Raw genomic sequence first — 47,405 nt, 5'->3', positions numbered from 1 at the left:
GTCTCGGACCGCGACAGTCGCTTCAACTGCCGCTCAACCGCCGCTTCCACCGCCTTGCCCAGTTCGGCATTGTCGGTGATCAGGATGGATTGCGCCCCACGGTCATGTTCCGCCTGCGCGAGAAGATCAGCGGCCAGCCAGTCCGGGTCGTTGTCCCTGTCGGCGATGACAAGCACTTCCGACGGGCCGGCAATCATGTCGATGCCAACTGTGCCGAAGACCTGGCGTTTCGCGGCCGCCACATAGGCATTGCCGGGGCCGACGATCTTGGCGACAGGGATGATCGTTTCCGTGCCGTAAGCGAGTGCCGCCACCGCTTGCGCGCCGCCGATGCGGTAGATCTCCTCGACGCCTGCGATGCGCGCGGCGGCAAGAACGGCGGGATTTATCACGCCGCCATTCGCCGGCACGACCATGACGATGCGCTCGACGCCTGCAACCTTGGCCGGCACGGCGTTCATCAGAACGGAGCTTGGGTAGCTGGCGGTGCCGCCCGGCACATAGAGACCAACGGCCTCGATCGCCGTCCAGCGCGAGCCTAAGCCCACGCCGATCTCGTCCTCGTAGATATCGTCCTTCGGCATTTGCCGCGCATGGTGTTTTTCGATGCGCCGCGCTGCGAATTCGAGGGCGTCGATCACGGTCTTGTCCACGGCTGCGACAGCGGCGTCGATCTCTTCCGCCGTCACCCGCATCGAGACCTTCGAGAAATCGAGACCGTCGAATTTCAGGGAGTAATGGGCAAGGGCCGCATCGCCGCGATGGCGGACATCGTTGATGATGTCGCGAACGGTCGCGTTGACGTCTTCGGAAACTTCTCTCTTGGTCGTCAGGAAGGCAGCGAATTTCTGTTCGAAATCAGCCGATGCCCGCTCCAGCCAGATTACCACGCCATTACCCTCTCATTTTCCCCGCAGGCGATCCCGCGAGGTGCACGAACTCACCGCAGGAATAAATGCGGCTCTGGTATGTGGCATAAATCGAAACAGTGACGAAAGGCAACCGTTGCGATGGCGTGGAGAGCTTATTCGCCGTCCGGATGCTGCGGTTTGGCGGCGGTTTCCCAGGCGCCGCTCACATCGGTCAGCTGCGCTTCGATGCATTCGACGTCGAGCGCGATGGCGCCTCCGCCCGAAAGAGTCAGTTCGACAGCTCCGTCAGGTCCTTCGCCGTTCTGCACGAAGCGGATGGCGAGGAGTGAAAGTACCTGCTCCCTGTCATCGCGGTTGATACCGTGTGAACGGACGGCGGAGACCCGCTTCAGGAAAACGACGCTGCGGCAACGCTCCGGCGGCAGGCTCTTCTTCTCGGCGCTCTCCCAGACGAAACGGTTGGCGGAAAGCGAGAATTGCCCGTGTTTCGGCTCGAAGGCAACGTCCTTCAGCTTGAAGACGCTGTCCTGCATATGCGTCGAAATGACGGAGAGATCTTCAGTGTCCAGCGCGAGCAATTTCAGGCCGCTCATCATTTTCTTCCTTTTCCTTGGGCCGCAGGCCGGCATGTCCAATTTCCTTGTATTGGAAATAGGCAGTCACGGCCTGCTCTGCAACGGGAGAAAACGAATGAGCGGTGATGAAGGGATCAATCGCTGACGCGTTCGACCAGCGCACCGCAGCGGGTGAGCTTTTCTTCAAGGCGTTCGAAACCACGATCGAGATGGTAGACGCGCGAAACCATGGTCTCGCCTTCCGCCACCAGGCCCGCAATGACCAACGACACCGAGGCGCGCAGATCGGTCGCCATGACCGGCGCACCCTTCAGGCGGGTGACGCCTTCGATACGGGCCATCTGGCCGGAGAGCGAAATCTTCGCGCCGAGACGGGCCAGTTCCTGCACATGCATGAAGCGGTTTTCGAAAATGGTTTCGGTGATGTGGGAGACGCCCTGCGACCGGGTCATCAGCGCCATGAACTGCGCCTGAAGGTCAGTGGGGAAGCCGGGGAAGGGCTCGGTGACGATATCGACCGGCTGGATGCCGTTGCCGTTGCGTACGACCCGAAGGCCGGTCTCCGTGTCATTGATGGTCACGCCGGCAAGCCGCAGCGTGTCCAGCGCATTGTCCAGCAGCGAGGCGCGCGTGCCTTCCAGCACCACGTCACCGCCGGCCATCGCTACTGCCATGGCATAGGTGCCCGTTTCGATACGATCCGGCAAAACTCGGTGGCGCGCGCCGGAGAGCGAGGTGACGCCCTCGATGGTGATGGTGGAGGTGCCGGCACCCTCGATCTTCGCACCCATGGCAATCAGGCAGTGCGCCAGATCGACGACTTCCGGTTCGCGGGCGGCGTTGTGAATGACGGTGGTGCCTCTGGCAAGGCTCGCGGCCATCAGCATCACATGCGTCGCGCCGACGGATACTTTCGGGAAAGTGTAAACCGCGCCGATCAGGCCGCCCTTGGGGGCCGAGGCGTTGATGTAGCCGCCATCGATCTCCATCGTTGCGCCGAGCGCCTGCAGGCCCTCGATGAACAGGTCTACCGGACGTGTGCCGATGGCGCAGCCGCCGGGCAGGGAAACGCGGGCACGGCCTTCACGGGCCAGCAGCGGGCCGATGACCCAGAAGCTCGCACGCATCTTGGAAACCAGTTCGTAAGGTGCTGTAGTGTCGACAATGGTGCGGCAGGTGAAGTGCACAGTGCGGGAATAGGCTTCGCCCTGGCTCTCGCGGCGGCCGTTGACGGAAATATCGACGCCGTGGTTGCCGAGAATGCGGATGAGCTGCTCCACATCCGCCAGATGCGGTACGTTTTCGAGCGTCAGCGTATCGCTGGTCAGAAGCGAAGCGATCATCAACGGCAGAGCGGCGTTTTTTGCGCCTGAGATAGGGATGATGCCGTTGAGCTTGTTGCCACCCGTAATTCTGATGCGATCCATGCGTCCCTACGGGCCTGTGCCCGCCTTTCTTTATCTGCCTTGCGGAAATGCGCGTCCTTAGACGAGTTTCCGTGGCGTTTCAATTTTATGCTGGTGAATTCTCTATGAGGATGATTCGTCCGTTTTTGCGGCAGGCAGGCCAATCGTGTCATCCGCATCGCCGGCGCGGCGCGCACGAACCTGCTGTTTGCGCTTCATGAGGTTTTCACGAAGCTTCTTCGCCGCCCGCGCTTTCCGCTCCGCCTCGCGCTGCCGCGCCTTTTCGCCGGGGCCAGTCTGGGCATTGCCGTTTGCCACTGCGGCGGACGGTTCTGCGGAAGCGCCCGCGGAAACCGCTGCCTTTGCCTGTTTGTCATGATGTTCGTTCATAAATTCAGCAATATCCGAAAAATATGTTTTTCAACAGGGGGCACGCTTTTTTGCCCCGCTTGATGAAGAATATCGTTTTGCGGCTTGCGCTCGTCAAAAACCTATGGCAATAGGCCGCCACGCTTGATGCTGAAGCCAACGCTTCGGCACCAGATGCTGCTATAGCTCAGGGGTAGAGCACTCCCTTGGTAAGGGAGAGGCCGAGAGTTCAAATCTCTCTAGCAGCACCATTCCTCCCCATAAAATCAAATATTTACGCGACGCCCCGGCGGAGATTGTTCACGCAATCTGTAATGTCGATGCGCGTTTTCGGCCACGCCGCACGGGCGTCGGCAAAGGTGAAAACCGCGCCTCTTGCGAAGCGCGGTTTCCATTTCCGAATATTCTGTTGCTGCCAGAGCGGGACGAAACCGCCCGTAGCCAACGGGCGCCGCTTACTGGCGGAATAGCGACAGGATATTCTCGGAGCTGGTATTGGCGATGGAGAGCGACTGGATCGCCAGCTGCTGCTGTGTCTGCAGAGCCTTGAGCTTGGTGGATTCTTCGTTCATGTCCGCATCGACGAGGCGGCCGATGCCCTTGTCGATGGAGTCGGTCAGCTTCGAGATGAAGTCTTCCTGCAGTCCTATACGCATTTTGATAGAGCCGAGGGCGGATGATGCGCTGCTCAGCGCTTGAAACGCAGTTTCAACATCTGTCAGCAGATTGCCGATCGTGTAGGTTGGCGGCGTCGCAGCATCGAAAAGCTTGAGATCGATGTCCCATACGGAAATGCCCGAGGCCGTTCCGGACTGTCCAATGATGCCCTTTGTCGTATCCAGTGTCGCGGGTGTGCCGGTTAACCCGAAAATCACATTGGCGGATTCAGTTGCTGTCGTCGTGTCGACAAGGGTGTAGTCCGTTTTTGTAACGCTGACGGAACCGCTACCGTCACGGGTAAAGCCGGAAACGACGGTCTTGGGGCCAGTACCCAGCAGCCAGTTCTCTCCGCTGAAAGAAGCGCCCTGTGCGATCGATTCTAGCTGTTTTTTAAGTTGGTCAATTTCTTCCTGGATCTTGGTCTTATCGACACCTTCTTCGGTTGCGGCAACGATTTTCGACTTGATTTCCTTGACGACTTCGACGGCGCTTTCCATTGCGGAATAGGCGACATCGATCTTCGCCGCACCAAGACCCAGTGCGTCCTGAACTGCGGAAAGGGCCATGTTGTCGGAACGCATCGTTGTTGCGATCGACCAATAAGCGGCGTTGTCGGAGGCCGACTTGACGCGCAATCCCGAAGAGACTCTGGATTGTGTATCTTCGAGCTGGCCGCTGATGGCGCGCAATGTTTGAAGTGCCGACATGGCGGCGGTGTTTGTCAGAATGCTTGTCATAGTTGCCCCTCTGAGCTGGCTAAATGGGAAGGGACATTCCGGGATCGCCGGAAACGACTGCGCGGCGTGATGCCTGTTAACCTCTTTTTCGTCTTGGTTAACGAGTCGTTTCGATGAGGTGATTTAGCCGTGATTTGGTTAATGAACTCTTAATCAAAATCTCTGAACGTCGCGGGCAAGGTCCAAAACAAAAAAACCGCGCCTTTCGGCGCGGTTGATCTTTTCGGCTGAAGCTTCTGATTAACGGAAGAGCGTCAGGATGCTTTCGGAATTGCTGTTGGCAATCGAGAGAGCCTGAACACCGAGCTGTTGCTGCGTCTGCAGGGCCTTGAGGCGGGTAGACTCTTCGTTCATGTCAGCGTCAACGAGGCGGCCGATACCCTTTTCAATGGAGTCGGACAGCTTGGAAGCGAAGTCTTCCTGCAGGCCGATACGCATGGAGAGCGAACCGAGCTTGGCTGCTGCGCTGGTCATGGCCTTCAGCGCGTTTTCAACAAGCGTCAGGGCTTCGGCCATGTTAGTGGCGCGGTCTGCCGCTGCATAGGCGTTGATGTCCAGCGTGAAGACGGACTGGACAGGAACTGTCGTGAACGTTCCGGTCGTGCCGAGAATACCGTCGGCGCTGGGGACGCCTGCGCCGGATACGGCGCCAAACAGCACGTTGCCGGTGGCGGTGTCATCAAGGGCGTATTTCGTAGTCGTAACGGTAACGGCACCACCGCTGGAGCGAACGAAGCCAGCGACAACCGACTTATCAGGGTCCGTGCCGGGCGTTGTCGCGCCGAGCGTCGAAGCGCCAACGAGCCAGTTTTCGCCGTAGAAGGATGCGCCCTGCGCGATCGATACCAGCTGATTCTGAAGCTGATCGATTTCTTCCTGAACCTTGGTGCGGTCGACGCCTTCTTCGGTTGCCGTAACCAGCTTCGCCTTGATTTCCTTGACGACTTCGATCGCCGATTCCATACCGGCAGAAGCGGTGTCTACCTTGGCGGCACCGAGGCCGAGGGCGTCGGAAACGGAGGAAAGGGCCATGTTGTCGGAGCGCATCGTGGTTGCGATCGACCAGTAAGCAGCATTGTCAGCGGCTTCGCCAACGCGAAGGCCGGAGGAAACGCGTGCCTGGGTGGATTCCATGCTCTGGCCGATGGAGCGCAGGGTCTGGAGCGCAGACATTGCTGCGACATTGGTAATTATGCTCGTCATAGTAGTGTGCCCCTTGAATGGCTGATTAAAGAAGGGACATTCCGGTTTCACCGGGAACGGCGCACAGCATCATGCCTGCTAACTGGCTGATTTTTAACGTTAGCTCGCCGTTTCGATGAGCATTAGGTAACGCGGGTTTGGTTAATGAATCGATAAATGGAGAAAGAAATTCAGTCTCGGCAAAATTAAAAATGCAACTCTCGCGCGCACGCGCGCGTAACCCCGAAAGTTTAAAAAAAAGATAAGGCCGCACCCGTTTCCGGATGCGGCCTCATGGATGCATTCAGTCCGATTCAGCCTTTCGGACGGTTATGCTTTCTATCCCAATCTGCGCTCGGTCAGCCCCCGATTGCTTATGGGAAGAAATGTGTCCCCCAGCCCCGAAGGGCTATGAGAAGTTCAGCTCTTAGCGGAAGAGCGACAGGATGCTCTGCGAGTCGTTGTTGGCGATCGACAGGGCCTGGATTGCCAGCTGCTGCTGCGTCTGCAGAGCCTTCAGCTTGGTGGACTCTTCGTTCATGTCAGCGTCTACGAGACGGCCAATGCCCTTTTCGAGAGCATCACCCAGCTTGTCGGCGAAGCTCTGCTGCAGGTCGATGCGGGAAGAAATCGAACCAAGGTTGGATGCAGATGTCTGCATTGCCTTGAGAGCCGTTTCCACGGTGGTCAGGTCGGCGGCAAGGTCGGTAGACGTTGTAACATTGATCGCGATGGTGTTTGCCAGCAGGCCGCCCGTGCCGGCGCCCGTTGCCGGGTCGACGCTGGCGAAAAGCGGAGCAGTGGTGTAGCTGGCGGTCGTAACCTTGACGCCGGCCGTATCACGGACGAAGCCCGAAACGACGGTCTTGGCGCCTGCGGTGCCGACCAGCCAGTTTTCGCCGTTGAAGGACGCGCCGTTGGCAACGCTTGCCAGCTGAAGGTTCAACTGGTTCAGTTCTTCCTGAACCTTGGACTTGTCAACACCCTGTTCGGTGGCGGTAACGAGCTTGCTCTTGATTTCCGTGACGACCTTGATTGCGGCATCCATGCCGGCATAAGCCGTATCGACCTTTGCGGCGCCGAGGCCGAGAGCGTCCTGGGCAGCGCTGATAGCGCCCTTATCCGAACGCATGGTCGTTGCGATAGACCAGTAAGCGGCGTTGTCCTTGGCGGCGCCGACGCGCATGCCCGTGGAAATGCGATCCTGCGTCGTGGACATATCGCTGGAGATGGAGCGCAGCGTCTGGAGAGCGGACATCGCCGAAGCGTTAGTGAGAATGCTTGCCATAATAAATGTGTCCCTTTGTTTTTACGAGATACTGAGGTTGGGGACATTCCGGACTTGGTATTACCGGTCACAACGTTTCGGCATCATGCCACCCGGTTCAGAAATACTTGTTTCTGGAAACCAAACCCGCTGTGTGTAGGGAGAATTTCGCAGCGAAAAATTGCGTAATTATTAATTTGAGCATTAAGAAATACTAGAAAATACTTATGGTTACTACAAAGTATATTTAAATGGTAAGTTTTTAATTGAAAATTATAGTTATCCGGCCCCTAACAAAAACGGTAAGCAAAGGGTTAAAACGCGAAAACCCCGCTGCCGTGGGGCTGCGGGGTTAACAAACAGGATTAACGAAGATTATTTCGGCACAAATGCCGTTAGTTGAACGATCTGACCAGGCTGCCGACGAGCAGGTTCCAACCGTCGATCAGCACGAAAAACAGGATCTTGAACGGCAGGGAAATCGAGGTGGGCGGCAGCATCATCATGCCCATGGCCATGGTGATGGTGGCGACGATGAGGTCGATGACCAGAAATGGCAGGATGATCAGGAAACCGATCTCGAAACCGCGCCGGATTTCCGACAGCATGAAGGCAGGAACGAGCACGCGGTAGTCGACGACATTGTCGGTCATCACGACCTGTCCGCGTTCGCGGGCGATATCGACGAACAGCTTCAGATCCTTGTCACGCGTATTGGCGTTCATGAAGGTGCGGAAGGGTTCGGCGATGCGCCCGATGGCCTGCTGTTCGTTGATCTGGTTTTGCAACAACGGCTGCACGCCATCAGTCCAGGCTTTGTCGAAGGTCGGCGACATGACGTAGAAGGTCATGAACATCGCCATCGACAGAAGGATCATGTTGGACGGGGTTGAGGCAAGCCCCATACCGGAGCGCAGGATCGAAAATGCGATCACGAAGCGCGGAAAGCTTGTGACCATGATCAGGATACCTGGCGCGACCGACAGGACCGTCAAAAGGCCGAAGGTGCGGATGATCCATGCCGCGACGGATCCGTCTATCTGCGTGTTGAACAGATCGGACGGAAATTGCTGGGCGTTGGCGAGGCCCGGCAAAGCCAGCAGGACGGCGATGGTTATAAGAAATCGAATCATTCGATGACAAAGGTCCGGAACATGACCTTGGATACGCGCCCTTGAGAGCGCAGGTCAACTCGTTCCTGAATGTCATCCTTAAGATATTGAAAGCCGCGCGGCCCTTCCAACTGCTGGAGGGAAACGGTGCGGACATAGGCCATGATATCCTGATGAATATCCTCGGCGAGACCAACCTCGACAGGGCCCTTGAACATCAGCGCCACTTCGAGCCGCACCCAGTTTGTCGAGGGATAGGCGAGGTTGGTGGTGATGGGATCGAGCTGGACGATACCATTCGCCTCGGCGGAGATTTTTTCGATGCCCTCGCCCTTCTTCTCGCCGTGTCCGCCGGCGGCAGCTGCGGCATGCGCCTCGGCGCCGGCAATCTTCGGGGCGACCATGCCGCCCACGAGCCAGCCGCCGCCCGCACCGAGCAGGGTGAGGATCGCAACCCCTGCAATGGTCATGACCAGCGAGGAGGACTTCTTCTTGCTTTCGGCCTGTTCGTTTTCCATGGGTCAGTCCCGCTTTCGCATATCGGCGTCAGAGCGGCGAGAACAGGTCGACGACCTGTTGACCGACCGGGGGTTGCTGCACTTCCGTCAGACGTCCGCGACCGCCATAGGAGATGCGTGCCTCGGCGATGCGCTCGTAGGAGATGATGTTCTGTGCATCGACATCCTGCGGCCTGACGATACCGCCGACGTTCAGGATGCGGATTTCGTGGTTCACGCGCACTTCCTGCGAGCCGCTGATGATGAGGTTACCGTTTTCGAGAATGCCGGTCACGACGGCGGCCACCAGCAGCGTCAGCTTTTCAGAACGCTTGGTCTTGCCCTTCGCCTGGGTGTCGGTATCGGAACCGTAATTGATGCTGGAATCAGCCTTCGGGTTCCAGCCCAGGATCTCCGCATTCGCCTTCCAGTTCAGGCCGCTGGAGTTCGTGCGGTTACGCTCGGTTTCATTGTCGAAATCGGCCTTGTCGTTGATCTGGATGTTGACGGTCAGGATGTCGCCGATGTTGAGGGCGCGCAGGTCCTTGAACAGGGCTCCCTGGCTGTCGCTCCACAGCGAATAACCGCTGGCCATGTGTTTCGGCTGCTTCGGATACATGCCCATCTGCGGTGTCTGGCTGAATTGCAGGCCGCTGCCGATAGGGCTCATCGAAGGCGCGTTGCCGATTTCCTTCAGGGTCTGGTTGTTCTGGCAGCCGGCAAGCAGGGCAAGCGGCAGGAGGAGGGCCGGAAGACGCGGGGTCATGAGGGATCCTTCGAAGTGTTTTTGTCGATCGCCTGCGACATGATGCCGGCGACGATTGCGGCTTTCTGAGCATCCATTTCGCTGAGGATGAGGCCCGATTGGCGCGGCGGAAGCTGCATGATGATGGCCGCCGCGATTTCCACATGCATCTTCTCGAGCTGCGGTGCGGCGGCATCCGCCTTCATCGTTTTGTAGATGTCGACCAGATTGCTTTTCGCCTGCTCGAGGAAATGATTGCGGCGCGCCAGCCAGTCCTCATATTCCGCCTTGCGGTCTTCCAGCGCAGAAATGCGCTCGTTGACGTCAGCCTGAAGCTTTTCAAGCTCCTGCTTCTGCATGAGGTAGCGCTGGTCGCGGGCGGCATCGGCGATGTTGGTGCAGAATTTCTGGATTTCATCCTGCGTGCTGAGTTCAGACACCACGTTCTGCTGGCTTTCGGCGCCGGCGGCGGGCAACAGGAAAAGCAGTGAGGCGACGGCCGCGAACCGGGTAAGGCCGTTCCTGAAAGCGTTTTTCTTCTGGAGTTCCATCATTGCAGCACAAGCTCCGCCTGAAGGGCGCCGGCGGATTTGATGCCTTGCAGAATGGCGATGATGCCGTCCGCCTTGAGCCCGATGCTGTTGAGACCGGCAACCAGGGTGCGAAGGTCGGGACCATCGACGATGGCGACCTTGCTGCCTTCCTGCATTGCCATGATATCCGTCTGAGGCTGCACCGCCGTCTGGCCGCGCGAGAAGGGCGCCGGCTGGATGACCTGCGGCGATTCCGTCACCTGCACGGTCAGCGTGCCGTAGCTCACGGCGACGCGGGAGATGCGCACATCCGCACCGATGACGATCGTGCCCGTACGTTCGTTGATCACGACTTTCGCCGGCGTATCCGTCTCGACCGTCAGATTTTCGATTTCCGCCATCAACCGGGTCAGATCTGCGGTGCGGGGTTTCTGCACCGCGATTTCCTGCGAATCGCGCGGCTCGGCAATGGGGTCGCCATACCGGGCGCGGGCAAAGGCGTTGACGACATCGGCCACCCTGACCGCAGTCGAAAAATCGGGATTGCGCAGCTGAAGGACCAGATTGACCGAATCCTTGAATTTGGACGGCAGCTCGCGCTCGATGATCGCGCCGTTCGGCACGCGCCCCGATGTGGTTACACCCTGCGTCAGCGTTGCGGCATCGCCCTGGGCTGAAAATCCGTTGACGATCACCGATCCTTGCGCGACGGCGTAAATCTGCCCGTCAGCGCCGGAAAGCGAGGTCATGATGAGCGTGCCGCCGCGAAGCGAGCTGGCGTCGCCAAGGGAACTGACCGTCACGTCCACACGGCTGCCGGGGCTGGCGAAGGGCGGCAGGTTGGCCGTCACCATCACTGCGGCGATGTTCTTGGCATTGGACTGGCCGCCCTGCGTGGTGATGCCGAGGTTCTGCAGCATGGCGCGCATGGACTGTTCGGTGAAAGGCGAGGAGCGCAGACTGTCGCCCGTGCCCTGCAAACCGACGACGAGACCGTATCCGATCAGCTGGTTGTCGCGTCCCGCCTGCAGGGATGCGATATCCTTGATGCGGGACGTGTCCGCCTGGGCAGGCAGCGTCGAGAGGAAGGACAGGGCCGAAACGACCAGAGCCGCGGCTAGGATACGAAGCAATCTCATTTCGCCATAACCTGAATGGTTCCGTCCTTCATGACGGTACCGCTGACCATCACGCCGGAATCGATGTTGCGTACCCTCACGACTTCGCCGAGCGAGCCGTCAGTCATCGGCGTTCCCGAAGCCATCAGCGTCATGTTGCCGATGTTGAAAACAAGTTTGACGCTGGTGCCGCGCACCACCAGTGACGGTTCGCGCAGCGCCGCAACGGGGATCGTGCGGCCGGGAAGCAATGTCTGCTTGGAGATCATGCCTTCGACTTCGCTGATATCGGTCGCGTAACCCGAGGAAATATTGGGATTGGTCACTTCCACCGGCTTTACCTGTTCGGGCGAGATCGTCTCGCCCGGATAGATCGTGCGGGTGGGAACCAGCGCCATCGGCGCCTGTGCGATTGCGGGCGCGAAGGCCCCCAGTGAAAAAGCAGACGCCAGGCACATACGGACGAGCGCCGTTCTGCAGCTGTTATTTTTCCGGCCAAACCTCATGTCCGCCTGCCTTTCCGTTCTGTTCTTACTTCAGGTTCTTGCTGACAATCGAAGCCATTTCGTCAGCGGTGGTGATGACCTTGGAATTCATCTCATAGGCGCGCTGCGCCGTAATCAGGTCGGTGATTTCCTTGACGGCATCGACGTTCGAGCCTTCGAGGTAGGATTGCTTGACGTAGCCGAAGCTCGGATCATCAGGCACGCCGATAACGGCGGCGCCGGAGGCCGGTGTCTGGGCAAAGAGGTTGTCCCCAAGCGGCTTCAGACCCGCCTCGTTGGCGAAGTTGGCGATGGTCAGCTGTCCGAGTTCCGTGAAATCAGCCGCATTGCCGATACGGGCGGTCACCTGGCCCGTGCGGGTAATGGTGATGTCCTGCGCGTCAGTCGGGATATTGATGTTTGGAATGACATTGTAGCCATCGACCGTCACGAGGTTGCCATCGGCATTCTTGTTGAATGCGCCGGCGCGGCTGTAGAGCGTCGAACCATCGGCGGCCTCGATCTGGAACCAGCCCTGTCCGATGATTGCCACATCGAGCTTGTTGCCGGTCTCGATCAGGTTGCCCTGGGTGTGGATGTTGCGCACCGCCGACGTCTGCACGCCGAGGCCGATATTGGCGCCTTCCGGCACGATCGCCTGGTTGGCCCGGTTCGGCACGCCCTGCATGCGCTCGGTCTGGTACAGAAGATCGGTAAACTCTGCACGCGCGCGCTTGTAGCCGGTGGTATTGATGTTGGCGATGTTGTTGGCAATGACTTCCAGATTGGTCTGCTGGGCGTCCATGCCGGTGGCAGCGATGGCAAGAGCTCTCATGTCATTTTTCCTGCTGGGCTAGAGCATTTCCAGTAAAAGCGCGGGGCGGTTTTACGTCCGGAAAATGCGTAAAAACAAAGGCCTAGAGCGCGGCCAACGATTGGCTTCAAGCCGGACGCGCTCTAGATCTGCATCTTGGTAATGTCGAGATAGGCGGACACGATCTTGTCACGGAGCGCGATGGCTGTTTGCAGCGACTGTTCGGCCGAAAGCACGGCATCGACCACTTCACGGGTGTTCGCCTTGCCCTGAATACCTTCGAAGGAGGCCACTTCCGCCTTCTTCAGGTTGTTCATCGCGTCCGTCGACATATTGCCGAGAACGCTTGCGAAGCTTGCGCCTGTCTGCTGGGCGGGCGTCGTCTGCTGGCTGCCGAAAACGCTTTCCGTCAGCGAGGAGACGCTGCCTGCGCCGCGCGTGAGCGAGAGGGAACCGAGTTGCTTGATGCCGTCGATCATTGTGATGCTTTCAGAAGGTCGATGGTGGAGGCGACGAGGTCGCGTGTCTGGCGGATGACCTGAAGGTTGGCGTCGTAGCTGCGGTTGGCTTCGCGCATATCCGCCATTTCGATCAGGACGTTGACGTTCGGCATCTTGACCATGCCGTGGGTATCGGCGGCAGGGTTGCCGGGATCGTATTCATTGACGAAATCGCCGCGGTCGACGCCAAGCTTCTTCACCGTCACGCGCTCCACGCCGCTTACGCGGTCGAGCTCGGAGCCGAATGTCACGGTCTTGCGGCGATAGGGGTCGGCGCCGGGCGTGTCGCCGGTCGATCTTGCGTTGGCAATGTTTTCCGAAACGATGCGCAGTCGGGTGGACTGCACTTCCAGGCCGCTGCCGGCGATCTTGCTCGCCGCACTCAAGGGATCCATGGTTTACCTCTTTACCGTCATCAGCATCATGCGATGGAAGGATTTGACGAGACTGGCGTTCAGGTCATATTGCCGCTTGATCTCGCCGGTCTTGGTCATTTCCTCAGCAAGCGCGACCGAATTGCCGGATTCCTGCATGCCGATCTCGTTATTGATCGGGTTGTCGCGCACCGCGATATTTTCGCTGAGCTCGCTCGCGCCGAAATGGGCGGGATGGGTCTTCGCCATGCCAACCTGCTGGCTGGTGGCCTGCATGACCGCTTCGAAAGGGTTGACATCCTTGGCGTGGAACTTGGGTGTGTTGGCGTTGGCGATGTTGGTCGCCACGACTTCCTGCCGCACGCTCAGCCATTCCGCTTGGCGGGAGGCCAGATCGAACAGTTGAATCGGTTGCATAGACTTCTCCATCTCGTATGGCCCGAACCTAAGGGGCTAATCTTGCGTCAGACTTGCGGGGAGGGGAGAAGGACGGGAAGAGACATAAAAACGACCGTTCCAGTCATTCGAAAACGAAAAAGCGCGCCTGAAAACGAGGCGCGCCTTTGTGGTGAAGAGGAGAGACCGTCCTATTTTTCAGGACGATAAGTCTTCCCGGAGGAAGTCTCTATCGTCCATTCGCCATCGCGCTGCTCGATCTTGGTAAGAAGTGCATTGTCGGGCAAGGGAGAGCCGACCCGCACCATATACATGCCCGACCCGTCCTCGATCAGCGCACGGCCGTTGGAGACATGCAGCAGGCGGAAGGAGTTCTGGCCGGGGAAGGGCTGGTCCTCAAGCGCGGCGGCGAGATCGTTCTGTTTTTCCTTGCCCTTTTCGCTGATTGTCGCGGTCGTCAGCATGTCCGGCAGTTCGGCCGGCGGCGGCATGTCTTCCTTGTTGCGATTGGTCATGGCCATGGGCGAAACGCTGAAGACTTCCCGTGGGCCGGTATGGGGCAGGTCGCGCGTGCGGTCGCCATCCGCCACCCTCGTTCCGAACTTGTCCTCGTTGAAGAAGACGTACCAGGGGAAAAAGGCAGCGGCGGCGGCAAGCCCTATTCCCGTCCAGGCCAGAATACGGTCGGGCGTGAAGAAGGGAGGCTGCGGCTGCGCGTTCTCGACGTCGCTATTATCGATCTTGTCGATCTGTTTCTTTTTCACGGGTCAGCCTCTCATTCTCGGATTTACCTGCGGCTGATTATTTTGCACTCCGCCGCGCAGCGCGGTCGCCAGATCGGCATAGGCGTCCTGCGCCGCCGGTTCGCTCGGAAGCTGTTTCAGCGTCTCGTAGATGATCGGAACCTGCTTCACCGCCATGTCGAGATCGGGATCGGTGCCGGGCCGATAGCCGCCAATGAGCCGCAAATCCCGCGTTTCCTCAAAACGGTGCACCAGCGCCTTCAGGCGCGATACCAGCTTTTCCTGATCCGGCGTCCATGCCTTCTTGGCGAGACGCGAGATCGAGGCCAGAGGATTGATCGGCGGATAGCGGCCTTCTTCGGCAAGGCTGCGATCCAGCACAATATGGCCATCGAGAATACCGCGGGTCGAATCGGCGATCGGATCGTTGTGATTGTCGCCGTCCACCAGAATGGAGACGATGGCGGTGATGGTGCCGGTGCCTTCGGCGCCGGGTCCCGCCCGCTCCAGAAGGCGCGGCAATTCGGTAAAGACCGAAGCCGGATAGCCACGTGCCACCGGCGGCTCGCCCGAAGCGACCGCCACTTCGCGGATCGCGTGGGCAAAACGGGTGACGCTGTCGATGATGAGAAGGACGTTTTCGCCCCTGTCACGGAAATATTCGGCAATGGTGACGGCGGAAAGCGGGGCCATCTTGCGCAGCATCGGGCTTTCGTCGCTGGTCGCGACGACGGCGACGGACTTGCCCATGTTCTCGCCCATCGTATCCTCGATGAACTCGCGCACTTCGCGACCGCGCTCGCCGACAAGCCCGATGACGACCTTGTCGAAGGCGTCGGCCTTGGCAAGCATCGACAGCAGCGTCGATTTGCCCACACCCGAGCCGGCAAAAATACCGAGACGCTGGCCAAGGCACAGCGGCGAAAAAATATCGATTGCCCGCACCCCGGTCTTGAACGGCGTCTCCACCCGCTTGCGCGTCATGGATGGCGGTGCGTTGCTGGAAATCGGACGGCGCTCGGTGCCGGAGACAAGCGGTCCCTTGCCGTCGATAGGTTCGCCAAGCGCGTTGATGGTACGCCCGCACCAGCTTTCATCCGGCGCGACGCGGAAGGCGCCCTTGCGGATGACGGTGTCGTGAATGCCGATCGGTTCACCCGGTTCGATGGGGCAGACGTAGCAGATATCCGGTTCCACGCGCACCACTTCGCCGAGATGGATGCCGGTCGCACTGCGATGGGCGACGAATTCGCCGAGCCTCACATGCCGCGACAGGCCGGAAACCGTATAGTGCCCGGCGGCGATGGTGCGGACATGGCCACCCGGCGACACCGAAAATTCCGGATCGGCATAGTGTCCGGCAAGGCTGGCCAGTTGGGCGAGCTTCGGTGAAATCGCCTCGGCCGTGAGCGTGGATTCCGGCATTGTCATCGCTCAGTTCCTCAACGTGCGCCGCCAAGCGTCTTGATGGCGTCGCCGAAGGTGGATTCGGTGTCGCGCATCAGCGACGAGATGCTCTCGAAGGCCCGGTTGACCTGAATGAGCTGCGTCATCTGGGAAATGCCGTTGACGTTCGATTGCTCGAGATAACCCTGGACAACGCCGACCTCGTGATTGTTGACGACCGGAATCGGCGCGACGACGGGTTTCACGCCGCTATTGGGATGGCGCAGGAATCCTTGCGAGAAATCCGCCTGAAAGATGCCGAGCGTCGCGACGATGTTGTCGTTCTGCCGGATGGCTCCATCGAGACCGACGGTGATCGGTCCCCCATTCGCATTGAGCTGGATAGGACCGCCGCCCGCGTCGAGAACCGGGTAACCGCTCGAAGAGATGAGCGCCCCGTCCGGACGCATGGTGAAACGGCCATCGCGGCTGAGGATCTGACCATCGGGCGTATCCAGCGAGAACCAGGCATCGCCCTTGATGGCGAAATCGAGAGAATTGCCGGTCTGTTCGAAGGCACCCTGGCGGGTGGAGAGATAGTCGTTGCCCTGCGACACGAACGCCACCTTGGCATTCATGGAATTGTGGTTCTTGGCGACCATTTCGTCGAATTTCACTTCGGAACCGCGGAAGCCGACTGTGTTGGCATTCGCCATATTGTCGGAAATGGTGGTGAGACGACGCTCCAGCGCAATCTGCGAGGACAGCGCGACGTATAGTCCGGACTGCATATCATTTGCCTCCGAGTTTCAGGGAATTGATGGAAATCAGCAGGTCCGGGGAAATGCCGTAGCCGCTGGAGGAGCCGAAAACGGCCAGGGGATCGTAGGTCGTCGAGGGGTTTTGCATTTCCCACATGATGGTAAAACGCTCGAGCAGCTTGCCGACCTTTTCAGGATCTTGCAGATCCTTGATATTGATGGATTTTTCGATGAGCGCGGCCTGTTTGTCGACACTTGCTGCCGCAAATTCGTCGGGCAGGTTGTAGGCGGTGCGGAACACCTGCGCGAGCGCGTCGTCGGCCAGAAAATCGAGACCCGATTTGATCGTCGGCGCCTTGCGCTCGAAATAGAGAGCGAGCCGGACACCGTTATTGTCGCCGCCCGCCTCCTGTTCCAGCGTCTGGCGGGTGTACTTGCCGATGATGCCGGACTGGGCCGCCTCGGTGGCGGTCGCCGCTGCACCCAGGCTTGCAAAGTCGAGCGATTTCGCAAGATCCGCGTAACGACTGTCGGAGAGCTTGTTGGCGAAGGCATTCTTGTCGGTCGTGCCTTCCGTCAGTACCTTGCGGATGAAGGCTTTCGCATAGGCCATATCCTCGAGGCCATGGGCTTTCAGCGCATAGTTATAAAGACGGGTATCGGCCATGAAGTCGTCGACGGATTTCACGTTGCCGATCTTCGACCGGTAATATTCGGTTTCGCGCACCACATCGGGCTGCTTCGACACCCGTTCGAGGGATTTGCCGATGTCCTGACTGATCAGTCTGTAGCTGGTGTAGGTGGAAGTCACTGAACCGCCGCTCTCGTTTGATCCCGATCTCAAGGCGCACGTCCGCCTTTGTCGGGATATTGCCTCAGGTTGCTTGTGCGAAACTGGCTGCGGCGGATGCGTCAAAAGGGGCTTTGCGGACAGGTTCACGCAAGCCACATTTTCTAGACATGGCGGCATGGAACACAGTTCGGGCGTGGTCGATCAATGAATATTATAATTGGACTTATAATCACCTTCGGCTGCATCATCGGCGGCTACATGGCGATGGGCGGCCATCTGGACGTGCTGATTCAGCCGTTCGAACTGTTGATTATCGGCGGCGCCGGTCTCGGCGGCTTCATCATGGCGAACCCCATGAAGGTCGTGAAGGATTCCGGCAAGGCGCTCGGCGAGGCTTTCAAGCACTCGGTGCCGAAGGAGCGCAATTATCTCGACGTGCTCGGCGTGCTTTATTCGCTGATGCGCGACCTGCGCACGAAATCGCGCAACGAGATCGAGGCGCATATCGACAATCCGGAAGAATCCTCGATCTTCCAGAGCGCGCCCTCGGTCCTGAAGAACAAGGAACTGACGTCGTTCATCTGCGACTACGTCCGCCTCATCATCATCGGCAATGCCCGCAGCCATGAAATCGAAGCGCTGATGGATGAGGAAATCGAGACCATCCTCAGCGACAAGCTGAAGCCTTATCACGCGATTACCACGATGGGCGATTCCTTCCCGGCCATCGGTATCGTCGCGGCGGTTCTCGGCGTCATCAAGGCCATGGGCAAGATCAACGAATCGCCGGAAGTGCTTGGTGGCCTCATCGGCGCGGCGCTGGTCGGCACCATGCTCGGCATCATCCTGTCCTATTCGATCTGCAACCCGCTCGCTTCGCAGGTCAAGATCGTCCGTACCAAGCAGCATCGCCTCTATATCATCGTCAAGCAGACGCTGATCGCCTACATGAACGGTTCGGTGCCGCAGGTAGCGCTTGAATACGGGCGCAAGACCATCTCCAACTACGAACGGCCGTCCATCGACGCCGTCGAACAGGAGATGATGAACCCCGGCGGCGAAAACAAGGCGGCATGACCATGGCTAAAGCTGCACAGCAAAAAGCACCCGCCATCGACACCTCGCTGCTTGCGAGACTCACGGGCGGGCTCTCCGACCGCAAGACCATCGCGAAGGTCGGCGCCGATATCGGTCATCTCTACAGCGAATTCCTGCCGGACATCTTCCACAGCGAGACCGGCATCGCGATCGACGTTGAATATACCGGTTCCGAATCGGGGTTGATGACCGACCTCATTGCCAATATCGGGCAGAATTTTTCGGTTGCCGATTGTTCCCTGCGCAACTGGTGCCCCAATTTCATGATGGCCGTCGGCAACGGCTTCGTCATCGCGCTCATGGAGCGCATGCTGGGCGCGGCGCCCGATACCATCGGCGAGCCGGACGAGCGCAGCCTGTCCCATATCGAACTCGATCTTGCGGCCATGGTTCTGGGCCGCATCGCAGGTGTCCTGCGCTCAGGCGTCAACGCGCCGGGCGGTTTCGAGGCGACGATCGAGCCGCCCTTCAAGGCCAATGGAAAAAGCGCTTTCGAGGAGGCGATCGCCGGCCTTTACGGCGTGACCGTCCGCATGAAAATCGAGATCGGCAAGGTTTCTTCGGAATTCGCCCTCATCGTGCCGCAGCGGCCGCTCCTCAAGACCTCCATCGCCGCCCCCAAGGCTTCAGCCCAGGCGCTGAAGAAGCAGGAGGAATGGGTGGATTTGATCTCGGAGCAGGTGAAGAGATCGCAGGTAACGCTCGAGGCGCGCATCAAGCTCGAAACGATGACCCTGCGGACGATCTCCAGACTGGTCGCCGGCGACGTCATTCCGTTTCAGGATCTGAAGCAGGACGATATCGCCGTCGAGGTCAGCGCCAACGGCTCCAAGCTTTATAATTGCGAATTCGGCAAGTCCGGCGACCGCTACATGGTTCGGGTGAAGAACAATGTCAGCACGGACGACGAGATTCTGCGACATCTGATGGGTTAAATCCTGTCCACCCTTTTGGGGTCTGGGCAGGCTGACGCAAGTTTCAAAGGGAATAATCAGCGCATGGCTACGAAGAAAACTCCTGTGACCGACGATACGGCGCTGCCGTCGCTTGAAGACGGCGGCGACCTCGACCAGGCTATCGGCGATCTGCGTGGCGTCCTCAAGACGGATGCGGAAGGTTCGCTGTCCGATTTTGGCGACTTCGGGGATTTCGGAAGCACCGACGACGCTTCCGCCGACAGCGACCTTTCCGCCTTTGGTGGCGGAGCGGGCGATTTCGCAATGAATGACTTCGCGGCCCCTTCGCAGGTCGCGGGCGTCAGGGCGCCGCTTGGCAGCGGCTTGTCCGATAATATGGACATGATCATGGATATCCCGATCGATGTTCAGATCGTTCTCGGCACCAGCCGGATGCTCGTCTCGGGTCTGATGAGCCTTGAGGAAGGCGCGACGATCGCGCTTGACCGCAAGATCGGCGAGCCGGTCGAGATCATGGTGAATGGCCGCCGTATTGCGCGCGGTGAAATAACTGTTCTGGAAGACGACGATACGCGCTTCGGCGTAAAATTGATTGAAGTACTGAGTACGCGAAAAGCCTGATCCCTGTGGGGACGGAGAGGAAAGACCATGATGGACTTCGAGGATTTCGGTAACCCCCTGGCAGGGAAGCCGTTGTCTCAGACCGACAAGGCGGCCGCAGTGCTGCTTGCCATGGGCAAGGGCGTCGCCGGCAAGCTGCTGAAGTTTTTCACGCAGCACGAATTGCAGATGATCATTTCCTCGGCTCAGACGTTGCGTGTCATTCCTCCGGACGAACTTGCCCAGATCGTGGCCGAGTTCGAAGACCTGTTCACCGAAGGCACGGGTCTGATGGACAATGCCAAGGCGATCGAAAGCATTCTCGAAGAAGGGCTGACGCCTGAGGAAGTCGACAGCCTTCTTGGCCGTCGTGCGGCCTTCCAGGCTTATGAGGCGTCGATCTGGGACCGCCTGCAGGAAGCGGAGCCGGAATTCGTCGGCAAGTTCCTGCTGCGTGAGCATCCCCAGACTATCGCTTACATCCTCTCCATGCTGCCCTCGTCCTTTGGCGCCAAGGTTCTTCTGATCCTCCCCGAGGAACAGCGCGCCGATATCATGAACCGCACGGTGAACATGAAGGAAGTGAGCCCCACGGCCGCCCAGATCATCGAGAAGCGTGTGGTCAATCTCATCACCGAGATCGAGGCCGAGCGCAATGCGGGCGGTTCCGCCAAGGTTGCCGATCTGATGAACGAGCTGGACAAGCCGCAGGTCGACACATTGCTCAGCTCGCTCGAGACGCTCAGCAAGGAAGCCGCCAACAAGGTCAAGCCGAAGCTCTTCCTCTTCGACGACCTCATGTTCATGCCGCAGCGCAGCCGCGTCCTGCTGCTCAACGATGTGTCGGCGGATGTTCTGACCATGGCCCTGCGTGGCGCCACGATGGAAATCAAGGAATGCGTGCTGTCCAGCATTAGCCCGCGCCAGCGCCGCATGATCGAGTCGGATCTCGTGGTGCCGCAGGCTTCCATCAACACCCGCGAAGTGGCGATCGCGCGCCGCGCCGTGGCGCAGGAGGCGATCCGGTTGGCCAATTCCGGCCAGATCCAGCTGAAGGAAGCCGCAACAGACGAACAATCGGCGGCGGCCTGAGCGGAAGCCGGTTGATAACCCGCCCTTACGGCATAGCCGGCCATTGCGATGGCCGGCCCCGGACGCTAGTTTCGGAATGATGGCCTGCCGCGATCGGCGGGCCTTTTTTTGATCCCGGGAACGTGCTTTGGCAGACGACGAGGACAAGGACAGTAAAACAGAAGACCCCACGGAGAAAAAACTCCGTGATGCGGCCGAGAAGGGCAATCTTCCCTTTTCTCGCGAAGTGCCGATCTTCGCCTCGTCACTTGCCTTTTATTGTTACCTGGTTTTCTTTTTGCCCGAAAGCGCCGGTCGCCTCGGCGTAACGCTGAAGGACCTGTTCGGCCAGCCTGAACAATGGGACCTCAGCACCCGGCCGGACGCGCTGTCGCTGCTCTATTTTCTCGGCGCGTCCATGGCCTATCTGCTCATGCCGGCCATGATCATGTTCATCGTCTTCGGCCTTGCTTCGTCGTTTTTCCAGAACCTGCCGTCGCCGGTGCTCGAGAGGGTGCGTCCGCAATGGTCGCGCATTTCGCCCGCAAAGGGGTTCTCGCGCATCTACAGCAAGCAGGGTTTCGTGGAGTTCGGCAAATCGCTGTTCAAGATATTGATCGTTTCGATCGTCATGTACCTGTCTCTGCGCAGCGATTTTTACAGCCTCATTGACCTGATGTTCTCCGATCCGCAGGTCATTTTTGTGAGGGTCGTCGAGATCGTCAAAAAAATGATGGTCGTGATTTTGCTTTCGACCGCGCTGCTTGCCGCCGTCGACATTTTGTGGACGCGCCACCATTGGTTCAGTCAGTTGAAGATGACGAAGCATGAGGTGAAGGAGGAATACAAGCAATCGCAGGGCGACCCGGTGGTCAAAGCCCGACAGCGTTCGGTCGCCCGTGACCGCGCCCGCCGCCGCATGATCGACAACGTGCCGCGCGCGACGCTGGTGATTGCCAACCCGACACACTTTGCGGTGGCGTTGCGTTACGTGCGCGAGGAAGGCGACGCGCCTGTTGTCGTTGCCAAGGGCCAGGACCTTATCGCATTGAAAATCCGCGAGATTGCGGAAAAAAATAATATCCCCGTTTTTGAAGATCCGCCTCTCGCACGCTCCATGTTTGCGCAAGTCTCGATCGATAGTGTGATTCCACCAGCTTTTTACAAGGCGGTAGCTGAGCTCGTTCATCGGGTTTACGCCATGAAGTCATCGAAAATACGGGTTCAATAAAACCAATGAAAAAATCCGCCTATTCTGAAAAGCGGGAAATGATCGTCGCAGAGGCGATCAACCCGATCGCCACTGAATTACGCCTGCTCGATCCTGCCGACCTGATTTCGTTGCTGAGATTCGAGTGTAATGGCAGTATCGCCGACCTCGTCTCGTCGGCCGCGGAGCTTTATTATCATCCCGGTACGATCAACTTCGGCGCGGGCGGCGAATACAAGCTCGAATGGGAAGGGTCGCCGGAGATCGTCCTCGATCTTGAACTCAAACCGCAGGGCGCCACGGTTTATGCGCGATTGATTCTGGCCAACGAACATGCTGCGGTCGAGATCAATCATGTTTCGTTTCAGAACCCCTCGGACAATCCGGATGAGAACACCGAGTTCCTTCGCCGGAGCCTGATGGCTGCCCGATTCGTGTCGACCCGTCAGGGCGAAGCCGCCTGAGCCAGACCATCTGAGCCGGACCACCGACATTTTCATCTATTTTTCCGTTGCGCCCGCCGAAGTCGCGGGCGCAACGGCTTCGTTCGAGTGCTTTTTCACCCGACCTTGCCTGAAGCCTGCCGGTTTATGCAAAACCGGTCTGCGAAAGCGAGGAACGCCTTGCAAATCAGCGTTGTTGTTTGGTACCTATAGAATTAACGATTTGTTAACGAACGGCAGATCGCGGTGGCTCTTTTTTTGCTATCGCCGATGCGCATGATGCCTCTGCTCGTTTTCGGCGCAACGCCGGATTTTCCTGACAGTACAATTGGGTGGACCCAGTGACCAGCATTTTGACCAATGCGGCGGCAATGGCCGCGCTGCAAACTTTGCGCATGATCGACAAGAATCTGGAAACCACGCAGGCGCGTGTGTCGTCCGGCTATCGCGTCGAGACCGCAGCGGATAATGCGGCCTACTGGTCGATTTCGACGACCATGCGCTCCGACAATGCGGCACTTTCGGCCGTGCAGGATGCTCTGGGGCTGGGTGCCGCCAAGGTCGATACGGCCTATGACGCGATCGAGAATTCGATCGAGGTCGTCAAGCAGATCAAGGCCAAGCTTGTCGCCGCCTATGGCGTGGGGGCGGACCGGGGCAAGATCCAGGACGAGATCAAGCAGCTTCAGGAGCAGTTGAAGAGCACGTCCGAATCGGCGTCCTTCTCCGGCGAGAACTGGTTGCAGGCCAGCATCAGCAACGGCGGCACGCCGCCGGTCGAAGAGCCGATCACCAAAAAGATTGTCGCATCTTTCACGCGCACCGGCTCGGGCAATGTCGGCGTTACCACGGTTGATTATGTGCTGAACGGCAGCGCCGTGCTTTTCGACCTCAGCGGCGGAAAACTCGGTATTCTCGACAAGAATGCCATTTTCGCCAGCAAGACGGAGCAAGAAGTTACTCAGGTGTCAACGACTGCCGGAGCGGTCACGAACACGGGTTATGTCGTCAAGAAGTTGACCGATGCGGAAATCGGCGTGCTGAATGCAGCGACGGCGGATACGAATGCCGACCCGAGCGTCTACAGCAACGGCACTGTGAACTATCTCCGTCTGGCTGAGAATACCTGGGTCAAGGTGACGGCGACGGACCCTTCGAGCGGCAGCACGACCGTCTCGGCGGCCTATCGGGACACCGGCGGTGACGATTGGTTCTATGACACGGCTGCTGCGGCGACATCTGTTTCGAGATCCCTCGGGTTTTCCGTCTCCACCCTTAATCTCGACAATCTCGATGTCGTTGCCGCGGCGATGAGTGGTTTTGCCGGCGCCGGCGCCGCCTATACCGCTTCCGACGCCATCGATGTGATGATGAGTTTCGTGGACAAGCAGCTGGAAGCGATGACCAGCACGGCCTCTAGCCTCGGCTCCCTCCAGAGCCGTATCAGCCTGCAGGAAAACTTCGTCTCCAGCCTGATGGATGTGATCGACAAAGGCATAGGTCGTCTTGTCGATGCGGATATGAACGAGGAATCGACCAGGCTGAAAGCATTGCAGACACAACAGCAACTCGGCATCCAGGCACTCTCCATCGCCAATGCCAATGCGGAAAATATCCTGCAGCTCTTCAAGTAAACGGTCTTGGCCCGGCAGGAGGGCGGCTGCGCGGGTGATGCGGACGGAAGCGCTGCCAAACAGGGCCCGCCTTCATCCTCGCACAAGTTTGAACACCTAACGTCGGGGCAACATCGGGTGGATCGCATGGCGTGGTCCGTCCGGGAACAATGGAAGAGACGGGCAGGGTAGCAAGGATGACGGTTGTGCCGCCAAACGGCTTTGATCGCAGGCAACGAAACATGTCTCGCCCCTTTGGCCTGTTTTGCCGGGGGCGGGCATGAGTGCGTCCATTGCAAGATATCTCAAGGATTTCGGTGACGTACAGCCCGCCGGGCTGGTGTTCGGCGACCCGCTGGCGGATGCCGACGGCGTTTCCGATTTTGCCGATGGAACCGCTGGTTTCGACGAATTCCAGACAGTCGACGTGGAAAGCGAAAAGCAGGCGGCCTATGACCGTGGCCACGCGGATGCGACCCGCGAGATCACGGATAAGATGCAGGCCGAGCGGGAAGAACTACAGGCCGCCCATGCCGCCGAGCTGGAGGGTCTAAGGTCCGTCTATCTGGAAGAGATTGCCGTTTTCCTGTCACTACGGCTGCGCGAAGGCATCGATGCGATCGCGACCAATCTCAGCGAGCAGACCGCCGCTATCCTTGCCCCGGTTCTGACCGAAGAGCTGTCGTTGAAGGCGGTTTCGGCGCTGGCGGATGTCGTTCGCGCTTCCATGCCGGATGGCGAGGCCGTCACACTTGTCGTGAAAGGCCCGAAAGATTTGTTCGAGCAACTGAAGACACAGCCGGGCTTTGAAGAAGAGACGATGAAATTTACCGAGACTGCGGATATCGACCTTTCCATTGAGTTGGGTGAAAGCGTGTTCGTCACGCGCATGTCCGCCTGGGCGTCCAGTCTTCGCAAGGTGATGAAATGAGTGAAGGCGAAAATCACCACCACGGCAAAAACGAGATCATCATCGTAAAACGCCACAAGGGCGGCCACGAGGGTTCCCATGGCGGCGCCTGGAAAATCGCCTATGCCGACTTCATGACGGCCATGATGGCGTTTTTTCTCGTCATGTGGCTGGTTAACGCCGCCAATGAGGAAACCAAGGCCTCGGTCGCCAGCTATTTTAATCCGATAAAGCTGTCCGATGAGAAACCCGCGTCCAAGGGGCTGGAAAAGCCGGTGGACAAGGAAGAGGGCGTCCAGAAGAAGGACCAGTCCAACATCCAGGCGGAAAAGGTTACCCAGGGCTCCGCTGCGGCGACAGGCGAGGACCTGACGTCCCAGACCGGGGAACAGTCGAATTTCTCGGAAGCGGACTTTTTCGAGAACCCCTATTCGGTGCTGGCGGAAATCGCCCAGCAGGTCGGGCAGCAGGCCAATGTCAGCGCCAAGGGCGAGGGCGGTGCAGCCGATTCCGGCCCGGCGACGGGCGCGAGCGGTGGTGAGGCTTATCGCGATCCCTTCGATCCCGATTTCTGGACCCAGCAGGTGAAGATCACCCGCGCGGACCAGCAGCAAAATCCCGCCGAGCCGCAGCCGTCCGCCGAGAGCAAACAGCCGGATGCGGCAAAGGACAATGTGGCGGTAGCAGTCAACGCGTCGCAGCAGCCGGCCGATCGTCCGGATGACGGCAAGGCGATGGAAGTCGCCGCCGTTGTGCCGCAGCAGCGCCCGGGTGTCGCCGAGCAGGCTGCACTTGCGCAACCGCAACCGGACAAGCAGAAAGCCACCGACGCCGAGTGGGAAAAGGCTGACACTCTGCGTGAAGAGATCGAAAAGCAGATATCCGGAATTACCGGCAAGCTTGCCGAAGGCCTGGTCGTGATGCCCGCCGAAGGCGGATTGCTGCTTACCATTTCCGACCAGACGGAAACGCCGATGTTCAATGTCGGGTCGGCCGTGCCCCGGGGCGAATTGGTTCTGGCCATGGAAAGGATCGGCAAATTGCTTCAGGACCGGGGCGGCAGCGTGGTTATCCGCGGCCATACCGACGGACGGCAGTTCAAGGGCGAGGCCAACGACAACTGGCGGCTTTCCATGGATCGCGCGCACAGCGCCTATTACATGCTGGTTCGCGGCGGCCTGTCCGAAGAGCGGGTGAAGCAGGTCTCGGGGTTTGCGGATCGCAGATTGCAGGTGCCGGCGGACCCCCTGGCGGACGCAAACCGTCGTATCGAAATTCTGCTTGAGGCCGATCGGGGGTGAGTGTGACGAAATCCTCGAAACGCTGGCTTTTTCTTGCGGCGACACTCTGCGGTCTCGGTTCCGAGCCGATCAAGGCGTTCTCGCAATCGCAAGACAATCTCATGCCCTATGCCATGCTGCGCTCCCTGCAATTCGTGCAGGACTCGGTCGCCATGGGAGATCATTCGGCGACCGAAATGCAACGGTTCCTGCTCCAGACCATCGACGAGCGGCTTAAAAGTGCGCCCTCCGCGATCTTCAAGGATCCGCGCAATGTCGATGCGGCGCTCATCTATGCGATGAGCGGCGGTAATCCGGCCACGCTCGAATTGCTGGTCGCGCGCGATGTGGATGGCAATTTCGACAGCCGCGTCGCCGACATTCTGCGCAAATATCTCTCCGGCAAGGGAACGCTGGTCGCGCAAAGCATCGCCGCCATGGTGCCGGAATATCGTGGCACGAGGATCGGCGCCTATCTTGCGCTGATCGGCGGCAATGTGACGATCCCGCGCGATCCGCTGGCTGCCCTCGGTTTCTATGACATAGCCCGGCTCGAAGCGCCCGGCACCATCGTGGAGGAGGCAGCGCTCCGCCGCTCGCTCGCAATCGCCGTGGAAGACGGTGATGCCGGACGCGGCGTCGAATATGCGCAGCGTTACGCGCGGCGGTTCCTGCATTCGCCCTATGCCAGCCAGTTTGCGGATCTTCTGGTCTCGCTGGTGGTCAAGCGAGCCGATTCCATCGGCGACGAGGCGATACAGGAAACATTCGCCATGATGGACACCGAGAGGCAGAAGGAAGCTTATCTGCGCCTCTCCCGTCTTGCGGCGATCAGCGGCAAGGATTCGCTGGCGCGCATGGCGGCGCTGAAGGCAAAAGCGCTGTCGGCAGACATGCCGGATCAGCCGGAAGTGCAGGCAAATCTATATGAAAGCCTCTCCAACATCGGCACGCCCGACGTGGTGAGCGCGATCGAGACAATCGGACAAATTCCGGAAGCGCAGCTTTCGGATCGGGACAGGGCCTTGCGGGATGCGGCAAGGACGATCGCCGAACAGGTGGTTCGTCCTCCTTCCTTGCAGCCTGGCGTCGATGTTGGCGCCGCCGCAGGGCAGGACGCGTCTTCGAATGAGACGGCCGGCGCCGGGGCGAAGAGCATATGGCGGGTTGAAAACCACAAGGCTGATGATGAGGGCGAGAACGTCCGGCAACTCGTGACGAGTGGCCGCAGCAAGCTCGATGAAATCGACAGCCTGTTGAAGAAGGGCGAGGGGGCACCATGATCGACGGAACCAGCAGCGCGATAGTGAATGCGCCATACAACGATCCACGCGCCGGCAGCGCCAGTGTGCGGGACGACGCCAAAGGCGGAAGTTTCGGCGATACCCTCGCCACGGTCCGGGACGAGCGCCCGCCGCAGGCGCAGCATTCGCGGCAGCAGCAGGAGACGGGATCGGCCGAGGAGCAGCATGCGCACCCGGATGACGAAGCGGAAAAGACGGATGTCCCGGTCAAGCGGGCCCCGACTTTCGCTAATATGATCGTCAAGGATCATTCCGAAGAGGACCGTGGCCACGAGGCTGTGGCCGAGCTTCAGAACGCGATGAAGACGGCGCGTACCTCGTCCGAAAACGGCAAGACCGGCAAGAAGGCCAAGGGCGATGCCGACAAGGACAACGAAACGGCGGCGGATGGAATTGATCCGAAGCTGGCGGAGTTGCAGACGCTCACGGCCAACGTCGGCGATATCGTGACGGCCAAGACGCCGCTTGAGGAAATTGCGCAGGCGATTGCCGGCAAGGCGGATGTGAAGTCTGACAGGGTCGAAACCACCAGAGGCAAGGGCGAGGTTTCGCCCAAGGACATGCCGACACGGGTCGAGCTGGCCGGCAATGAAGCCGGATCTGGCTCGGGCAACGAGGGCGATGCCTCGGCGTTCCGCTTCGCCTCTCCGCGTTCCGGCACGGCCCGCGCGCTCGATATGAACACGGTTCAGCGTGAAGGTCGCGTCGAATTCGATGCTCGGGAAAGCACCGGCAAGGCTACTGACACCATCACGGTCCTCGATTCGCGGCGGTTCATCGGCCTGGCGCCTTCGACCAACGCTTCGGCCCTGACCGGTCTGATCGCCAATGACCCGGAATGGGTCAGCGCCATGCATCCCGGTTCGTCGCTGTCCAACGCAGCGGCCCAGAGCAGCACCGGCAAGGTCGTCCATACGCTGAAGCTCCATATGACGCCGATCGAGTTGGGATCGGTGACGATGTCGCTGCGTCTTGCCGGTGATGAGCTCGCCGTTCACATGACAGTGGAGAGCGTGGCGGCCTACAAAAAGCTCCAGCAGGACAGCAACAGCATCCTTGAAGGTCTCAAAGCGCAGGGTCTGACGGTCGATAACATCACGATCAGCATCGCTTCTTCTGACAAGAGTGACCAAACGGGCACACAAGGCAACAATCAGCAAAATCAGCAGGCGCAGCAGCAGGGCCAGCAGGCCGCTGCCGGGCGCAACCGTGACGAGTCCGGAGCACGGGGCGGACGGCAAGGCAATGGCGATAATTTGGGGGTGCATAATGAAGGCATGGACGGCGCTCTTGGCTCTGCCCGCTCTTCTGCTGATAATGGCGTCTACCTCTGAAAACGCCTCCGCTTCGGCAACATCAGGTGTGTGTGAAAGGGAAATTCAATCCGCCGCCCGCAAATACGGCGTGCCGGAGGGTATTCTCTATTCCGTGGGTCTGACGGAGACGGGCCGCAAGGGGCGGCTCGACCCCAATGCCATGAATATCGAGGGAAAACCGGTATTTGCCTCATCCACGGAAGAGGCGCTCGCCACTTTCGAGGCGGCCAAGCGCAACGGCGCCAAGCTGATCGACCTCGGTTGCATGCAGATAAATCACTATTTCCATGGCGAAAACTTCGCATCGGCGCGTGAAATGTTCGATCCGCGCCGCAATGTCGAATACGCGGCGATGTTTTTGCGCAATCTCCACAACAGGCATGAAACCTGGACCATGGCGGTCGCCCGCTACCATGCAGGCCCGAACAACGACCCTGCGCAGAAGAAATATGTCTGCCGGGTAATCGCCAATCTTGTCGCCACAGGCTACGGGAAATGGACCGTCAACGCGAAAAATTTCTGCGACGGATAACAACCTTTGATTGCTTTAACGGGGTTCGGGACTCGCAATTTGAAATGTGGCGAGAGAAAGCCCGAAAAAAGGCGTTGCAAGCGATTTTTTCGAATTTTTAGAATCTTTGCACAAAAATTTTGTACCGCATATGGTTAACAACCACTATATATAGATCAAATCGGCACAAAATGGTTAATCAATTATTAATAACTATCGATGATTTCCTACAGTTGTCGCTGAATCCCCCGATTCGTACCAATGCCTCATTGGAAAACACCACACTGATTCGGAGGCGGACGAATGATCGTAGTGGTTGATGAGCGCGAGCTCGTTAAAGACGGCTATACTTCTCTATTTGGGCGTGAGGGCATCCCCTCGACTGGTTTCGATCCGGTCGAATTCGGGGAATGGGTCTCGACGGCGGCGGACAGCGATCTGGCGGCCGTGGAGGCCTTCCTGATCGGTCAGGGCGACCGGAGCTTTTCTTTGCCGAAGGCGATCAGGGATCGCTCGACGGCCCCGGTGATCGCGGTCAGCGACCAGCCCTCGCTGGAATCGACGCTGGCGCTGTTCGACAGCGGTGTCGACGATGTCGTGCGCAAGCCGGTTCATCCTCGTGAAATCCTTGCACGTGCGGCGGCGATCCGTCGCCGGCTGCAGGTTATTTCGAACTACACCGATGCGGGGCAGATCAGGGTTTTCTCCGATGGCCGCGATCCTGAGGTGGGTGGTGAGGTATTTCCCCTGCCGCGCCGCGAGCGCCGCATCCTTGAATATTTGATCGCCAATCGCGGACGCCGCGTTTCCAAGGCGCAGATTTTCAATGCCATCTACGGCATCTTTGATGACGACGTCGAAGAGAATGTCGTGGAAAGCCACATTAGCAAGCTGCGCAAGAAACTGCGCAAGAAGCTCGGCTACGATCCGGTCGATTCCAAGCGTTTCCTTGGCTACAGCATCGACTGGCAATGATCCCCATTGATCCGCGTGGTCTTTTTCAAACGCGGTATTTCAGACAGCTTCACGCAAGCCAAACGTTTTACCTTCTCCCTGAAGATGACCACGAGGGTTTTTGAATGAGTATTTTCGGCACTATGCGAACCGGTGTGTCCGGCATGAATGCGCAGGCGAACAAGCTTGGAACCGTTGGCGACAACATCGCCAATGCAAGCACCACCGGCTACAAGCGCGCATCGACGTCGTTCTCCTCGCTCGTTCTGCCTTCGTCGTCGGGCAGCTACGCCTCTGGCGGCGTGCAGTCCAACGTTCGCTACAGCATTTCGGAGCAGGGCAACCTCTCCTACACCACGTCGAGCACCGATCTTGCCATTCAGGGCAACGGCTTCTTCGTAGTTCAGGACGGCTCAGGCACGCCTTATCTTACACGAGCCGGCTCCTTCGTGAAGAATTCGGAAGGCTACCTGGAAAACGCAGCAGGCTTCCAGCTGATGGGTTACCCCTACGGGTCCAACCCGCCGGCCGCCGTCGTCAACGGCTTTACAGGTCTTGAGGCCATCAACGTCAACAACTTCGGCCTGACGGCATCTCCTTCCACGCAGGGCAGCTTCCCGGCCAACCTCAATCGCGATGACCCGATTGTAGCTGCAGCATCACTTCCGAGCGCCAATGCCGCAACTGCGACGATCGGCAACAAGACTTCGTTGACGGCATTCGACAGCGGTGGCGCAAAGGTGCTGTACGATTTCTATTACACCAAGACTGGTGCCAACACCTGGGAGGTGGCGGTCTATCGTCAGGATCAGTCAACCAACGGCGGTTTCCCGTATACGGCGACTGCACCGGCTACTCTTGTTCAGGAAAAGGTGGATCTGGTCTTCGATCCCGCCACCAACAAGCTTACGACCGCATCTCCAAAATCAATTACCATTGATGACAGTAACAGCGGCGTTGCGCAGTCGATCAATATCGACCTGTCCGACATGTCGCAGTTCTCGACGAAGTTCACGCCCGGCACCGCGATCCTGAACGGCAATGGCCCGAGCCAGATCAAGGATGTCGAAATCGGCAAGGACGGCGTGGTGACGGCGGTCTATCAGGATGGCGGCCGCCGCAACATCTACCAGCTGGCGCTGGCCACGGTGCCGAGCGTCGACAATCTCAGCCCGCAGAACGGCAACGTTTATCTGCCGAGCAACGAGTCGGGTGTCGTCACCATCGGTTTCGCGCAGACGGGCAGCTTCGGCTACATCCAGAAGGGTGCGCTTGAGGGTTCGAACGTCGATATCGCCAGCGAACTCACCGACATGATTGAATCCCAGCGTATCTACACGGCGAATTCGAAAGTCTTCCAGACCGGGTCGGATTTGATGGATGTTCTGATCAATCTGAAGAGATAATAATTCTCACGAGGACAAATGAATGTCGCTCACGTCAGCAATGATTACTGCGCAGTCGATTTTCAACAATACAGGTAAGCAAACCGACGTTACTTCGAAAAACATTGCCAATGTCGGCAATGCGAACTACGTCAAGCGAACCGCCATTCTCGGCACGACCATGTATGGTGCAAATATTGTCACCAATGGCCGTGCCCAGAATGAAAGTCTTTTCAGGCAGACGATCGCCAGCTCATCCTTCGCTTCCGGCCAGAAAACCGTTCTGACCGGGCTTGAGGAAATGAAGAGCCTTTTTGGTGGCAACGACTACGAAAGCTCGCCAGCCCAATATATGAAGAAACTGCGCGAGAGCCTTGACGGTTACGCGGCCAAGCCGAGTGATGCCGCTCTGGCGGCGACGGCGGTGACTTCGGCCACGGACGTTGCCAGTTCCCTGAATAAGGCTTCGTCCGAATTACAGGCGATGCGTCTGCGCGCCGACAAGGAAATCTCCCTTCAGGTCGATAAGCTGAACGGTCTCCTCGCGAAATTCGAGGAAGCCAACAACGAGGTCAAGGCGCAGACCGCGATGGGCGGCGATGCCAGCGATGCTCTCGACCAGCGCGAAACGCTCCTGAAGGACATCTCGTCCATTATCGGGATCAATGTCGTCAATCGCGAAAACAACGATGTCGCGCTGTATACGACAGAAGGCGCGACCCTGTTCGAGGTCGTGCCGCGTAAGGTGACCTTCAAGGCACAGCCGGGTTACGATGCGACGACCACCGGCAATGCGATCTATGTCGACGGCGTTGCGCTCAAGGCGAGCACCGGCAGCAACACGACGGCGGAGGGTTCGCTTCAGGGCCTGATGCAGGTTCGCGACGATTTGGCGCCGACCATGCAGAGCCAGCTCGATGAAATTGCTCGCGGCCTCATCTCCATGTTTGCGGAAAAGCCGATTACTCAGCCGCTGCCGCCGGCGACGCCGCTGACGGCGAAACCGGGCCTTTTTACATGGTCGACAGCCACGCCGACAAGCGAGATTCCGTCCGCCGGCGTCATTGTTCCCGGGCTCGCTGCCAGCATTAACGTCAACTCCGCGTTAATTATCTCCAAAGGTGGTAACCCGGAATTGTTGCGCGACGGCGGCATCAACGGTACCGCTTATGTGGCCAATCCGTCGTCTGCGGGCGGAACGGGGTTTTCCAAGCTGATCGACAGCTATGTGACTGCTTTTGACGCGCCCATGAGTTTTGCCGCGTCGACACGTATCGATACGAATACCAGCATCCTGAAATACGGCACCAACTCGATGGGGTGGCTCGAACAGGAACGGTCCGGCGCAACTTCGGCAAATGAAGCGAAAAGCGCGCTCTATGAGCGCTCCGCCGCCTCCTATTCGAACAACACCGCCGTCAGCCTGGATGAGGAGCTTTCGCTGCTCATGGATATTGAACAGTCCTACAAGGCGGCGACGAAGCTCGTGAGCACCGTTGATGAAATGCTCAAGTCGCTGATGGACATGGTGAGGTAAAATGAAAACGTCCTTCATTTCGTCGCTGGCGATGCAGAACAGCATGCGCAGCACCATCCTCAAGGCCCAGCTTGAGATGACCAACCTCAATACCGAACTGACGACGGGCAAACATGCCGATCTCGGCGTGACCCTGGGTGCCAACACTGCCCGCAGCCTCGATCTCAATCGCGATGTCGATCGCCTCTCCTCGCTTGTGAGCATCAATTCCATCGCCACGCAGCGTCTCAAGTCCTCGCAGGCGGCACTTGATGGCATGGCGAAGGCCGCGCAGGAAATTCAGAAGGTTCTCGTCCCGAATACCAGTAGTGAAGCTCCGACGCTGGCAACGGTCAACAAAGCCATTACGAATGCGTTCAACACTTTCACCGGCTTTGCCAATACGGCAGTCAGTGGCGAGTTTCTGTTTTCCGGCATCAATACGGATGTGAAGCCTGTCGACGACTACTTCGCCGAAGGCTCGACGCTGAAGGCAGCCTATGAGGTGGAGCTGAACGCATTCATGGCGGCGCAGACACCGGCGGTCGGCAATATTGCCAACCTGTCCAAGGATCAGGCCGCAGCGTTCATGACCCATATCGAAGGTGTGTTCAACGGGACCACGACGGTTACGAACCCGCCGCACAGCGATCTGACGGCCGGCCAGAACTACGATTTCTGGACGACCTATGGATCGAAGGCGAGCGACACGAACATGACGAGCCGTATCAGCCAGAACGAAGTGGTCGATACATCGACCAACAGCAACTCTCAAGGCATGCGTTACTTTGCGATGACGGCCATGACGGCGATGACGTTCCTTGACGACAAGGTCCCGAGCGGTGTTCGCGAAATGGTGGCGACAAGGTCGGTGACCAATATCGGCACGGCCATTAGCGGTTTGAACCAGCAGCAGAGCGTCCTCGGTCTCTCCGAAAGTCGTGTTTCGAAAGCGAACGACTCGCTCGCCGCGCAGAAGAAGATCATCGAGACGCATCTGCTGGATATCGAGGGGATCGATACCTACGAGGTGAAGACACGTCTGGATCTGCTCCAGCAGCAGATTGAAATCGCATACAGCCTCACGTCGCGTCTGCAAAAAATGAGTCTGGTAAACTACCTCTGATGAACAGGGGTGGCGGCAGATAAAGGATACATGAATGTACCAGTTTTCCTACGCCGAAATCATGGAGGATGGTGTCGCGGACGCGAAAGATCGCGAGCGGCAGGCGTTGACGAAATCGATCGAACTTCTGGTGGAGGCAAAAGACTCGTCTTCCCAGCGCCATACGATCGAAGCGCTTTTTTACACTCGACGGGTCTGGATCCGCTTCATTGAGGACCTCAAGCAACCCGATAACCAGCTCGCCATGGAACTCAGGGCAAATCTGATTTCGATCGCGATCTGGATATTGAAAGAGTGCGAACTGATCCGGAAACGTCAGTCGACGAATTTCCAGGGCATAATTGACGTGACAACCATCATCAGGGATGGACTGAAATGAAAAGTACACTTCGAATCTCGCTGAAATCGGGCGAAAAGATCTTCATCAACGGAGCTGTTTTGCGAGTGGATCGCAAGGTGGCGCTTGAATTCCTGAACGATGTCACGTTCCTGCTCGAAAACCACGTCTTGCAGCCGGAGCAGGCGACGACGCCGCTCAGGCAGCTTTATTTCATCGCGCAGATGATCCTCATCAATCCGGAAGGACGCGAACAGTCGACGAACCTGTTCCGCAAATCCGTGAGCATGCTGTTGAATTGCTTCCAGCATGAGGAGATCTTGGCGGAACTCAAGCGGATCGACGGGCTGGTTGCCGTCGGCAAGGCTTTCGAGGCGCTGAAGGCCATTCGCGGTCTTTATCCGACCGAGGAGAAAATCCTCAGCAATCAGGAAATGACCCCCGCAACGATCGAACAGATTCGCAAGGAGATAGCACCATGGCGGTAGATGCAGTCAGCTCGGCAGCGTCAAATCCCTGGGCCAATGCCGGTGCGAGCAGCACCGACGGTAACGCGGCATCGCTCAACTACGACAGTTTCCTGAAGCTCCTCATCGCCCAGATGAAGAACCAGGACCCGACCAGCCCGATGGATGCCGGCCAGCAGATGTCGCAGCTGGCGAGCTTCTCGCAGGTCGAGCAGACGATCAAGACCAACACCCATCTGAAGAGCATGTTGCAGGCCGAAGCCCTGACGCGCGCTTCCGATCTGGTCGGCAAGACGGTCAGGAGCGCCGACGACAAGGTCACCGGTGTGGTGAAGGAAGTCGAAGTCTATTCGGATGGCGTCGTCGCCATTACCGAAGCTGGTGACAAAGTGTTGTTGCAGGCCGGTGTGACCTTCTCGAACGGCCCGATCACGAGTACACCTACTGGCGGTACCGATTCGAACAAGCCGGCCGGTTCCTGATATTGAAGAGGCGGCATAAAGCCGCCTTTCCGTGATAGAGGTTGCGACGATGAACGAGGCCGATGCGCTTGATATCATGCAGGCTGCAGTCTGGACAGTTCTCGTCGCGGCCGGTCCTGCCGTTCTGGCGGCAATGATCGTCGGTGTCGCCATCGCCTTCATTCAGGCCCTGACACAGGTTCAGGAAATGACGCTGACCTTCGTCCCGAAAATCGTGACGATCATGATCGTTCTCGGCGTCGCCGCCCCTTTCGTGGGCGCGCAGATCGCTCTTTTTTCCAATCTCGTCTTTTCGCGCGTTCAGTCCGGCTTCTGACATTCGTCCGCTTCGGATGCCATCCTCGCGCAAGCTTCAGTGGCTAGTGATAGGCTGAAGCATCGGACCGAATTGCGTGCATATTTTCGGAATCCGATGCCGCGGAACCGTGCGGCGGCTTTTCCGTCGCCCTTCTCATGAAGAGACAGGACGATTTTTATGGCGCAACCACCAGTCATCACCTTGCCCAAAGTCACTCCGAGCTTGCGGGATGTCGGTTTCGCATTGGGTATCGTGGCGATCCTCTGCGTTCTGTTCCTGCCCATTCCGGTGGTTCTGGTGGATATCGGGCTTGCGTTTTCGATCGCGCTTTCGGTCCTCATCCTCATGGTGGCGCTCTGGATCCAGCGTCCGCTGGATTTCTCGTCTTTCCCGACCGTATTGCTGATCGCGACCATGATCCGTCTGTCGCTGAACATCGCGACGACACGCGTCATCCTTTCGCACGGCAACGAGGGACCGACGGCTGCGGGCGGCGTGATCGCCGGTTTCTCCAGCCTCGTGATGTCCGGCGACTTCGTCATCGGTCTGATCGTCTTCATGATCCTGATCACGGTCAACTTCATCGTCATCACCAAGGGTGCGACGCGTATCGCCGAAGTCGGCGCGCGCTTCACGCTGGATGCCATACCCGGCAAGCAGATGTCGATCGATGCGGATTTGTCCGCCGGCATCATCGATGAAAAGGAAGCACAGCGCCGCCGTCGCGAGCTGGAAGAAGAAAGCTCGTTTTTCGGTTCGATGGACGGTGCCTCGAAGTTCGTGCGCGGCGACGCGATCGCCGGCCTGATCATCACTGCGATCAATATTTTCGGCGGCATCATCATCGGTTATTTCCGCCACGGCATGCCGATCGGCGAGGCGGCCGATGTTTTCGTCAAGCTTTCCGTCGGCGACGGTATCGTCTCGCAGATTCCGGCCCTCATCGTGTCGCTTGCCGCCGGCCTTCTGGTGTCGCGCGGCGGCACATCCGGTTCGACGGATCAGGCGGTCGTCAATCAGTTGAGCGGCTACCCGCGAGCGCTGATGGTTTCGGCCATGCTGATGGGCTTGCTGGCGGTTATTCCGGGTCTGCCCTTCCTGCCGTTCATGATGCTCGGCGGCATCATGGCCTTCGGCAGCTGGTACATCCCGCGCCAGGCGGAGGCAGAAAGCACTCTGCGTCGCCAGGAGGAGGAGGACAAGGTTTTCCAGACCAGCGAAGCGGAAAAGGATTCGGTCAAGCAGGTCCTCAAAACCTCCGAAATTGAACTGGCGCTCGGCAAGCAGGTATCGACCCGTCTTCTCGGCGCGCATCAGGAACTGGCTTTCCGCGTCGGCAAGATGCGCAAGAAATTCGCGACCCAGTATGGCTTCGTCGTCCCGGAGATCAAGGTCTCCGACGACATCATGATCCCGGAAAAAGCCTACCAGATCCGTGTTCATGGCACGACGATCGCCTCGAGCAACCTGCGCGTCGGCGATGTACTGGTGGTCACGGGGGCAGGGCGCAAGCCGAGCATTCCGGGCGACGAAATCCGCGAACCCGCCTTCGGCATGCCGGCCGTTTCCATTCTCGAGACCTTTACCGAGGATTTGAAGCGGGAAGGCTTCCACCCCATCGACAATGTTTCGGTGGTACTGACGCATCTGAGCGAGGTCATCCGCAACAATCTGCCGCAATTGCTGTCCTACAAGGACGTCAAGATCCTCATCGACAGGCTGGATCCGGAATATAAGAAGCTGGCCGACGAAATCTGCTCCTCACATATGTCTTATTCCGGTCTGCAGGCGGTGCTGAAACTGCTGCTTGCCGAGCGTGTGTCGATCCGCAACCTGCATCTCATTCTGGAAGCGGTCGCCGAACTTGCCCCGCATGTGCGCAAGACGGAGCAGATCGTCGAACATGTGCGGGTGCGCATGTCGCAGCAGCTCTGCGGCGATCTTGCCGATAATGGCGTGCTGCGTGTCCTGCGGCTCGGCAACAAGTGGGATATGGTCTTCCATCAGGCGCTGAAGCGCGATCAAAAGGGTGAAATCGTCGAATTCGACATCGATCCCCGCCATCTCGAGGAGTTCTCCGAGCAGGCGTCGAAAGTTATCCGTGAATTCATGGACCGCGGACTGCCCTTTGTCCTTGTCACGTCGCCGGAAACGCGGTCCTATGTGCGCATGATTATCGAGCGACTCTTTGCGACCCTGCCGGTTCTTTCGCATGTGGAACTTGCCAAGGGGCTGGAGATCAAGATTCTGGGCGCCATTTCATGATAACCGACCCGCAAGGGACAATTATCGCATTGTTCCTTGCCATTTGCCGTATCGGCGCCTGTTTCATGACGATGCCGGGCTTTTCCAGCTCGCGCATTTCACCGCAGATTCGCATGTTGCTGTGCGTCGCGGTGTCCATGGCGCTTTTGCCGGTGCTGTGGGACACGATCTATCCGAAAATCTCCGGCGCAAGCCAGGGCGCCGTCGTCGGCCTTATCTTCACCGAGATCGTCATCGGCGCCATGTACGGCCTGATTGCGCGGTTCTATACGCTCGGCTTCCAGTTCACGGGCGCGCTCATCGGTGCATCTATCGGGCTCAGCGCTCCGGGCGGTGCGGATGTCGTTGAAGACGTGCAGGAAAACCAGATATCGAACTTCATCACCTTCGGCGGACTCATGGTGCTGTTCATACTGGATTTCCACCATATCGTGCTGCGGGCACTGGTTGATTCCTACACGACGACACCGGTCGGCGCGCTCATCAGCGGCCAGAAGATGCTGATTACGCTCACCGACACGCTGCGGGCGTCCTTCTCAATCATGTTGCGGCTTGCGAGCCCCTTCGTGATCTACGGCCTGATGTTCAACGTCGCGGTCGGTCTCATCAACAAGCTGGCGCCGCAGATACCGGTCTATTTCATATCGACGCCCTTCGTTCTGGCTGGCGGTATTTTCATGCTCTATTTGTCGATCGCGGCCCTCATCCGCCAATTCGTGGATGGGTTCGGCCCGGTCTTCATAGGCTTCTGATCTGGAGAAAACGCCATGGCTTCGGACAAGCGTTCGGCCAAACTCAAACGCCTGGTAACGGTTCAGCGCCATATGGAAAAAATGGCCGAAGTGGAACTGGCCGATACCACCCGCGTGCGCGCGGAAGTGGCGCAATCCATGGAGAGCGTGCTTGAAGCGATGAGTTCCATGGAACCGGTCCATCAGACGTTTTCCAAACACTATTCGGACCGTTACGGCCGTCTCGTGGTCAAGGACCGCCAGCTCACCGGCGTGCAGCAATTGCAGGAACACAAGGTGCTGAAGGAAAAGACCAAGGCCGACCGGCTGGAGGACAGAATGCACACTGCCCGCGATCTCGAGGATCGCGAGGCGGACGACAATGCAATCTATGATTTGTTAGAAATTACGAATGTATCTCGGACACCAGCCTCCAGCAAGGTTGGCGATCCATAGTCTGTCCCGTTGTTGCATCGCGATCGTCCAGAAGGACGTATTGAGCGATGTTTCTTGATTGAGCGAATGCGCCGGCTTTCAGTGCCGCCCTTTCGTCAGCTCGGGAGATCTGGACGTGGCGATATCGGTTATAAGTGATCTGGTGATGGATGTGGTTCGCGCTGCGGACCCTCAGGAAGTACAGGTTGCCCAGGAAAAATTGAAGGCGAACAAGGCGGCTTTCGCTGCGACGAGTCTTGCTGATTCGGGCAGGGGTTTTGGCGCAGCGGTTGATATGCTGGACAGCGCCACATCGAAGGCGGGTCTCGGCGACACCAACATCCGCTCGGCTCGCACCGAGATTCCGGAAACATACCGCAAGTATGAAGCTTCCGTGCTCCAGACCTTCGTTGCCAACATGCTGCCGAAAGACAGCGAAGAGGTCTACGGCAAGGGCAATGCCGGCGAGATCTGGAAAAGCATGATGGCGGAACAGTTTGCCGACACGATTTCCAGAAATGGCGGCGTCGGCATTGCGGAACAGGCCTACAAGGATGCGTTGCGGAAAGCCGAGAGCAAAGGCATTACCGACGTATCCATGAATGAAAAAGACCATAATGCTGCAATTCGGATGGTGGCGGAGTTCGAAAGGCAGGTCCTCGGCGTTTCCAATGATAAAACGGATGAGGCTTGAGAATGCAAAATCACAACGAGGAGACAAGCATGGACCTTATGTCGAACGACCACCGCATCAAATCCGTTCTCGGCCGTCTTGAAATGATCATCGACAATGAGAACGACAATATCGGTAAGGATCCCCAGTTCGATTTCAAAGTCTCCAATGCCCATAAAAGCCGTTGCCTCTATGAGTTGACCATGCTGTTCCGCGATACGCCCCATGAGGAAATCGCCGCTGGACATCTCGATCAGGTGCAGGGCATCAAGTCCAAGCTCGCGACCAATGCCAGCCGCGTCGAGGCGCATCTGAACGCGGTGCGTGCTGTCGCGGACCTGCTGAAGACCGCTATCCAGGAAGCCGATACGGACGGCACCTATTCGCAAGAACAGTTCCTGTACGGTGCAGCCTCCTGATGTTGAAGCTTCTCCTTACCGGCGTCTGGGTTTGCGCCGTCACGCTCGGCGCGGTGTATTTCTCCGTCCAGATGGCGACGGCACCCTCGCCGGGGGATGAGGCGGGGGCGAAAAAGGCCAGCCTGCAACTGGTCAAAGGCGAGAGCATCACCATTCCCGTCATCAACGATGGCAGCGTGAACGGTTATTTCCTCAGCCGCATTTCCTTGCGTGTCGACAAGGACAAGATGGCGAAGATCGAGCTGCCCGCGACGCAGTTGATGACCGACGAATTGTTCACGCTTCTGGCGGGTTCTTCCATGGTCAACATCGCCAATATTTCCACCTTCGATCCTGAGGTCTTCAAGCAGCGCATCCGCGAGGGGCTGAACAAGAAGCTTGGCGACGAGGTGGTCGAGGACGTGCTGATCGAACAGCTCGATTATCTGTCGAAAGCCGACATTCGCGAGCAAAAGGGCAACGGCTCGCCCCATTCGGTCAAGATCGTCGAAGGTGAGAAAACCGACGCCGGAAAAGAAGCGGCCCCGAGCCACTGATGTCGCAGGACGTGGTGCAGGCCACCGGCCTGGTTAATCGTCCCTTTCTATTTCCCGAAGCATTCGAGCGGTTGCTTTCAAGGTAACTTCAACCAGCACCTGTATAAACAGACCCATGAACCGCCATCTCGCAGACCTTGCGCCGGATTGGCGGCGGGGTCTGGCATTTGGGGGTTGGCATGAATTTCGCGGCAAGTTTTGCGCGGCCGGGATTGCAACGGAGCATTCATGGACTGCGCGTCTGTGATCTGGACTGGAACGCTGCGCTGGAAATGGTGAGCGGCCGGGCCTCGGCTTGCGAAGGCCACACCATGCTCTCGTTTCTCACCATCCAGAATGCCAGGCTGTCTCTCAAGGATGCCGTCTACCGGCAGATTCTGGAAAGTTGCCTGCTTCTGCCGCAGGGCAGGGCGATGAATGCGGCGGCACGCGCCGAACATGGTAAGCCTCTGCCCGTCACCATCGATGGTGTTGCCTTCGTCATGGCGCTTCTGACCTATATGGCGGTGCCGAAACGTATCGGCATTGCCGGAGATGATGCGGCACAGGCCGGAGAGGTCCTTGCCAGACTGCGCGCGCACGCGCCCTGGCATGATTTCGTGATGCTGAACCCAAATGCGTCTGGTGTGAAGGTGGATGTCGTGCTGGCGGGCATGCTTGGGGAAAACCAGGAGAAATGGCTGCATCGCAGCATCAACCGCAGCGATGCGCGTGTCGTCATCGCAGTCGGCCCCTTGTTCAAGGTGCTGGCGTCCGAAGTGGCCGGCATGCCGGAAATCTTCCGCAAGCTGCATATGAGCTGGCTTTACAGTCTCTGCGCCGAACCCTGGCATATCGCCGCCGGCAAGAGTTGAGACCGGCCTCCCCGCAGGTTCCGCGTTAACCATTTGTTTGCCATGATCCTTTAACCTCCCGTAAGGTTTTGAAAGCCGCCTGATGCGGGCGGCGCCGAGCGTGGCAGACGGCTTCAGATGGTTGATCACAATCCGGATATGATGGCGACGCGCCCCGATGAGGATGGCGCCGCCGTGCCTGTATCGCAATGGCGCAAACATTGTCTGCGGCTTCTGACGGCCGGTTGTGTCGCCGCGGCCACCGTTGCGGGCGCTGCACTTCCTCTCCTGCTCATCGATTCCGGTTTTCGCGGATATGTTTCGCAAGCGCATGTCGAGGTCACGCAGACCGGCTACGATGCACCCGATGCTGCCCGCTTTCTTGCGATGGCCCGACGCACCCTGCTTTCACCTGCTGGGCTCGACCGGGTAACGGGCGACCTCAAATTGAAGCCCGCCGACATGGTTGGCGTTCGCAATCAGGGTGAACTCGGCCTGCTTCTCGACCTTTTGACGGGGGCGGACACACGGTCGCTTTCCCCGCGCGAAGCACTTAATGGTGCGGTCGGCGAGGCGATCCGGCTGGAGCTGACGCCGGATGAGAATACGCTGGTCGTAAGCTCGAAGGCCGCAACGCCGGAAGCCGCGATGCGGCTTACAGATTATCTTTCGATGCGCGTTATGGCGGATGGCAAGGCCGGCACCATGACGCCCGCCATGCGCGAGACGGAGAGGGCACGGACCCGGCTGGATGAAGCGGAAGCCGCGCTGAACGGATTCCAGATGCGCCACAATGATGCCGTGCTGTCGGAAGTGCAGCAGCTCGAACAGCAATTGCGCGACGTAGATGACAGCCTTGCGGGGACGACCCAGCAGCAGCAATCGCTTCAGACGGACCTGGCGGTGGCCTCCGCCCTCAAGCCGAATGACGTGTTGTCGAAACCTTTGCCGGCCGGCGCGGCTTTTTCAGTGCTTGAGGACATCAGGCAAAGACATGCGAGCGCCAGCATGGCGCTTGCCGGGGTTTCGGTCGATTACGGCCCGAAACATCCCCGCCGCATCGCCGCCCAGAATGCGGTGGATGCCGTGCAGGCGCTTGCAGCCCCCGCACTCCGCCAGTTGGTGGACAGCTTGCGGGCGGATGAAAAACGTGTGGTTCAGGAGATCGCGACCGAAAATGGTGAGCGCAAGAAACACCTTGATCGCCTGAATGACCTTGGTGTCACTCCCGGTGAATTCTCCAGATTGCAGGGTGAATTGGAAACGGCGCGAAATGCCTATCTGGAGGCGAGCGAGCGCCGCGATCTGTCCTCATCCACCACGCCTACCGTTGAAACCCGCCTCACCAGGAAGGCCGGACCGGGACAATTGTCGCGCGATCTGACGCAGGCCGCGATGATGGCGGGTGGTGGCGCGTTGATCGGCCTGCTTGGCAGCCTTTATCTTCTGAGCTATCGCCGTCATGACGAGGAAGAGGAAGCCGCCTCTCTCTTCGAGGAAGATCTGGCACAGTCTCCGCAGTTCTCCGAATTCGAGCAGATCGAGCCGGATGTGTTCCATGATCTGGAGGAAATGGCCGCAAGCAGCGATTTCGGTCCGGAGAATGAGTTCGCCGATTATTATGCCGAGGCGGCAAATGATGCCGGAGACATGCCGCTGGACGAGCGCGTTCGGCAGGTGCTTATGGGCAACCGCAGCCTCAGGAATGCTGCTCAAACGTCATCCGAGCTTCCGCCCTTGATCAATGAAGCCCTTGCAGGACACTTCGACCACGAGCAGGCCGAGGCCGAGGAATTGGCGGAATTAAGACGCGAGTTGGCGCTCGTGAGGGAGCGTCTCGCCGATTACGCCGAGCACTACGAAGACTACCGTAAAACTGCCTGACGACGCTGTGTTTTTGCTTGCATTCCTGCAAAGTCGGCACCATACGGGGCCAACGTAACCCAGCAGGAGCAGGACGCATGGCAGTTGTGATTGACGGGAAGGCGAAGGCGGCTTCGGTAACGGAGGCGGTCCGCAAATCGGCAGAAACGCTTGAGGCGGAACGGGGCGTGAAGCCCGGTCTCGCGGTTGTCATTGTCGGCAACGATCCGGCCAGCCACGCTTACGTGAACTCCAAAAGCAAGACGGCCAAGCAATGCGGCTTCAATTCCGTTCAGCACACGCTGCCGGAAGAAACGACGCAAGATCAACTGCTGAAGCTGGTTGGCGACTTGAACGCCGATGCGTCCATCCACGGCATTCTGGTGCAGCTGCCTTTGCCGAAACACTTCAATTCCGACGAGATCATTCAGTCGATCCTGCCTGAGAAGGATGTGGATGGCCTGAGCGTGCTGAACGCCGGCAAGCTGGCGACCGGCGATCTTGCCACCGGTCTCATCTCCTGCACACCCGCCGGCGCCATGCTTCTGGTGCGCGGCATTCACGGCGATGATCTTTCGGGTCTCAATGCCGTTGTCATCGGCCGCTCGAACCTGTTCGGCAAACCGATGGGCCAGCTTCTGCTGAATGCCAATGCCACGGTGACGATGGCGCATTCGCGCACCAAGGATCTCGCCACCGTCTGCAAGACGGCGGATATTCTCGTGGCGGCGGTCGGCCGCGCGGCGATGGTGAAAGGCGATTGGGTAAAACCCGGCGCGACGGTCATCGATGTCGGCATCAACCGCATTCCCGCACCGGAAAAGGGTGAAGGCAAGTCGAAGCTGGTTGGTGACGTCGCCTTTGACGAGGCAAGCGCGGTTGCCGCCGCCATTACGCCCGTTCCCGGTGGTGTCGGTCCGATGACGATCGCGATGCTGATGGCCAACACCGTCATCGCCGCCTATCGTGCGCTCGGGCAGACCGCGCCGAAATTCTGAAGCCGGCTACTCTTTCGGTGCGGGCCCTGTCGAGGCGCGGACCACAAGTTCCGCCTTCCACAGTTCCTGTTGGGGTTCTGTCTGGTTGAACTTGATCCGGTTGATCAGGCGTTGCCCCACGCGTACGCCCGCCGCCCTGAGCGATGAGCGGGTGGTGGTGAGCGGCACGGAAAAATTGTCGGGCTTCAGCAGCGGCAGCACGTCGTCATGGGCGATCAGCGAAATATCCTTGCCTGGTTTCAAGCCGCGCTGGTTGAGCGAGCGGATGACGCCGAGTGCTAGTGCTGTACTGGCGCAAACGATGGCGGTCGGCCTTTCCGGCTGTGACAGCAGCGCCTCCATGCCGAGATAACCCTCCTCGTCGGTCATGCTGCCGTGTCTTGTGTTTTCCGCACGCAATGTCAGGCCGTTTGCCGCCAGCGCTTTTTGCACCCCGAGACAGCGCCGGAAGGTGAAGTCGTAACCTTCGGGGCCGTTCAGAAGCCCGATCCGCTTGTGGCCGAGCTGGAGCAGCAGCAGGGTCGCGTCGCGAAAGGCGCCCTCATTGTCCACGTCGAGATAAGGATAGTCCTCTTCCACGCCAAAGGAGCGGCCATGGACGAGGAAGGGCAACGAGAGCGACTGCATCATGGCGATACGGGCGTCGTTCTTTTTCATATAGGCGAGATAAATACCATCGACGCTGCCGCTGGCCGCCAGCCCGCGCAGGGCTTCCTGTTCCTTCTCCGGCTCCGTGGGCATGATGACGAGATGAAATCCGCTGCGGGACGCTTCTTCGCCGAGACCGCTCAGGAATTCGCCGAAATGCACATCGGACCGATGGTGCTCGCCGATCGGCATGACAAGGCCGATGGAGCCGACCTTGCCGGTCGCCAGCCGCTGTGCCGCTGCATTCGGGCGATAGCCCGTCTTTTCGGCGGCTTCCATGACACGACGGCGCGTTTCGGCGTTGACCTCGGGATATCCGTTGAGCGCCCTGCTGATGGTCGTCTGCGAAATCCCCAGCAGTTGCGACAACTGTTTCAGGTTCATGTCTCTAATTTCCTCCGTGCATGCGCATCGGGAAAAGCAAAAGCCTCTCCTCAGCTCCCAAAGCGCTTTAGATTTTTACCAGTGCGCGCTGATTTTCTCAATCGAAAACGATAGCCGCCTTTCTAAATAAATATGACTATTCGCAAGCCGGTGCAGGAGGTCCAGCGAAAGAGCCTCTTGACTCTCTCTCGATGTCAATGAGATGAATAGGCAGCCAAAGCGCTTTGATTTATGGGGGGTGCTTTGAGCCGTTTATGTGATGGGAGGTAAATCACATGCAGAAGACCTTTTTGGCGACGGCGGCCTCGATAGTGCTGCTGTCGGGTGCGGCCTTTGCTGCCGATCTGAAATTCGCGCCGGGTGAGGACGCCAAGTTCAACTGGAAAAGCTACGAGGACTTCAAGGCGGCTCATGCCGACCTCAAGGGTCAGACGCTGACGATTTTCGGGCCCTGGCGCGGTGAGGATGAGGCGCTGTTCCAGACGGTGCTGGCCTATTTCTCCGATGCGTCCGGCGTGAATGTCCGTTACTCCTCGTCGGAAAATTACGAGCAGCAGATCGTCATCGACACGCAGGCCGGTTCGCCGCCCAATATCGCAATCCTGCCGCAGCCCGGCCTTCTGGCCGATCTCGCCGCCAAGGGTTTTCTGGTGCCGCTCGGCGATGAGACCGCCAATTGGGTCAAGGACAATTACGGCGCCGGCCAGTCCTGGGTCGATCTCGGCAGCTACAAGGGCAAGGACGGCAACAAGGCTTACTTTGCATTTCCCTTCAAGGCCGACGTGAAGTCGCTCGTCTGGTACGTGCCTGAGAACTTCGAGGAAGCGGGCTATAAAGTGCCCGAGAGCATGGAAGACCTGTTCAAACTGACGGACCAGATCGTTGCCGATGGCGGCACGCCCTGGTGCATCGGCCTCGGTTCCGGCGGCGCTACCGGCTGGCCGGCGACGGACTGGGTGGAAGACCTGATGCTGCGCACGCAGCCGCTTGACGTCTACCAGAAATGGACGACGAACGAGGTGAAGTTCACCGATCCGGCCGTGGTTGCGGCAATCAACGAGTTCGGCAAATTCGCCAAGAACGAAAAATACGTCAGCGGCGGCGTTGCGGCTGTGGCCTCCACCGACTTTCGCGACAGCCCCAAGGGCCTCTTCGACATTCCGCCGAAGTGCTACCTGCACCATCAGGCGTCTTTCGTGCCGTCCTTCTTCCCTGATGGTACCAAGGTCGGCACGGATGTGGATTTCTTCTACATGCCGGCCTATGCCGCGAAGCCTGAACTCGGCAAGCCGGTTCTGGGCGCTGGCACGCTGGTCACCGTCACCAAGGAAGCACCTGCCGCCAAGGCTTTCGTCGACTTCCTGAAAACCCCGATCGCCCATGAAGTGTGGATGGCGCAGTCCAGCTTCCTGACGCCGTATAAGGGTGTGAATGTCGATGCCTATGCCAACGAGCAG

General features: G+C 58.7%; 52 protein-coding genes and 1 tRNA gene (1 of these 53 only partly in view). 31 read left to right on the top strand and 22 right to left on the bottom strand.

What is annotated here, in order from left to right:
• The 4 genes from hisD to RS75_RS15955 form a co-directional block, all read right to left on the bottom strand.
• Positions 1–890 (bottom strand): histidinol dehydrogenase (gene hisD, locus RS75_RS15970; protein ID WP_045022043.1); only part of this gene is annotated, 890 nt, incomplete at its 3' end.
• A 134-nt stretch (positions 891–1,024) separates the two neighbouring features.
• Positions 1,025–1,465 (bottom strand): DUF2948 family protein, encoded by a 441-nt coding sequence (locus tag RS75_RS15965; protein ID WP_045022069.1) that lies wholly within the window; start codon positions 1,463–1,465, stop codon positions 1,025–1,027.
• 116 nt (positions 1,466–1,581) lie between these two features.
• On the bottom strand, positions 1,582–2,874 hold the full coding sequence (gene murA / locus RS75_RS15960) for a UDP-N-acetylglucosamine 1-carboxyvinyltransferase (protein ID WP_045022042.1): 1,293 nt from the start codon (positions 2,872–2,874) through the stop codon (positions 1,582–1,584).
• A 102-nt stretch (positions 2,875–2,976) separates the two neighbouring features.
• On the bottom strand, positions 2,977–3,243 hold the full coding sequence (locus tag RS75_RS15955; RefSeq protein ID WP_045022041.1) for a hypothetical protein: 267 nt from the start codon (positions 3,241–3,243) through the stop codon (positions 2,977–2,979).
• A gap of 155 nt (positions 3,244–3,398) precedes the next feature.
• On the opposite strand from RS75_RS15955, the gene RS75_RS15950 reads away from it, so the two are divergent.
• A tRNA-Thr gene (locus tag RS75_RS15950) sits at positions 3,399–3,473 on the top strand.
• Positions 3,474–3,677: 204 nt separating this feature from the next.
• Here the strand turns inward: RS75_RS15950 and RS75_RS15945 are convergent.
• The 17 genes from RS75_RS15945 to RS75_RS15865 all read right to left on the bottom strand — a co-directional run bounded on the left by RS75_RS15945 (position 3,678) and on the right by RS75_RS15865 (position 17,343).
• On the bottom strand, positions 3,678–4,619 hold the full coding sequence (locus tag RS75_RS15945; protein WP_045022038.1) for a flagellin N-terminal helical domain-containing protein: 942 nt from the start codon (positions 4,617–4,619) through the stop codon (positions 3,678–3,680).
• 240 nt (positions 4,620–4,859) lie between these two features.
• Positions 4,860–5,822 carry a flagellin N-terminal helical domain-containing protein gene (locus RS75_RS15940; RefSeq protein ID WP_045022036.1) on the bottom strand — a complete coding sequence of 321 codons (963 nt, stop codon included), beginning with the start codon at positions 5,820–5,822 and terminating at the stop codon, positions 4,860–4,862.
• A gap of 406 nt (positions 5,823–6,228) precedes the next feature.
• Positions 6,229–7,089: a flagellin N-terminal helical domain-containing protein gene (locus RS75_RS15935; RefSeq protein ID WP_045022034.1), complete on the bottom strand. Its 861-nt coding sequence runs from the start codon at positions 7,087–7,089 to the stop codon at positions 6,229–6,231.
• Positions 7,090–7,463: 374 nt separating this feature from the next.
• Entirely contained in the window at positions 7,464–8,201 is a 738-nt protein-coding gene (fliP, locus tag RS75_RS15930; RefSeq protein ID WP_045022031.1) for a flagellar type III secretion system pore protein FliP, read from the bottom strand.
• The gene (locus RS75_RS15925) at positions 8,198–8,698 is read right to left on the bottom strand and encodes a flagellar basal body-associated FliL family protein (RefSeq protein WP_045022030.1); all 501 of its coding nucleotides are present in this window, start codon (positions 8,696–8,698) and stop codon (positions 8,198–8,200) included. The genes fliP and RS75_RS15925 overlap by 4 nt, the downstream gene beginning before the upstream one ends.
• A 28-nt stretch (positions 8,699–8,726) precedes the next feature.
• Positions 8,727–9,443 carry a flagellar basal body L-ring protein FlgH gene (flgH, locus tag RS75_RS15920; protein ID WP_045022028.1) on the bottom strand — a complete coding sequence of 239 codons (717 nt, stop codon included), beginning with the start codon at positions 9,441–9,443 and terminating at the stop codon, positions 8,727–8,729.
• Positions 9,440–9,976, bottom strand: coding sequence for a MotE family protein (locus RS75_RS15915; protein ID WP_045022026.1), 537 nt, complete (start codon positions 9,974–9,976; stop codon positions 9,440–9,442). Before RS75_RS15915 ends, flgH begins: the two co-directional genes overlap by 4 nt.
• Positions 9,973–11,094, bottom strand: a complete 1,122-nt coding sequence (locus RS75_RS15910) for a flagellar basal body P-ring protein FlgI (protein ID WP_045022024.1) — start codon at positions 11,092–11,094, stop codon at positions 9,973–9,975. Before RS75_RS15910 ends, RS75_RS15915 begins: the two co-directional genes overlap by 4 nt.
• Positions 11,091–11,579 carry a flagellar basal body P-ring formation chaperone FlgA gene (gene flgA, locus RS75_RS15905; protein WP_084686972.1) on the bottom strand — a complete coding sequence of 163 codons (489 nt, stop codon included), beginning with the start codon at positions 11,577–11,579 and terminating at the stop codon, positions 11,091–11,093. Before flgA ends, RS75_RS15910 begins: the two co-directional genes overlap by 4 nt.
• 25 nt (positions 11,580–11,604) lie before the next feature.
• On the bottom strand, positions 11,605–12,393 hold the full coding sequence (gene flgG, locus RS75_RS15900; RefSeq protein ID WP_045022020.1) for a flagellar basal-body rod protein FlgG: 789 nt from the start codon (positions 12,391–12,393) through the stop codon (positions 11,605–11,607).
• 122 nt (positions 12,394–12,515) lie between these two features.
• Positions 12,516–12,851, bottom strand: coding sequence for a flagellar hook-basal body complex protein FliE (locus RS75_RS15895; RefSeq protein WP_045022018.1), 336 nt, complete (start codon positions 12,849–12,851; stop codon positions 12,516–12,518).
• A complete protein-coding gene (flgC, locus tag RS75_RS15890) occupies positions 12,848–13,267 on the bottom strand; it encodes a flagellar basal body rod protein FlgC (protein ID WP_045022016.1) in 420 nt (139 codons plus the stop codon). The genes RS75_RS15895 and flgC overlap by 4 nt, the downstream gene beginning before the upstream one ends.
• A 3-nt stretch (positions 13,268–13,270) precedes the next feature.
• On the bottom strand, positions 13,271–13,663 hold the full coding sequence (gene flgB / locus RS75_RS15885; protein WP_045022014.1) for a flagellar basal body rod protein FlgB: 393 nt from the start codon (positions 13,661–13,663) through the stop codon (positions 13,271–13,273).
• A 170-nt stretch (positions 13,664–13,833) separates the two neighbouring features.
• Positions 13,834–14,406 (bottom strand): hypothetical protein, encoded by a 573-nt coding sequence (locus tag RS75_RS15880; RefSeq protein ID WP_052679702.1) that lies wholly within the window; start codon positions 14,404–14,406, stop codon positions 13,834–13,836.
• A 3-nt stretch (positions 14,407–14,409) separates the two neighbouring features.
• A complete protein-coding gene (fliI, locus tag RS75_RS15875) occupies positions 14,410–15,816 on the bottom strand; it encodes a flagellar protein export ATPase FliI (protein WP_045022012.1) in 1,407 nt (468 codons plus the stop codon).
• A gap of 11 nt (positions 15,817–15,827) precedes the next feature.
• Entirely contained in the window at positions 15,828–16,562 is a 735-nt protein-coding gene (gene flgF, locus RS75_RS15870; RefSeq protein ID WP_045022010.1) for a flagellar basal-body rod protein FlgF, read from the bottom strand.
• A 1-nt stretch (position 16,563) separates the two neighbouring features.
• The gene (locus tag RS75_RS15865) at positions 16,564–17,343 is read right to left on the bottom strand and encodes a DUF1217 domain-containing protein (RefSeq protein ID WP_045022008.1); all 780 of its coding nucleotides are present in this window, start codon (positions 17,341–17,343) and stop codon (positions 16,564–16,566) included.
• Positions 17,344–17,529: 186 nt separating this feature from the next.
• Here RS75_RS15865 and motA point away from each other — a divergent pair, with 186 nt between their 5' ends.
• From motA to folD, 29 genes are all read left to right on the top strand, one after another.
• On the top strand, positions 17,530–18,402 hold the full coding sequence (gene motA, locus RS75_RS15860; protein WP_045022007.1) for a flagellar motor stator protein MotA: 873 nt from the start codon (positions 17,530–17,532) through the stop codon (positions 18,400–18,402).
• A complete protein-coding gene (locus RS75_RS15855) occupies positions 18,399–19,358 on the top strand; it encodes a FliM/FliN family flagellar motor switch protein (RefSeq protein ID WP_045022005.1) in 960 nt (319 codons plus the stop codon). The genes motA and RS75_RS15855 overlap by 4 nt, the downstream gene beginning before the upstream one ends.
• Before the next feature lie 63 nt (positions 19,359–19,421).
• Complete coding sequence (gene fliN, locus RS75_RS15850) at positions 19,422–19,961, top strand: flagellar motor switch protein FliN (protein ID WP_045022003.1); 540 nt, start codon at positions 19,422–19,424, stop codon at positions 19,959–19,961.
• 27 nt (positions 19,962–19,988) lie between these two features.
• Positions 19,989–21,032, top strand: coding sequence for a flagellar motor switch protein FliG (gene fliG / locus RS75_RS15845; protein WP_045022000.1), 1,044 nt, complete (start codon positions 19,989–19,991; stop codon positions 21,030–21,032).
• 127 nt (positions 21,033–21,159) lie between these two features.
• Positions 21,160–22,242 carry a flagellar biosynthesis protein FlhB gene (flhB, locus tag RS75_RS15840; RefSeq protein WP_045021998.1) on the top strand — a complete coding sequence of 361 codons (1,083 nt, stop codon included), beginning with the start codon at positions 21,160–21,162 and terminating at the stop codon, positions 22,240–22,242.
• 5 nt (positions 22,243–22,247) lie between these two features.
• Entirely contained in the window at positions 22,248–22,685 is a 438-nt protein-coding gene (locus RS75_RS15835; protein ID WP_045021997.1) for a hypothetical protein, read from the top strand.
• A 320-nt stretch (positions 22,686–23,005) separates the two neighbouring features.
• Entirely contained in the window at positions 23,006–24,298 is a 1,293-nt protein-coding gene (locus RS75_RS15830) for a flagellin N-terminal helical domain-containing protein (protein WP_045021996.1), read from the top strand.
• Between the two features lie 259 nt (positions 24,299–24,557).
• Positions 24,558–25,208, top strand: a complete 651-nt coding sequence (locus tag RS75_RS15825; RefSeq protein ID WP_045021994.1) for a hypothetical protein — start codon at positions 24,558–24,560, stop codon at positions 25,206–25,208.
• Entirely contained in the window at positions 25,205–26,488 is a 1,284-nt protein-coding gene (locus RS75_RS15820; protein WP_045021992.1) for a MotB family protein, read from the top strand. Before RS75_RS15825 ends, RS75_RS15820 begins: the two co-directional genes overlap by 4 nt.
• The gene (gene motC / locus RS75_RS15815; RefSeq protein ID WP_045021990.1) at positions 26,485–27,750 is read left to right on the top strand and encodes a chemotaxis protein MotC; all 1,266 of its coding nucleotides are present in this window, start codon (positions 26,485–26,487) and stop codon (positions 27,748–27,750) included. Before RS75_RS15820 ends, motC begins: the two co-directional genes overlap by 4 nt.
• Positions 27,747–29,105: a flagellar hook-length control protein FliK gene (fliK, locus tag RS75_RS15810; RefSeq protein WP_045021988.1), complete on the top strand. Its 1,359-nt coding sequence runs from the start codon at positions 27,747–27,749 to the stop codon at positions 29,103–29,105. Before motC ends, fliK begins: the two co-directional genes overlap by 4 nt.
• Positions 29,041–29,619 carry a lytic transglycosylase domain-containing protein gene (locus RS75_RS15805; RefSeq protein WP_045021985.1) on the top strand — a complete coding sequence of 193 codons (579 nt, stop codon included), beginning with the start codon at positions 29,041–29,043 and terminating at the stop codon, positions 29,617–29,619. The genes fliK and RS75_RS15805 overlap by 65 nt, the downstream gene beginning before the upstream one ends.
• 282 nt (positions 29,620–29,901) lie before the next feature.
• Complete coding sequence (locus RS75_RS15800) at positions 29,902–30,573, top strand: response regulator transcription factor (RefSeq protein ID WP_045021983.1); 672 nt, start codon at positions 29,902–29,904, stop codon at positions 30,571–30,573.
• A gap of 104 nt (positions 30,574–30,677) precedes the next feature.
• On the top strand, positions 30,678–31,958 hold the full coding sequence (locus RS75_RS15795; RefSeq protein ID WP_045021982.1) for a flagellar hook protein FlgE: 1,281 nt from the start codon (positions 30,678–30,680) through the stop codon (positions 31,956–31,958).
• 22 nt (positions 31,959–31,980) lie between these two features.
• Positions 31,981–33,474: a flagellar hook-associated protein FlgK gene (gene flgK / locus RS75_RS15790; protein WP_045021981.1), complete on the top strand. Its 1,494-nt coding sequence runs from the start codon at positions 31,981–31,983 to the stop codon at positions 33,472–33,474.
• Position 33,475: 1 nt separating this feature from the next.
• Positions 33,476–34,579 (top strand): flagellar hook-associated family protein, encoded by a 1,104-nt coding sequence (locus RS75_RS15785; RefSeq protein ID WP_045021980.1) that lies wholly within the window; start codon positions 33,476–33,478, stop codon positions 34,577–34,579.
• A 34-nt stretch (positions 34,580–34,613) separates the two neighbouring features.
• Positions 34,614–34,958 carry a flagellar biosynthesis regulator FlaF gene (gene flaF, locus RS75_RS15780; protein WP_045021979.1) on the top strand — a complete coding sequence of 115 codons (345 nt, stop codon included), beginning with the start codon at positions 34,614–34,616 and terminating at the stop codon, positions 34,956–34,958.
• The gene (flbT, locus tag RS75_RS15775; protein WP_045021978.1) at positions 34,955–35,404 is read left to right on the top strand and encodes a flagellar biosynthesis repressor FlbT; all 450 of its coding nucleotides are present in this window, start codon (positions 34,955–34,957) and stop codon (positions 35,402–35,404) included. Before flaF ends, flbT begins: the two co-directional genes overlap by 4 nt.
• Positions 35,395–35,865 carry a flagellar hook assembly protein FlgD gene (gene flgD / locus RS75_RS15770; protein WP_045021977.1) on the top strand — a complete coding sequence of 157 codons (471 nt, stop codon included), beginning with the start codon at positions 35,395–35,397 and terminating at the stop codon, positions 35,863–35,865. Before flbT ends, flgD begins: the two co-directional genes overlap by 10 nt.
• Before the next feature lie 49 nt (positions 35,866–35,914).
• Positions 35,915–36,181: a flagellar biosynthetic protein FliQ gene (locus RS75_RS15765; RefSeq protein ID WP_003515115.1), complete on the top strand. Its 267-nt coding sequence runs from the start codon at positions 35,915–35,917 to the stop codon at positions 36,179–36,181.
• A gap of 159 nt (positions 36,182–36,340) precedes the next feature.
• On the top strand, positions 36,341–38,428 hold the full coding sequence (gene flhA, locus RS75_RS15760) for a flagellar biosynthesis protein FlhA (RefSeq protein WP_045021976.1): 2,088 nt from the start codon (positions 36,341–36,343) through the stop codon (positions 38,426–38,428).
• Positions 38,425–39,180: a flagellar biosynthetic protein FliR gene (gene fliR, locus RS75_RS15755; protein ID WP_045021975.1), complete on the top strand. Its 756-nt coding sequence runs from the start codon at positions 38,425–38,427 to the stop codon at positions 39,178–39,180. The genes flhA and fliR overlap by 4 nt, the downstream gene beginning before the upstream one ends.
• Positions 39,181–39,195: 15 nt before the next feature.
• Positions 39,196–39,615, top strand: a complete 420-nt coding sequence (locus tag RS75_RS15750) for a hypothetical protein (protein ID WP_045021974.1) — start codon at positions 39,196–39,198, stop codon at positions 39,613–39,615.
• A gap of 115 nt (positions 39,616–39,730) precedes the next feature.
• On the top strand, positions 39,731–40,288 hold the full coding sequence (locus RS75_RS15745) for a rod-binding protein (protein ID WP_045021973.1): 558 nt from the start codon (positions 39,731–39,733) through the stop codon (positions 40,286–40,288).
• Positions 40,289–40,317: 29 nt separating this feature from the next.
• A complete protein-coding gene (locus tag RS75_RS15740; protein WP_045022062.1) occupies positions 40,318–40,686 on the top strand; it encodes a hypothetical protein in 369 nt (122 codons plus the stop codon).
• Positions 40,686–41,222, top strand: a complete 537-nt coding sequence (locus tag RS75_RS15735) for a hypothetical protein (RefSeq protein ID WP_045021972.1) — start codon at positions 40,686–40,688, stop codon at positions 41,220–41,222. The genes RS75_RS15740 and RS75_RS15735 overlap by 1 nt, the downstream gene beginning before the upstream one ends.
• 179 nt (positions 41,223–41,401) lie before the next feature.
• The gene (locus RS75_RS15730; RefSeq protein ID WP_045021971.1) at positions 41,402–42,076 is read left to right on the top strand and encodes a WecB/TagA/CpsF family glycosyltransferase; all 675 of its coding nucleotides are present in this window, start codon (positions 41,402–41,404) and stop codon (positions 42,074–42,076) included.
• A gap of 117 nt (positions 42,077–42,193) precedes the next feature.
• Positions 42,194–43,939: a GumC domain-containing protein gene (locus tag RS75_RS15725; protein ID WP_045021970.1), complete on the top strand. Its 1,746-nt coding sequence runs from the start codon at positions 42,194–42,196 to the stop codon at positions 43,937–43,939.
• A 77-nt stretch (positions 43,940–44,016) separates the two neighbouring features.
• Positions 44,017–44,916: a bifunctional methylenetetrahydrofolate dehydrogenase/methenyltetrahydrofolate cyclohydrolase FolD gene (gene folD, locus RS75_RS15720; protein WP_045021969.1), complete on the top strand. Its 900-nt coding sequence runs from the start codon at positions 44,017–44,019 to the stop codon at positions 44,914–44,916.
• Between the two features lie 6 nt (positions 44,917–44,922).
• Here folD and RS75_RS15715 read toward each other — a convergent pair whose 3' ends face one another.
• On the bottom strand, positions 44,923–45,948 hold the full coding sequence (locus RS75_RS15715; RefSeq protein WP_045021968.1) for a LacI family DNA-binding transcriptional regulator: 1,026 nt from the start codon (positions 45,946–45,948) through the stop codon (positions 44,923–44,925).
• Between the two features lie 275 nt (positions 45,949–46,223).
• Here RS75_RS15715 and RS75_RS15710 point away from each other — a divergent pair, with 275 nt between their 5' ends.
• A protein-coding gene (locus RS75_RS15710) for an ABC transporter substrate-binding protein (protein ID WP_045021967.1) crosses the window boundary here: on the top strand, positions 46,224–47,405 show its 5' portion. The gene runs 180 nt beyond the window's last position; the window shows 1,182 of its 1,362 coding nt (coding positions 1–1,182); the start codon lies at positions 46,224–46,226; its stop codon lies off the right edge, out of view.

Source organism: Rhizobium nepotum 39/7 (assembly GCF_000949865.1).
Classification (GTDB): Bacteria; Pseudomonadota; Alphaproteobacteria; order Rhizobiales; family Rhizobiaceae; genus Agrobacterium; species Agrobacterium nepotum.
This window is presented reverse-complemented; position numbering and strand designations above follow the sequence as displayed.

Coding starts and splice junctions, on each gene's coding strand:
- flaF (WP_045021979.1), top strand. CDS start 34,614: ATGTACCAGTTTTCCTACGCCGAAATCATGGAGGATGGTGTCGCGGAC.
- fliI (WP_045022012.1), bottom strand. CDS start 15,816: ATGACAATGCCGGAATCCACGCTCACGGCCGAGGCGATTTCACCGAAG.
- RS75_RS15910 (WP_045022024.1), bottom strand. CDS start 11,094: ATGAGATTGCTTCGTATCCTAGCCGCGGCTCTGGTCGTTTCGGCCCTG.
- RS75_RS15725 (WP_045021970.1), top strand. CDS start 42,194: ATGGTTGATCACAATCCGGATATGATGGCGACGCGCCCCGATGAGGAT.
- RS75_RS15735 (WP_045021972.1), top strand. CDS start 40,686: ATGTTGAAGCTTCTCCTTACCGGCGTCTGGGTTTGCGCCGTCACGCTC.
- flgF (WP_045022010.1), bottom strand. CDS start 16,562: ATGCAGTCCGGACTATACGTCGCGCTGTCCTCGCAGATTGCGCTGGAG.
- flgA (WP_084686972.1), bottom strand. CDS start 11,579: ATGAGGTTTGGCCGGAAAAATAACAGCTGCAGAACGGCGCTCGTCCGT.
- folD (WP_045021969.1), top strand. CDS start 44,017: ATGGCAGTTGTGATTGACGGGAAGGCGAAGGCGGCTTCGGTAACGGAG.
- RS75_RS15750 (WP_045021974.1), top strand. CDS start 39,196: ATGGCTTCGGACAAGCGTTCGGCCAAACTCAAACGCCTGGTAACGGTT.
- RS75_RS15805 (WP_045021985.1), top strand. CDS start 29,041: ATGAAGGCATGGACGGCGCTCTTGGCTCTGCCCGCTCTTCTGCTGATA.
- RS75_RS15785 (WP_045021980.1), top strand. CDS start 33,476: ATGAAAACGTCCTTCATTTCGTCGCTGGCGATGCAGAACAGCATGCGC.
- RS75_RS15965 (WP_045022069.1), bottom strand. CDS start 1,465: ATGAGCGGCCTGAAATTGCTCGCGCTGGACACTGAAGATCTCTCCGTC.
- RS75_RS15765 (WP_003515115.1), top strand. CDS start 35,915: ATGAACGAGGCCGATGCGCTTGATATCATGCAGGCTGCAGTCTGGACA.
- flbT (WP_045021978.1), top strand. CDS start 34,955: ATGAAAAGTACACTTCGAATCTCGCTGAAATCGGGCGAAAAGATCTTC.
- RS75_RS15855 (WP_045022005.1), top strand. CDS start 18,399: ATGACCATGGCTAAAGCTGCACAGCAAAAAGCACCCGCCATCGACACC.
- RS75_RS15835 (WP_045021997.1), top strand. CDS start 22,248: ATGAAAAAATCCGCCTATTCTGAAAAGCGGGAAATGATCGTCGCAGAG.
- RS75_RS15895 (WP_045022018.1), bottom strand. CDS start 12,851: ATGATCGACGGCATCAAGCAACTCGGTTCCCTCTCGCTCACGCGCGGC.
- RS75_RS15825 (WP_045021994.1), top strand. CDS start 24,558: ATGAGTGCGTCCATTGCAAGATATCTCAAGGATTTCGGTGACGTACAG.
- fliN (WP_045022003.1), top strand. CDS start 19,422: ATGGCTACGAAGAAAACTCCTGTGACCGACGATACGGCGCTGCCGTCG.
- fliK (WP_045021988.1), top strand. CDS start 27,747: ATGATCGACGGAACCAGCAGCGCGATAGTGAATGCGCCATACAACGAT.
- RS75_RS15935 (WP_045022034.1), bottom strand. CDS start 7,089: ATGGCAAGCATTCTCACTAACGCTTCGGCGATGTCCGCTCTCCAGACG.
- fliR (WP_045021975.1), top strand. CDS start 38,425: ATGATAACCGACCCGCAAGGGACAATTATCGCATTGTTCCTTGCCATT.
- flgC (WP_045022016.1), bottom strand. CDS start 13,267: ATGGATCCCTTGAGTGCGGCGAGCAAGATCGCCGGCAGCGGCCTGGAA.
- flgG (WP_045022020.1), bottom strand. CDS start 12,393: ATGAGAGCTCTTGCCATCGCTGCCACCGGCATGGACGCCCAGCAGACC.
- motA (WP_045022007.1), top strand. CDS start 17,530: ATGAATATTATAATTGGACTTATAATCACCTTCGGCTGCATCATCGGC.
- RS75_RS15730 (WP_045021971.1), top strand. CDS start 41,402: ATGAATTTCGCGGCAAGTTTTGCGCGGCCGGGATTGCAACGGAGCATT.
- RS75_RS15925 (WP_045022030.1), bottom strand. CDS start 8,698: ATGGAAAACGAACAGGCCGAAAGCAAGAAGAAGTCCTCCTCGCTGGTC.
- RS75_RS15715 (WP_045021968.1), bottom strand. CDS start 45,948: ATGAACCTGAAACAGTTGTCGCAACTGCTGGGGATTTCGCAGACGACC.
- flgD (WP_045021977.1), top strand. CDS start 35,395: ATGGCGGTAGATGCAGTCAGCTCGGCAGCGTCAAATCCCTGGGCCAAT.
- flgB (WP_045022014.1), bottom strand. CDS start 13,663: ATGCAACCGATTCAACTGTTCGATCTGGCCTCCCGCCAAGCGGAATGG.
- fliP (WP_045022031.1), bottom strand. CDS start 8,201: ATGATTCGATTTCTTATAACCATCGCCGTCCTGCTGGCTTTGCCGGGC.
- RS75_RS15940 (WP_045022036.1), bottom strand. CDS start 5,822: ATGACGAGCATAATTACCAATGTCGCAGCAATGTCTGCGCTCCAGACC.
- RS75_RS15800 (WP_045021983.1), top strand. CDS start 29,902: ATGATCGTAGTGGTTGATGAGCGCGAGCTCGTTAAAGACGGCTATACT.
- fliG (WP_045022000.1), top strand. CDS start 19,989: ATGATGGACTTCGAGGATTTCGGTAACCCCCTGGCAGGGAAGCCGTTG.
- RS75_RS15820 (WP_045021992.1), top strand. CDS start 25,205: ATGAGTGAAGGCGAAAATCACCACCACGGCAAAAACGAGATCATCATC.
- flhA (WP_045021976.1), top strand. CDS start 36,341: ATGGCGCAACCACCAGTCATCACCTTGCCCAAAGTCACTCCGAGCTTG.
- RS75_RS15915 (WP_045022026.1), bottom strand. CDS start 9,976: ATGATGGAACTCCAGAAGAAAAACGCTTTCAGGAACGGCCTTACCCGG.
- flgH (WP_045022028.1), bottom strand. CDS start 9,443: ATGACCCCGCGTCTTCCGGCCCTCCTCCTGCCGCTTGCCCTGCTTGCC.
- murA (WP_045022042.1), bottom strand. CDS start 2,874: ATGGATCGCATCAGAATTACGGGTGGCAACAAGCTCAACGGCATCATC.
- RS75_RS15955 (WP_045022041.1), bottom strand. CDS start 3,243: ATGAACGAACATCATGACAAACAGGCAAAGGCAGCGGTTTCCGCGGGC.
- RS75_RS15795 (WP_045021982.1), top strand. CDS start 30,678: ATGAGTATTTTCGGCACTATGCGAACCGGTGTGTCCGGCATGAATGCG.
- RS75_RS15945 (WP_045022038.1), bottom strand. CDS start 4,619: ATGACAAGCATTCTGACAAACACCGCCGCCATGTCGGCACTTCAAACA.
- RS75_RS15740 (WP_045022062.1), top strand. CDS start 40,318: ATGGACCTTATGTCGAACGACCACCGCATCAAATCCGTTCTCGGCCGT.
- flgK (WP_045021981.1), top strand. CDS start 31,981: ATGTCGCTCACGTCAGCAATGATTACTGCGCAGTCGATTTTCAACAAT.